The following is a 57,671-nucleotide window of genomic DNA, read 5'->3' as shown; positions in this document are numbered from 1 at the left end:
CCAAGCGGCGCGTGCCTGCCTAGGAACTCGTCGAGGTAGGCCCAGGTCGTGGTGCGTGCCCGGCGGCCAGCCAGCACGCCGAGGTGGCCACCCGGCGCGGTCTCGAACCGGACCTCGGCCGCGTTGTCCAGCACGTCGACCAGCCGGCGCACGGCCCGCTCCGGCGCGATGCTGTCCCCGGTGCCGGCCACGACCAGGACGGGTGCCTTCACCTCGTGCAGCGAGATACGCCGGCCACGGAAGTCGACCTCGCCGTTCGACAGGTCGTTGGAGCGAAAGAACCGGTGGTACATCTGCCCGAACGTGCGGCCCGGGTAGGCGACCATGTTGTCGGTGAAGCGGTCGACGGCCTCGATCTGGGCGAGGAAGTCCCGATCGTCCAAATGGGACAGAATGGCGTACGGCTTGGTGACGACCTTGTCGATCGCGGAGAGCTGGAACACCCGCTTGACGATCGCCCTCGGCGCGCCGCCCAGCACGCGGTAGACCGGGGTGAGGATCCAGCCGTTGGTGACGTCGACGAGCGGCTTGATCGGCGCCACCAACGGGATCGCGGTCATGTCGATGGGCGCGGCGACCGTCGCGATCGACGCGACGGGCAGGTCCGGCTGGCCGGCGTGGGTCAGCAGGGAGAGAATCCCGCCGAGGCACCAGGCGACGACGTGCACCGGCGCGCCACCGGCGTCCTTGCTCACCGCCCGGATCGTGCGGGGCAGCACCTCGTTGATCCAGTGCTCCAGCCCGAGCCCGCGGTCGGAGAACCGCACGTTGCCGTAGTCGACGAGGTACGTCCAGCGCCCCTGGCCGACCAGGTGCTCGGCGAGACTGCACCCGCGCCGCAGGTCGAAGCAGAACGAGGGCACCGCGAGCGGCGGGACCAGCAGGACCGGTTCACCCCGCAGCTCACGCTCGTTCGACGTGAAGCGGTAGACCGACCGGTTGGGCCCCTTGTCGATCAGCACGCGGGGCATGGGGCGCAGGTCGGCGACCCCGCCGCGGACGAACATGTCCAGTGCGTTGGTGGCGGCGGCGGACAGGCGGTCTGTCATGACTGTTCCGCCTCCCCGGAGTTCAATGTGTTGGTCATCTTGAGGAAGGAGCGTTCTGTTCGGTCACGTACTTGTGGCTGGTTTGCGTCACGTTCCCCTGAGGTGCGGATGCGTTGCACTTGGCCTGCTTTCGACCCCGAGGTCGACACAGGGAGTGTCATGCCGTCATTCTGCCTTGTGAGGAAAGGTTTGTCGCATAACATCGGGTGCATGACCGGTGACCGCCCGAGTTGGGCCCCGACCTCGATCGACCTGGACCGGCCCAACGCCGCACGGGTCTACGACTACCTGCTGGGCGGCGCGGCGAACTTCGAACAGGACCGCGAGTTCGCCGAGCAACTCCTCCAGATGATGCCCCAGGCCCGCGCGGCCGCCCGGCTGAACCGCGCGTTCCTCCGGCGGGCGGTGCGGTTCTGCGTGTCGGCCGGCATCCAGCAGTTCCTGGACATCGGCTCGGGCATCCCCACGGCCGGCAACGTGCACGAGATCGCCCCGGACGCGCGAGTTCTGTACGTGGACAACGAACCGGTGGCCGTGACACACAGCGAACTACTGCTGGCCGACAACCCCCTGGCATCGGCCATGCTCGGCGACCTCACCAACCCGGACCCGATCCTCGCGTCCCCGGTGATCGACTTCTCCCAGCCGGTCGCGTTGCTGATGGTGGCCGTGCTGCACTTCATCCCCGACTCGGCCGGCCCCCGCGAGGCCGTGGCGCGGTACGTGTCGGCCCTGCCGCCGGGGAGTTTTGTGGTGCTGTCCCATGGCGCGGAGGCCCCCACGATCAAGGGCACCGAGCAGGTCGACCGGCTGTACGAGCGGTCGGCCAGCCCAGGCGTCCGCCGCACCCCCGAGGAGATCAAGGCCTTCTTCGCGGGCCTCGAACTCGTCGAGCCCGGTCTGGTGTGGACACCCGAGTGGCGCCCGGACTCCCCCGACGAGGTGGGCGACCACCCGGAGACCTCACTCGTGATGGCAGGAGTGGCCCGCAAGCCCTAGAGCCGCGAAGCGCACCCTGACCGGTGCCCTGAAAGACGCGATGGAGACGTTCAACGACATGAGCGCGTCTTTCGGGACATTGCCGTGGCGTGAACACGCCCTGCTCGCACGACTGCCGACCGACGTCGCCACCGCCCCGTGACCTCAGGCGGTTTCGGGGCGCGAAGCACCCCGAAACCGCCTGCGAGTCCACCGGGCCGCACCCCGAGCCACCAGGATCACCGGTGGATCTGGGCTCAAAATCCCGAAGGGCACCTTCGAGACAGGCCTCCTACCACTCCGGGCGCAGCGGCATGTGCGAGTTGGTGCCGTCCAGTTTCACTGCCAGTACCTGGTGCAGCTGGATGTTGTTGACCTCGAACCCGAGCCGCGAGCCGGCCATGTAGAGACGCCAGACGCGGGCCCTTTCCTCGCCCACCTCGTCGACGGCCTCCTCCCAGTGGGCGTCCAGGTTCGCGCACCATGCCGTCAGTGTCTTGGCGTAGTGCTCGCGCAGGTTCTCCTCGTGGCGCACCTCGAACCCGTTGTCGTGGATGGCCGAGAGGATGAACCCCGGGCCCAACAGCTCGCCGTCCGGGAACACGTACCGGTTGAAGAAACCCTTGACCCGCGACGGCCGCAGGTTGTCCGGTCGGGTGATGCAGTGGTTCAGCAGTCGCCCGCCCGGCCGGAGTTTGTCGTGTAGCGACCGCACGTACGACGGCAGCGCCGCCTCGCCGATGTGTTCTGTGAGGCCGATGGAGCTGACCGCGTCGAAGCCGGTTTCCGCGACGTCGCGGTAGTCGAGGTGGCGGACCTCGGCCAGGTCCGAGAGGCCGGTCTCGGCGATCGTCTTCTGCGCCCACTCCGCCTGCTTGCGGGAGAGCGTCACGCCCAGTGCGCGTACGCCGTAGTGCCGGGCGGCGTGCATCACCATGCCGCCCCACCCACAGCCGACGTCGAGCAGGCGCATGCCCTCACGCAGGCCCAGTTTGCGGGCCACCAGGTCGTGCTTTGTCCACTGTGCCTCTTCGAGTGTCGCCTCGGCGGTCGGGTACACGGCGCACGTGTACGCCATCGACGGGCCGAGCACCCACTCGTAGAACCGGTTGGACACGTCGTAGTGGTGTGCGATCGCCTCCTGGTCGCGGCGTTTCGAGTGCCGGCGACCACGCACCCGTGCCTCCACCGCGGGCTTCCCCACCGGCCACCACAGGCGGGCCGCGCCCAGCTGCAACGCCATTTTCGCGAGGACCTTCGGCGGGATCGGCTCCAGGTTGGACGCCGCCATGGCGCCCAGCGCGGTGTGCATGTCGCCGATGATGTCCAGTGCGCCACTCACATACGCTCTCGCGAGCCCCAGCTCACCGGGTGACGAGGCCAGATAGGACAGTGCCAGTGGTGAACGCAGGTCCAGCCGCACCGGCGCGCCAGGGTCGCCCGCCCTGCTGCCGTCGTAGGCGGTGAACTCCAGTTCAGCGGCATTCCCTACAGCGCTTGCGATGATGTCTGCCAGTCTCATGGTTCTCGCTCCTCCCCCGTTACTGGTTCCGAACGCACTTCGCGTACAGGTCGGGGAGCCGCCCGTCCGGGTCGTAGGTCTTCTTGAGCTTCCGGTAGCTCTCCCCGTCGTACGCCGCCCAGAACTCGTCCTCGTCGAAGTACGACGTGGAGTACAGCGACTTGTGTCCACCCAGTTCGGTGACCTTGTGCTCGATGCGCCGGTTGTACGTGCCGTCCACTTCGTCCGGTCCTAACGCGACGGTGGCCCAGAACCCGACGTTGACGTACAGGTGGTCCGGCTTGATCGGGTACAGCGGCCAACCCTCGCTGTCCCGCAACGACAGCGGGCACAGCCACACCGGGCTTATCCCGATCTCGTCGTTGAAGAAGTCGAGGAACGCGGGCAGCCGCTCGATCGGGATCTCCACGTCCTGGATCACCGGTTCGCTGGCCGGCTGGCGGCGCAGCCTCGCGAAGCGCGAGTAGAGCTGGTACCGCCGGTCCAACGCGATGATCTTTCGGTACACATCGGACCGTAGGTACCGCCTCGGCCACAGGCGGCGCACCACCGGGTGCTGCGCGCCGAGCGCCTTCGAACACCAGAACCAGTCGGTGTCCCAGCGCCACAGGTAGTCGCGAACCGTCAGTTGATCGGTCACCCGGTCGCGGATGGACCGGTAGAAGATCTGCTGCCCGGTGTAGTCGGACAGGTACGGCACGGTGTCGGTGTAGCTACCGAGTGTCAGGTACAACTCGTCCCGGCTGAACATCACCCCGTCGAGAAAGTCGACTTTTTCGTCCCGATAGGTCCTGTTCGCGCAGATTTCCTCGATGGCGCTAGCGCATGTCTCCGCGGACGGAAAACGAACATGGCGCAGGCGGACGAACGGGGTGACCGGCTCGAGTTCGATGCGCAGGCGCAATGCGTAGCCGAGCGTGCCGTAGGAGTTGGGGAAGCCGCGGAAAAGCGCCGCGTGCTCGTTGTCCGGCGTGGCCATGACGACCTCGCCGTCCGGTGTCAGGATGTCCATGTCCAGCACCGACTCGTGCGGCATGCCGTTGCGGAACGACGTCGACTCGATGCCGAGGCCGGCGACCGCGCCGCCGAGCGTGATGGTCTTCAACTGTGGGACGACATGCGGTATCAGGCCGTGCGGCAGTGTCGCGTCGACCAGGTTCTCGTACGTCGTCATGCCGCCGACGTCGGCCGTGCGGCCGTTCGGGTCGACGTCCAGGACACCCGTGAACGCACTGACGTCCACGCCCGCCCGGCCCGGCGGCTCACGGAAGCGGAACAGGTTCGAGGTCGGCTTCGCCAGCCGGACGGGCGCCCCGGCAGGACGGGCGGCGAGCGCCGTGCGGAGATCGGCCACGGCACGATCGTGGGCGATTCGTGCAGGTGAGCGGGTCACATCTCGATGTTAACCCCGATTCGCGTTCCCTACCCGCTGGTTTATGGCGACGTCCGGTACTCCTCGAAAAGCTCACGCACATAGGAGAGGAACAGCCCGCCCATGCCCAACACACCCTCGATCGGGTGAAGTTGGGCAAATCCGTAAGCCAGCTCGCAGCCCTTGTAGGACGGCGCCGACTCGCTCACGTCCGTGAACCAGTCGTAGAACGGGACCCGCGCCCAGGCCAGCTCGGGGTGGATGAACGGACCGTAGATCGCCAGCAGGTCCAGCGCGAACGGACGGTTCCGCAGCGCCCATCGGTACATTTCGGAGAACTGGTAGAACCGCCGCTCCGCCGCGGTGGCGGGGACGCCGTGCGCCTCCGCCATCGCGTTGCCGTACTCGGTGGACGCCTGTTCCGCCTCGCCCCACGCGCGGTCGTGCGCGGCTCGGGTCGTGAGCTGCCCGTTCGACAGGCGGGTGAGGTAGCTGGCCCACTTGAGCGAGCCGGGGTTGCCGCCCGTGTCCGCCGACCAACCGAGCGCGATGGCGATCCCGCGCTGGATGCCCTCCACGATCCCGGCATCCACATAGGACACCCAGGTGCCCGGCGCGCCGAGGCCGCGGTCGCGGAAGAACGTGATCACGCCCTCGATGTTGCGCCAGCGGTCGGTGGCGCCCAGCGTGGCCGCGGGACCGGACTGCATGTCCCGCACGAACGCCAGCCGCTCGGCCATGGTCATCTCGTTGATCTCCGCGGCCGAGCAGCCCAAAGTAGAGACGCAGGACGGCGCTGCCGCGACCGGAGTCGCCAGGCTGACGAGGAGCGCGGCGACCAGAACCAGGATCCTCATGACAGCCTCCCAGCCACCGGCAGCGTCACCGAGCTCTTGCCCGGGTTCACGGTCAGCTGTGTGCCGGGGAGCGGTCGGAGCGTGAACTGCATGTCGGTCGACACGATCACGAGCCCGATCCGGTGACCGGCCGGGAACACGTAGTCGTCCGGTTCGAGCGGCCACGTGAACGTGTACTCCCTGCCCTGCACGATCGGGGTACTGCGGTCGACGCCCTGGCGGTTCTGCACGTCGGTCCACCCTCGGGTGACCGCCGTCGCCGTACCGTCCGGGGCGTAGTCGACGAGCACGGCCGTCAGGTTCGCCGCGTACCGGTTGTCGACGGACGCCCGCAGCGACACCGTCGGCGTGCCGCTCAGGTGGGCGGGGCCGGCCAGCGGGGCCGACAGGTAGGCGAGCCGGTTCGGGTTCGCCGTGGTCGGGTTCGGCACGAGCGACACGTCGGTGTCCAGCGTCCGGCCAGAGTCCACGAAGGACTGACGGGGTCCACCGCCGGACCGTGCGAGGCCGCCAGGGTCGGTCGCGTTCGGCGACGACAGCTTCAGTGTGGTGTTCCTGCTGCCCGGCACCGGCCAGTCCGCGTACTTCTCGTAGGTGCCGTTCGGACGCTGGATGTCGGCCCTCGGCTCGCTCATGATCCCGTTGGCAACCCCGAACAACCAGTGGTCCATCCACCGGTTGAGGGTCCGCTGGTAGTCGGACGGCGCCGGGGGACCGCCGTGGCCGCCCTTGTGCAGCCAGATCTTGCGCGGCACGTTGTGGCGCTCGAGCTGTGCCCACCAGGACGCGTACGCCCTCGGCATCACGTTGTAGTCCTCGAGGCCGTGCACCACGAACACGCTTGCCTTGGCACCGCGGGCGCGGTGCAGGTAGTCCCGCTCGTGCCAGTAGGCGTTGTAGTCACCGGTGGTCCGATCGGCGTACTGCAACAGGGCATCGGTGATGTGCCGGCACTTGTCGACCCGGCCAGGCCCCTCGGTGAAGAACCCCAGCACGTCCAGATCCTCGCCCTGGAAGGAGTTCACGCCCTTGCCGGACACGTTCGAGTGCGGCGCGCGGACCAGACCGTTCGCCCGGTAGTAGTCGTACCAGCTCGCGATCGCCGAGGTCGGCACGATCGTGCGCAGGCCCTCGACGCCGGTCGTGGCGACCTGGTTCGGCAGCGTGCCGTTGTAGGACACGCCGACCATGCCGACGTCGCCGGTGGTCCAGTCCGCCGCGACGGGCTCGCCTGCCTCGTTCCACGCCTGCGCCCGCCCGTTCAGCCAGTCGATGACGGCCTTCGTGCCGAGCGTCTCCTTCATGTCGCCGACCGTGGGACAGCCGTCGGAGAACCCGGTGCCGGTCGACTCCCCCAGCACGACCGCGTACCCGCGCGGCACCCAGTAGTTGTCGAGCGAGCCGGGCAGGTCGGGCTGGGGCTTCGCCACCGCCGCGCCACTCGCGGCGAACGTCGTGTGCGGCTGGATGCCTTCCTGTGGCAGGACCGAGAAATCGACGTTGTGGTTCTCGCCGCCGCCGATGTTGTAGCGGTACGGGCTGTGCTCGAAGATCACGGGGACCTTGATGCCCAGGGATTCGGTCTCCCCCGGGCGGGACAACCTGACGCGGACGCGGTCGGCGACACCGTCGAGGTCGCTGTCAACCTCCGTCTGGACGAAAAGCGTTTCCTCCACGGCGTTTGCCAGATCGAACTGGGGCACGGACACCCCGTTCTCGACCTTCAGCCAGGACGGCGGCACCGGCCGACCCGGCTTCCCCGGCGTGGCCGCCGCTGGACTGACCACGACCAGCGATAACGCCGCTGTGAGCGTGAGCTGGACGAACCGACGGAACAGGCGCATCAGGCCTCCGTATGGCAGCAGGGCGAAAGCTAAGCCATATTACGGCCAAAACGAGCGTTAACGCAGGCCCAGCTCCCGCGCGATCAGCATCCGCTGCACCTCGCTCGTACCCTCGCCGATCTCCAGGATCTTCGCGTCGCGGTAGAAGCGGCCGACCGGGTACTCGTTCATGAACCCGTAACCGCCGAAGACCTGCGTCGCGTCGCGGGCGTTGTCCATGGCGGCGTTGGAACTCACGAGCTTCGCGATGGCGGCCTCCTTCTTGAACGGCTCACCACGCAGCATCTTCCCGGCCGCCGCGTAGTAGGCGAGGCGCGCGGTGTGCACGCGGGCCTCCATGTCCGCGATCGTGAACTGGATGGCCTGGTACTCGCCGATCGGACGACCGAACGCCGTCCGCTCGTGCGCGTACCGCACGCACTCGTCGACGCAGCCCTGCGCCAACCCGACCGAGAGCGCGGCGATCGCGATCCGCCCTTCGTCCAAAATGGACAGGAACTGGGCGTAGCCACGTCCCTGTTCGCCCAGCAGGTTCCCGACCGGCACCTTACAGTCCGCAAAGGACAGTTCGTGGGTGTCGGAGCAGACCCAGCCGACCTTGGAGTAGCTCTTCGACACCGAGAGGCCTGGCGTGCCGCTCGGCACGATGATCGCGGAGATCTCCTTGTGCCCGTTCGCCTTCCGGCCGGTGACGGCGGTCGCGGTGACGAGCCCGGTGATGCGGGTGCCCGAGTTCGTGATGAAGGCCTTCGACCCGTTGATGACCCACTCGCCGTCCCGCTCGACGGCCGTGGTCATCGTGGCGCCCGCGTCAGAGCCGCCGCCGGGTTCGGTCAACCCGAAGGCGCCGAGCATCGCACCGGAGCACAGCTTCGGCAGCCACTCCCGCTTCTGCTCCTCGGTGCCGAACCGGTAGATCGGCATGGCGCCGAGGGAAACCCCTGCCTCGAGAGTGATCGCGACCGACGAGTCGACCCTGGCCAGCTCCTCCAGCGTGACGCACACGGCGAGGAAGTCGCCGCCCATGCCGCCGTACTCCTCGGGGAACGGCAGGCCGAACAGGCCCATGCGGCCCATCTTCGCCACGATCTCGTACGGGAACTCGGCCTTCTCGTACAACTCGCCGATGACCGGCGCGACCTCCTCGTGCGCGAACTCCTCAACCGTCTTGCGTAGAGCCTCGTGCTCCTCCGACAGACGAAAATCGATCATGACTGCTCCTCGTGTGGGGTCACCACGGCAAGAGGTTGGTTCAGCGCGACCTGTTGGCCGGCGCGGACGTGTAGCTCGGTGACCACGCCGTTGACCGGCGCCGTCACGGTGTGCTCCATCTTCATGGCCTCGACCACGACCAGCGGCGCCCCGGCGGCGACCACGTCGCCCGCCGAGGCCTTGACCACCAGCACGGTGCCCGGCATGGGGCTGGTGACCGGACCACCACCCGCCGCGGTGGTCGCCGTGCTCTCCAGCAGGGAGTGCTCCTCGACCGCCCAGGTGTGGCCACGCGAGGCGAGCCAGAGTGTCTCGCCGCCTTGTGCGTACCGGAAGGAGGTGGTGCGGCCGCCGAACGTCACATCGAGCCAGTCGCCGTCGCGGCGAGCGGAAGCCCGCTTCGGGTCCGCCTCGCCGACGACCACGGAGGCGGCGGCCGGAGTACCGGTGACCCGCACGGTGACGTCGCGGTCGCCGCAGACCAACCGGAACGGGATGGCCGCCGGGCCACCGAGCCGCCAGCCGTTCGCGAGGTCCCACGGGTCGACCTTGTCTCCGGTGGGTCGTAGGTCGATCAGCTCGTTGAGCGCGGCCGCCGCGAACACCACGTCCGGCACCTTCGTGGACACCAGGTCGTCGAGCTTGCGTTCCACCAGCCCGGTGTCGAGCCGGCCGGCCTGTACGTCCACATCGGACAGAAGGGCACGCAGGAACGCCACGTTCGTGCGCAGGCCCAGCACCACGGTCTCGCCGAGTGCCGCCCGCACCCGCCGCAGCGCGGTCGCGCGGTCCGGGCCCCAGGCGATCACCTTGGCCAGCATGGGGTCGTAGTCCGAGCCGACGTCGGTACCGACGCTCAGCGCGGAGTCGATGCGGACGTGTTCGCCCGCCGGTTCGGTGAGCGCCAGCACCTTCCCGCCGGTGGGCAGGAAGCCGCGAGCCGGGTCCTCCGCGTAGACGCGCGCCTCGACCGCGTGCCCCCCGAGCCGCAGATCCGGTTGCGCCACATCGAGCGGCAGCCCAGCCGCCACCCGAACCTGTTCGGCCACCAGGTCGATCCCCGTCACCATCTCGGTCACCGGGTGCTCGACCTGGAGCCGGGTGTTCATCTCCATGAAGAAGAACTCGTCCGGCCGGTCCGTCGACACGATGAACTCGACGGTACCCGCACCGGTGTAGCCGACCGACCTGGCCGCGTCGACGGCCGCCGCGCCCATGTGGGCACGGGTGTCGGCGTCGAGCAGCGGTGACGGCGCCTCCTCGATGATCTTCTGGTGCCGGCGCTGCAGGCTGCACTCGCGCTCGCCGAGGTGGATGACGTTGCCGTGCGTGTCGGCCAGTACCTGGATCTCGATGTGTCGTGGGCTGGTGACGAACCGTTCGATCAGCAGCGTGTCGTCGCCGAACGCGCCCCTTGCCTCCCGGCGCGCGGACTCCAGCGCGGCCGGCAGGTCCGCCGGGTCGTCGACCAGGCGCATGCCCTTGCCGCCACCGCCGGCGGACGGCTTGACCAGCACCGGGTAACCGACCTCGGCCGCGGCGGCCACGAGGTCCTCGTCGGTCATGCCGATTTCGGTCCGGCCAGGCACCACGGGTACGCCTGCCGCGCTCACGGTCTGCTTCGCGCGGATCTTGTCGCCCATGGCCTCGATCGCGTCCGGCGGCGGGCCGATGAACACGATGCCCGCGTCCGCGCAGGCCCGCGCGAACGCCGCGTTCTCCGCGAGGAAACCGTAACCCGGGTGCACGGCCTCCGCGCCGGTCTCCCGCGCCGCGGCGATGATGTCCGCAATGGACAGATAGCTGCCGACCCGCACCGCGTCGTCGGACTCGGCGACGTGCCGGGCGCCCGCGTCGGCGGCGGTGAACACCGCGATCGAGCGGATCCCCAGATGGGACAACGTGTCGCGGATCCGGAGGGCGATCTCGCCCCGGTTGGCGACCAACACAGACCCGAACATGCTCACATCCTGAAGACGCCGTAGCGGACCGGTTCGAGCGGGGAATTGGCAGCGGCGGACAACCCCAGCCCGAGGACCATCCTGGTGTCCAGCGGGTCGATCACGCCGTCGTCCCACAGCCGCGCGGTCGAGTAGTACGGGTGCCCCTGGTCCTCGTACTGTGCGCGGATCGGCGCCTTGAACGCCTCCTCGTCCTCGCTGGACCAGTCCTCGCCTCGGGCTTCGAACTGGTCGCGGCGCACGGTCGCGAGCACGGAGGCCGCCTGCTCGCCGCCCATCACGGAAATCCGCGCGTTGGGCCACATCCACAGGAACCGGGGCTCGTACGCCCTGCCACACATGGAGTAGTTGCCCGCGCCGAACGAGCCGCCGATGATCACAGTGAACTTCGGCACCCGCGCGCACGCCACCGCGGTCACCATCTTCGCGCCGTGCTTGGCGATCCCGGACGTCTCGTAGTCCCGGCCCACCATGAACCCGGTGATGTTCTGCAGGAACACCAACGGGATGCTTCGTTGGTCGCACAGCTCGATGAAGTGCGCGCCCTTGACCGCGGACTCACCGAACAGCACGCCGTTGTTGGCGATGATGCCGACCGGGTGCCCGTGGATACGGGCGAACCCGGTGACGAGCGTGGTGCCGTACTCCTTCTTGAACTCCCGGAACCGGCTGGCGTCGACGACGCGCGCGATCACTTCCCGGACGTCGTAGGGGGTTCGGGAGTCGGTGGGCACCACCCCGTACAGCTCGGTTGGGTCGACCACGGGTGCCTCGGTCGCCGCGACGTCCCACGGCCGCGGCGAGCGCGGACCGAGCGTGGACACGATGGACCGGACGATCCGCAACGCGTGCCCGTCGTCCTTGGCGAGGTGGTCGGTCACGCCGGACTGTCGCGAGTGGACGTCCCCACCACCCAACTCCTCGGCGGTGACGATCTCGCCGGTCGCGGCCTTCACCAGCGGCGGCCCGCCGAGGAAGATCGTGCCCTGGTTCTTCACGATCACGGCCTCGTCGCTCATGGCCGGGACGTACGCGCCGCCTGCCGTGCAGGAGCCAAGCACGGCGGCGATCTGCGGGATGCCCCGGGCGGACATGGTGGCCTGGTTGAAGAAGATGCGGCCGAAGTGCTCGCGGTCGGGGAACACGTCGTCCTGCCTTGGCAGGAACGCGCCGCCGGAGTCGACCAGGTACACGCACGGCAGGTTGTTGTGCAGCGCGACGTCCTGCGCGCGGAGGTGCTTCTTGACCGTGATCGGGTAGTAGGTGCCGCCCTTGACGGTCGCGTCGTTGGCGACGATCACGCATTCGCGGCCGGACACGCGGCCGACGCCGGTGATGATGCCGGCGGCGGGCGCCTCGTCGTCGTACATGCCGGTCGCGGCGAGGGGCGACAGTTCGAGGAAGGGCGAGCCGGGGTCGACCAGTGACTCCACGCGGTCGCGGGGCAGCAGCTTGCCACGGTCGAGGTGGCGCTGCCTGGCCCGTTCACCGCCACCGCGCTGGGCGGTGGCGGTGCGGGCACGCAGGTCGTCGACGAGCGTGGTGTGCTCTTTCACGTACCGCTGGTACGCGGGGTCGCTCGGGTCGGCGCCGCTCCGCAGGACGGGTGCGTCCATCATCGATATCCGCTCACGTTAGCCATCGTTAACATGGCCAATGTTAGCGCTGGTTAACGCACCCGTCCACTTTCAGGCTGCCGCCTCCAGGATGGCGTAGTAACCACTGCGCTGACCAGCCGAGTTCGGGTGGTACGACTCGTCCACCGGCCAGGTGAGGCTGTTGATCCAGCGGGTGCCGGACGCACAGATCTCATGGCCGGTGAACGCGGGACGCCCGTCGAGGAAGGTGAACCCGAAGGCCGCCGCGCGACCCGATATCACCTGGGCGAGGACGTCCGACGACTGGTTGATCGCCGCCCGCTTGGTTTCGCTCAGGCCGACCGAGCAGCTGCCGTTCAGCTGGTAGATGTGCGGGTAGCCGAGCACGACCACCCGCGCGTTGGGTGCGCGGTTGCGGATCTGGGTGTAGACCGCGTCCAGCCGGCCGGGCAGCGTGTTGCGCGCGTAGGTCTGCGCCTGCTGGTTGCGCTGCACGCAGGCGGAGTCCGAGCCGAGGTTGCAGTCGGTCATGACGTCGGCGAAGCCGGCGTCGTTGCCACCGACGGAGATGGTGACCAGGGCGGTGTCCGAGGTGAGCGCGGAGACCTGACCGGCGGTCACGTCCGTGGTTTCCGCCCCCGAACAGGCGACGAAGGCGAAGGCCGACGGAGCGTTGGCGTTCGCCCACAACTGTGGGTAGGAGTTCGCGCTGCGCTTGCAGCTACCGCTGCTGCCGTAGCTCCCGGCGCCCGTACCGGACGCGTAGGAGTCACCGAGCGCAACGTACTTCCCGGCCAGAACGACGGGATCAGCCGCCGCTGGCACGGCCGCGACAACCGCGGCGGCCGACGTGAGGAGGGTGATGGCAATAGAACGGAGACGCATTGGTACCTCCGCTGCAGGGATTCCAACACCAACATCATTACCAGTGAGTAACCAACTAGTGAACCGTGCCGTTAGTGGTTCACGGTTACCAGTTACACCAGGACTCCGCGTGTCCAACCGAACGGACCCGCGAGTTCGACGAATTGGCTGTACGCGTTTGTTGAACTCACCGGTCTGTCATGTTGGACTCGCGGATCCCGAGCGTTGGACTCGCGCGTTAGCGGGCGTAAACACGATCGGTACCATGGCGCGATGGGTAGCCGCCGTGAGCAGATCCTCGCCGCTGCCGCGGAACTCTTCGCGCGGCACGGGTTCCACGGGGTCGGCATCGACGAGATCGGGGCCGCGGTCGGCGTGTCCGGGCCCGCGCTCTACCGGCACTTCCGCAGCAAGGACGCGATGCTGGGCGAGATGCTGACCTCCATCAGCGAGGTGCTGCTCACCGGCGGGCTCGAACGGCGGGAACGCACAGAGGACCCCGCGAAGCTGCTCAGCGAGCTGGTCGCGTTCCAGGTGGACTTCGCGCTCGACAACCCCGCGCTGATCACCGTGCAGGAACGCAACCTCGGCAACCTGACCGAACCGGACCGCCGCAAGGTGCGCGCGCTGCAGCGGCGCTACGTCGAGGTGTGGGTGCAGGCCATCCACGACAGCACGCCGGGGGTCGACGAGCCGACCGCGCGGGCCGCCGCGCACGCCGCCTTCGGCCTGATCAACTCGACCCCGCACAGCCGCTACCTCGGCCGCGACGGCATGGCGACCGTACTGAAGGACATGGCGATCGGCGCCCTGTCCAGCGCCTCCGGTGAGGCCAAGAGCGACGGCGATTCCTCGGCCACCTGAAGCCTCCGGTCGTCGTGGTCCATCCGGGTGACCGGTCGACACGGCCTCCCAACGTCTCGGTAGTGTTTCGTTTAACAATCAATTCAGACCAAGAGGTGGATGGTGTCGCAGCAGACCAACTGGGTACCTACCTCGGTTGACCTCGAAAAACCCAGCTCCGCCAGAGCGTATGACTACGTGCTCGGCGGCAACCACAACTTCGCGGTGGACCGCGAGTTCGTGAAGCAGGTGCAGGCGGTCTACCCGGAGTCCAAGTACTTCGCGATCATGAACCGCGCCTACCTGCGCCGGGTCGTGCTGTACCTGCTGGACCAGGGCATCCGCCAGTTCCTGGACCTCGGCTCCGGCATCCCCACGGTCGGCAACGTCCACGAGGTCGCCCAGGCCGTCGACCCGTCCGCCCGCGTGGTCTACGTCGACATCGAGCACGTCGCGGTGGCGCACAGCCAGCTGCTGCTCGAGGGCAACCCCAACGCGGAGATGGTCCACGCCGACATCACCAAGCCGGGCCTGGTGCTGAGCGACCCGGCCACCAAGGAGCTGCTCGACTTCACCAAGCCGGTCGGCGTCCTGGGGATCACGATCGGGCACTACATCCTCGAGGACGCGGACAAGGTCTTCGCCGCCTACCGCGACGCCGTCCCGTCCGGCAGCTACCTCGCGCTGTCCCACCTCACCGACGACTTCGTCGAGATGGACGAGATCACCTCGGCCATGGGGCGGACGCAGAACTCCCTCAAGCCCAGGACGAAGGCCGAGATCCTCGAGTTCTTCGGCGACTGGGAGCTCGTCGAGCCGGGCCTGGTCACCACGTCGCAGTGGCGGCCGGACCGCGACAACGACCCGAAGGAGGTCGCCGAGCAGCGCGACGGTCTGTACGCAGGAGTCGCCCGCAAGAGGTAACCGCGATCGGGTGGGTCGGGTAGCGGCCACGCTGCCCGCCCCGACCATGATCACCTCTGAGCACACTCCGAGACGGACCTGAGGCCATGGCCGAACCAGGCGTGATCCTTCCCCCCGTGCACCGGCGGGAGGAGCTGGCGCGTACCTGGACCCGGTCGGCCACCTCCGCGGCCTACATCCCGCGCGCGGCGGACGAGATCGAGGAGCTGCTGCTCGAGCTCGTCGACGAGCTGCTGAAGATCCTCGGCGCGGAGCCGTTGTCGATCTCCGCGGGTCAGCGGATCGGCCACCGGCTCGTCCACGAGGGCTTCATCGATCCCACGGCCCTCACGGCCACGGTCACCTCGCTGTCCGAGGGGCTGCTCGCCGACCTGCCACCCACGCCAGACAACATGCTGGCCAAGCGCACGATGGCACTGCTGGGCGCGGTGTCCGCAGGCTACGCGGACGGGCTTCGCGCCTACACCCTCACCCAGCAGGAAGAGGTCAAGCAGGCGCTGTTCAACGCGGTCCTGCGGGCCGAACACAACCTGCGCGGTACGGAGAACCGGTTCCGCGAGGTGTTCGCCTCCTCCGCGACCGGCATCGCGATCACGAACCTCGACGGCATGTGCCTCGAGGCCAACCCGGCGCTCGCCGGCATCCTCGGTGTGAAGCAGGACCGGCTGCCCGGCAGTGTGCTGACCGAGATGTTCCGCGACGAGGCCGGCGGCGACGTGATAGCGCCCTACCGTCGCATCCTCGCCGGCAAGCAGGAACGGGTGCACGAACACCGCAGGCTGCGCCTGGAGGACGGCGAGGTCGCGTGGGTCCTGTTCGCGATCTCGCTGCTGCGGGACGGCGCCGGCGCACCGGCGTACTTCGTCACGATGGCCCAGGACGTCACCGAGCTGCACCTGCTGCAGGACCGGCTCGGCCACCAACTGCTGTACGACGCGTTGACCGGCCTCGCGAACCGGCAGGCGTTCCACACCAGGTTGGAGAGTGCGCTGGAACGTGCCGTCCCACATGGGTCGATCACGCTGTGCTGTCTCAACCTGGACGCGTTCTCGCTGGTGAACAACAGCTTCGGCCACTCGGTCGGCGACCGTCTACTCCAGACGGTCGGGCGCCGGCTGGAGGCCGTGACCGCCGACGAGACCGCGCTGGTGGCCCGTCTGGGCGGCGACGAGTTCGCCGTGCTCATCGAGGACTCGCCGACCACCCCGGACATCGGCGAGCTCATCGGCACGCTCACCGCAGAGCTCGAGGATCCCGAGTACATCGACGGCGTGGGTGTCGCGGTCGGCGCTAGCGTCGGCGCGGTACGAAGACAGGCGACGGGCGAGGAGACCGCGGTCGAACTGTTCCGTGCCGCCGACACCGCGCTCCGCAAGGCGAAAGCGACCGGTCGACGGCAGTGGGCCGGGTTCCACGAAGCGGAGGACCGGGCCGCGGTCGAACTGGACCGGTTGGCCGCCTCCCTGCCCGCTGCCTGGGAAAACGGTGACCTGAGCATCGGGTTCGAGCCGGTCGTCCGGCTCTCCGACCGCAAACACGTTGGCGCGCGGGCGGTTCTGTCGTGGTCGGAGACCGACCACGCCACCACCCTGCGGCTCGCGGAGCGCACCGGCTGGTCCGTCCATGTCGGACCGTTGTTGCTGCTCGAGGCGTGCCAGCGGTTCGCCGATATGGACGGCGTGTTGCGGGTTCAGTTGACCCGCAACCAGTCCGGTGACGCCGACCTCGTGCGGGCCGTGCGCCGGGCGCTCATGAAGAGCGGGCTCGCCGCGTACCGGCTGGAAGTGTCGCTCGATGTCGGCGCGCTGCTCGACGAGTTCGGGGACTCGCGGGACAACCTGGAGGTGCTCGGTGACATCGGTGTCCAGGTCGGTCTGTGCGGGGTGACGGGCGGACCGCTGGACTTCGGGCTGGTGAGCGACACGGGGGTGCGGTCGGTGACGCTGTCCCCCGCGTTGGGTGCGGGGAGTCCGGTGCTGGCAGGGGAAACCGCGCGCACGGTGGAGGTGTTCGGCTCGTTCGGCGCGACCACCTCGGTGCTCGACGTTCCGTCGGCTGAGTCAGCCGATTGGTGGTCCTCGATCGGGGTAGCCACGGGGCAGGGTGGAGTTTTCGGTTCCTGCTGATCCCGCTGGGCACGTTCGTGATGGAAGATGTTGTGGTGGAACCTGAGTTTTCGCGTGTCGTCCGTGCTGCCAGCGCGGCACTCGCCGCCATGCAGGCGGGTGTCGAGGAACCGGACGTGCCGGCCGAGGACGCGAGAGACGTGATGCTGCTGCTGTTCCACGAGAGCAGTGGGATGGTGTCGGCGCTCGGCAGCGGCGGGACCGCACCGGTGAAGATGCAGGTCTTCGACAACGCCGGCAACGAGGTGCCGATCGACGAGGCCGATCCCCCGGTGCGCACCGCGGTGCGGGTGCTGTTGGCGGAGGTGCACGGTGACAGCGAGGCGGCCCGTGCGCACATCGAGATCGCGCTGGCGTCGGCCGCTCCTGAGGAGATGGACACGCTGATGGTCCAGGCGCTTCGCTGGACGATGCGCCTGTCCGACGAGTGCCGCACCCGGGGACTCCCGGTCGCGGACTGGATCACCGCCGCCCTGGACTAGGTTTCCGTGCCCCACTTCTGGCCCAGCGCGTAGCGGGTGCCGTCCGGATCGGAGAACATGGACCACCAGCCGAAGAACTGCTTCGTAGGTGGTTCCGGGCTGTGTTGAACTTGGTCGCTACGCGAAGGAACCCGGCCGCCTCCTTCCCGCGTCGCGGGCTCGTCGCTCGTTCCTCGCTCCGCAGCCCGCTCCTTGGTCAGTCCGGCGGAGGGTTCCTTCGCTACGCTCCCGGCACGCCTTTCGCGGTCAGTTCCCGGTATGTCGTTTCCACGTCGTCGGTGTAGAAGAACACGTTCGAGTGCGGGATGCCCTCGCGAACGTCCGGGTGTGTCCAACCCGGCTCCCGCTTGCTCAGCACCAACTTCGTCGCCCCGTCCGGACTGAGCACCGAGAGCCAGCGCTCCTCGCCGTACGGGGTGTCCTCGGCGAGCGTGAAACCGAGTGTGTCCACCCAGAACCGCTTCGCCGCCTCCTGGTCCTCGACGTAGAGGACCACCTGGTTCACGCCACGGATCATGCCGAGGCCCCTACTTGACGGCATCAGGTTTGTAATGCAAATCTATGTGCATTGCAATCGCATTGGGGGTACGAATGACCAACGCCGCCATCGTCCCGGCTGGGGGTCGAGACGATGTCTGACACCACCGCTCTGCTCGCCGACCTGCGCAAGCTCCGCACGCGTGCTCGCATGGACCGGCAGGCACACGCCTTCCCGCTGTTCCTGTTCGGCGCACTGATCCTGCTGGCCCCGGTCTGCTACGCCAGCTACGACCCGTGGACCGAACTCGAGCTCGTGCCGAACGACCGAGGGCCGTTTCCCCAGTTCACACCGGGCATCCTGCTGAAATACCCCGAGCTTGTCGGCTGGTACTGGGCGCTGACGATCGTCGGCGGACTCTGGCTCACCGGTTGGTGGTACCGACACCGGGCGCGCAGGCACGGCGTGGAGACCGACACCCGGATGCCCACCGCCGCCACCGTCGCCGCACTGCTGGGGTTCCTCGTGTGGGGCCCCTTGTTCTCGACGCTGCTGGAAGCAGGGTTCGACGACTTCGACGGGAGCTACTCGACGCCGGCCGTCAACCTGCCGATCCTGTTCGCCGCCGCCGCGCTCGCGGTGGCCGCCGGGCTGTGGAGCGGTCGGCGCACCGGGTGGTCCCGCACCGCGGGCGTGGCCGTCGCGGCGTTCTTCGCCGCGGTCGCGTTCGGCGCGCTCGGCGTCTACTTCAGCCACGGCTACGCGGCGTTGGTGATCATCGCCGCCGCCTTGCTCGCGCTGGCGTGGGTGGAGCGCAGCGCGCTGCTCACCGTGACCGGGGTGCTGTTCACGGGCGTCGCGCTGTTGGTCAACCTGTACAACGTGGAGAACGTCTTCTACCGGCTCGGCTGGGACTCCGGCTCGGACCAGCAGGTCGTCGCGGTGCAGTCGCTGCTGCCGGCCGGGATCGTCCTGGTCGTCGGTGGCGTGGTCGCGGTGGTCAGGCAGCGGCGATGAGCGACCACCCGACCAACGGGCTGAGCGACGTCGTCCACCAGCGACACCGGCTCGGCATCCTGACCATCGCCGCCGAGTCGAAGCGGGTCGAGTTCTCCTACCTCAAGGAGGCGCTGGAGCTCACCGGCGGCAACCTGTCCCGCCATCTGACCGTGCTGGTCGACGCGGGTCTGCTCGACATGGAGAAGGGCTACGACGGCAAGCGCCCCAAGACGTGGGTGAGCATCACCCACGTCGGCCGGCAGGCACTCGCCGAGGAGATCGCCGCCCTGCGTGCGCTGGTCGCCCGCCACTCCGGCTGACACCATCAACCACGTGATCACCGTGCAGGGCGTCGTGGACCGGGTCGGCCCGACGCTCCTGCACACCCGCTTCGCAGGCGAGGGCGGGCACGTCGCCGACGTGGTGATCGCCGAACCGGGCCGGCACGACCCGATCGGTGCCGGGGACCTGGTGCTCGGGGTCGGCCTTCATGCCACGAAGGACGCCGCCGAGCTGGTCAGGTACTGCGGCGGCGAGGGCGCGGCCGCGGTACTGCTCAAGCCGCCGCTTCCGGTGCGGGCCGCGGTCCGCTCGGCCGCGCAGGCGCATGGAACGGCACTGATCGAGGTGAACGCGGCCGCCTCGTGGGCACAGATCGTGCTGCTGCTGCGGTCGGTGCTCGACGCGGCGGCCGACGAGTCCGACGACCGCCACGGTGGCGAGCCGGGTCTCGGTGACCTGTTCCGGCTGGCCGACGCGGCGGCCGCGGTGATCGACGCGCCGGTGACCATCGAGGACGCGAACTCCCGGGTGCTCGCGTACTCGGCGCGGCAGGACCGCACCGACCCGGCCAGGGTCTCGACGATCATGGGCCGGCGCGTGCCGGACGACGTGCTGGCGCGCTTCCGGTCCCGCGGCGTGTTCCGTGAGCTTTCCCGCGGCCGCACCACGATCTTCGTGCCGAAGCAGAAGGACGGGACGCTGCCGCGTCTGATCGTGCCGATCCGGATGGGTGGCGAGCTGCTCGGCTCGATGTGGGCGGTCGTCGACGGTCCGGTGTCCGACGAGCGGGCCTCCGCGTTCGCCGCCACCGCGCCGGTGGTCGCGCTGCACCTGCTGCGCCGCCGTGCCACGGAGGACGCCGAGCGGCGCCGGTCCGCTGAGCTGGTCAGGGCGCTCCTGGAGGGCACCGGCAGCGTGCGCCTCGCGGCCGCCGAGCTGGATCTGCCCGACGAGCCGCACCGGGTGGTCGCCCTGGCCATCCGCACGCCGGACCCGCTCGGCGCGGAGGGCATGCGGCTCGCGCTGTGGGAGCGGATCACGGCCGGGGTCGGGCGCCGGCCGGCCGTGACCGACCTGCGGGACGTGCTGTACGCGGTGGTGCCGGACCGCAGCGGCTGGCCCGAGCTGCGCCGCGCCCTCGCGCGCGAGGAGGAACACCTGGCCGCGGCAGGCCCACCCGCGCCGGTGACCGAGCTGGCCGGTTCGCGCGCGCTCGCCGAGGAGCTGCTGAACCTGTTGCGCGCCGGGCTGGTCACGGGTCCGGTCGTCAGCCACGACGAGGCCTGGCCGGTGCTGGCGCTGCACCGGGCGGCGACGGCCGCGCTTTCCGCCGGTGCCACGGAGTTCGGCCCGCTCGCCGTGCTGCGCGAGCACGACGAGCGCAGCGGCACGTCCTATGTGGACACCCTGTACGAGTGGCTGCGGCACCCCGGCGACCCACGCGCCGCGAGCGCCGCGCTGCGGATCCACCCGAACACGTTGCGGTACCGGATGGCCAAGCTGGTCGAGTTGGCCGGTGTGGACCTCGACGACCCGAACACACGGCTCGCGCTGTTGGTCCAACTGACGGCGGTCCACTGGGCCTGACTGTGCTGTCAGCACTATCAAAGGCGCGAAGTCTGGTGGTCACGCCACGATGACACTTACTTATCGTTATCGCATTGTGGTGTTGGACACCCAGTTGGCCCAGTCGTGGAAGGACCGTCAGCCGTGAAGATCGCCGTTCCCCGGGAGATCAAGAACCACGAGTACCGGGTCGCGTTGACCCCCGCCGGCGCGCACGAGCTCACCGCGCACGGGCACGACGTGTTCGTCGAGGCCGGGGCCGGACTCGGGTCGGCCATCACGGACGAGGAGTACCTCGCCGCCGGCGCGAAGGTCCTGGCCACCGCCGAGGAGGTGTGGGCCGAGGGCGAGCTGGTGCTGAAGGTCAAGGAGCCGATCGCCGCCGAGTACCCGCTGCTGCGGCGCGACCAGGTGCTGTTCACCTACCTGCACCTGGCGGCCGACGAGGCGCTGACGAAGGCGCTGCTCGCCGCGGGCACCACGGCCATCGCGTACGAGACGGTCCAGACGGCGAACGGCGCGCTGCCGCTGCTCGCCCCGATGTCGGAGGTCGCTGGCCGGCTCGCGCCCCAGGTGGGGGCGTACGCGCTGATGAAGCCGTCCGGTGGTCGGGGCGTGCTGCCCGGCGGCGTGCCGGGCGTGGCACCGGCGCGCGTTGTGGTGATCGGCGGTGGCGTCGCGGGCCTGAACGCCGCGACGATCGCGGCCGGCATGGGCGCGGATGTGCAGGTGCTGGACACCAACGTGGACCGCCTGCGGCAGATCGACGCCCAGTTCCGCGGCCAGCTGAAGACGGTGACGTCCAACCGCTACGCGATCGAGCAGGCCGCGAAAGATGCGGACCTGGTGATCGGCGCGGTGCTGGTGCCGGGCGCACGAGCACCGAAACTGATCACCAACGAACTGGTGGCGGACATGAGGCCGGGTTCTGTGTTGGTCGACATCGCGATCGACCAGGGCGGCTGTTTCGAGGACTCCCACCCGACAACCCACGCCGAGCCGACCTACGAGGTACACAACTCGGTCTTCTACTGCGTGGCGAACATGCCGGGCGCGGTCCCGAGGACCTCGACGTACGCGCTGACGAACGTGACGCTGCCCTACGCACAGGCGCTGGCAGCCAAGGACTGGCAGGCCGCACTGCGGGCGGACGCGGCACTGGCCAAGGGCCTGAACACCCACGCGGGCACCCTCACGAATGCCCCAGTGGCAAAGGCCCACAACTTGTCACACACCCCGTTGACCGAATTGGTCAACTAATCAACATACGCACGAAAAGCAGCAACCAGACGGCACGGAGAAATCGCCACCAGCGAGTTGCACAAACAGACACCCTGTCGCAAATTAGTGGCAGTGGCGCACCACACATCCGTGAACACAATGAACACAAGGACAGATCACTAAACCATCACCCAGCCCCCAACTGAGGGAGCGCTCCCAGAGCCAAAGGCCAGACCCAAAGGCGACGCGGGAGGACACGAGCGGATGCCCCAAGGGGCACCCGCAAGGGCGTGGGAGCGTGCCGCAAGAGCGCGCGAGGGCACCCTATGTGCGTTGGAACGCAAACCACCAAGAGCACCGGAAGCCAACCACGCTGGGTCAGGAACCAACCGTCACCCGGGGGTCTGGGGGGTGGCCCCCAGAACAAACAAGGACACCGGGAAGGTGGCCAGGGACACCGAACAAGGGCTCGAGGGCGGCCCGCTCAACCAGCCTGGGGGTCACTGGGAGCGGGCCGCCATGTGCAGTTTAAGCGCATAAGCCTTCGAGTGGTGCAATCGGGGGTGGGTGAGTCGTAATCGTTCTCGATTCGGGGCACAGCCGCTTCACAGGTTCACCCCTGGCGACCGCCGCCGGACATAGGGCGACTAGTCGGCGACCTCAACGCTCGATCGAGTGAGAATCCAGGCAATGGAGTGAAGTCGGTCGTTACCACTTCGGTGGGCCGAATCGCCGACCGATGCCGTATCGGTGACTGAACCACGCTGGTCCGTACGTTGCATCGATCCGTTCGGTCGGGATCGGGCGCTGATGGTGCTGGTCGAAAACGAGAGAGTCGTGCTCGTCCCCCCACCCGGCGCGGCCGCGGTGCTGTCCGCGCAGCAGGCCAGGGGGTTGGGACGAGCGCTCGACCAGGCCGCCGTCCGCACCACCGACCACGAACACCGGCAGGTGGGGTGATCGCCATGACCTCTGCGATGGACGACACCCGCCGTGCCGTGCTGAACCATCTGGCCGCGGTCGACCAGGTCGCCGGCCAGGACGACCCCGCGAAGCTGCTCCCGTTCGCCCGCACCGAACTGTGCCATCTCGCCGAGAGCTGGCGCCGGCTCCTCACCGCCCACCGCCCCGACCCGGACGGCCGCTGCGCGGGGTGCCGCACCGGCATGTGGGCGCGCCGCTGGCCGTGCCAGGTCTGGCGTTCCGCCCACGAGCAGCTGATCGGCGAGGGTGTGCCACACCGTCGCCGCACGCACCCGTTGCGTAACCCTTTCTCTCGGGTGAGCACCCGTTAGGACAGTTCGGCACAACTCCGATACCGCCATGCGGCAAGATGGCCCGCACGCAACCCGCAGGGCGGAGCATGGAGGGGCACGTGCAGGACGGCAGCGGCCGCATCGTGGTGCAGAACCTGACCAAGCATTTCGGTCAGGTAGCCGCGGTACAGAACCTCAGTTTCCATGTGGAGCCAGGCTCGGTCACCGGCTTCCTGGGACCCAACGGCTCAGGCAAGACCACCACCCTTCGTATGTTGCTGGGTCTGGTGACACCGACGTCTGGCCACGCGACGATCAACGGTCAGCCCTTCGCTCGTCTCGGCAACCCGGGCAGAATCGTCGGCGGGGTGCTGGAGGCGCAGGGCTTCCACCCCGGCAGGACGGCTCGCGACCACCTTCGGGTGTACGGGGCCGCGATCGGCGTGCCAGACCAGAGAGCCGACGAGGTGCTGAACCTGGTCGGTCTCGGCACGGCGGGCAACCGCGCGGCTGGCGGCTTCTCGCTCGGCATGAAGCAACGCCTCGCGCTCGCGACGGCTCTGCTCGGCGACCCGCAGGTGCTGGTGCTGGACGAGCCGGCGAACGGACTCGACCCGGAGGGCATCGCCTGGCTGCGTACCTTCCTGAAGGCGTTCGCGTCGAGCGGCCGCACGGTGCTGATCTCGAGCCACCTGCTGGCCGAGGTCGAGCAGACCATCGACCAGGTCGTGATCATCAGCCGGGGCCAGACGATGTACTACGGCCCGCTGGACGACCTGAGGAAGCAGCAGCAGAGCCGCGTCCTCGTGCAGCCGGCCGATCCGCAGAAGCTCGTTGCCGCGTTGCAGGAGAACCAGTTCACCAACGTGTCCCCGACCCCGGACGGCAAGCTCGCGGTGGTCGGCGCGACGCTGCAGCAGGTCGGCGACATCGCGGCGAAGGCGGGCGTCGCGCTCTACGGCGTGCACGAGGAGCGGGCCGACCTCGAGCAGTTGTTCTTCCGGCTGACCAGCGGCCAGTACACGGGCCAGTCCCCGTACGGCGCGCCGCCTCCCGGTTGGGGCGCGCCGCAACAGGGCTATCAGCAGCCTCCGCAGCAGGGCTACGCGCCGGGCACCCCGCCAGAGGGCTACCAGCAGGTCCCGCCGGCTGGCTACCAGCAGGCCCCGCAGCCCGGCTACCCGCAGCCCGGCGGCTACCCGTCCACACCGGACGGTTTCCAGCAGCCGGGCACCCCGCCTGGCGGCTACCAACAGCCGGCGCCGGGCGGTTACCCGCAGGCCGCGCCGGGGGGTTACCAGCAGCAGCCGACGGGTGCGCCGCAGGGCTACGCGCCCGGTGGCCAGCAGGCGCCCAATCCGTACGCCCCGCCGCAGCAGGGCTGGGGCCAGCAGCCGAGCGGTCCGCAACCCGTGCAACAACCACCCCAGGACCCACCACCACCTGGTGAACACACGAACCCGGGCGGAGGTGCCAACTGATGGGCCTGCTGATCAAGGCGGAGTTCCGCAAGATCCTCACCACCAAGATGTGGTGGGCGATGATGATCCCCGCGCTGCTGCTCGCGTTCGGCTGGGCGTGGGGTGTCGCGGCGCTGACCAACTCGATCGTCAGCGACGTCTCGGACGTGGACATCATCGAGGAGTTCAACATCTCCTTCGACGACCTGTCCTGGTCGGTGATCGCGCTGACGCGCAGCATGAACATCGCGACGATCTTCCCGATGATCTTCGGGACGCTGGCGCTGGCCAGTGAGATCAGCCGCAAGACGATCACGACGAGCTTCCTGACGGCCCCGAACCGCGGCCTGCTGCTGTCCGCGAAGGCCGTCACGTACGTGATCTGGGGCCTGCTGTTCGGCGTCGTGATCGCCATCGGCGCGAGCATCGGCACCGCGGTCGGGTCGGAGAGCTCCTACCTGCCCGACGCGGGTCAGTGGCTGATGATCCTGCTGTCCGGCATCCTCGGCTGTCTGCTGTGGACACTGCTCGGACTCGGCCTCGGCGCGCTGATGGGCTCGCCGGTCGGCGCGCTGGTGATCCTGCTGATCTACTCGCTGCTCGTCGGCCCGCTCGGCGACATCGTGCTCACCGCCGTCACCGAGGGCTCCTACCTGGCCGGCTTCCTGCCGAACGGCTCGGCGAACGGCCTGACGGGCTCGACCGCGAGCCAGGTGCTGGCGACACAGGTGATCGACCTGATCACGAACGCGGGCGGCGTCGTCGACACCGACGGCCGCGAGCAGTTCGAGCAGGTCGTCCGCGCCATCGCGGGCGCGCCGGGCGCCCTGGCGCTGTGGCTGTCCGGCCTGATCTTCCTGGGCTGGACCGCGCTGTTCTTCGTCTTCGGCATCCTGCGCAACCGCACCCGCGACATCACCTGATCGAGCGAACTTGAAAGCGGGGCCGGCCCAGTAGGACCGGCCCCGCCGCATTTCCGCAGGTCGCCCCGCGTGTCCAACCGAACAGCCCCGCGTGTCCAACGCTCAGAACACGCGAGTTCAACACAACAGACTCGCGAGTCTCGCGTTCGGCCCCTGCGAGTCGCGTTTTCGGGAACGGCCCCGGCGCTCGGGCGGCCGGGGCTGTCGGTGGGCGCGCCTAATGTGGGTGGCGTGTCGAAGTCCTCCCCCGGCTGGGTCCGTCGGTTGAGTGCCGCGTGTTGGCGGCACCGCCGGCTGGTCGTGCTGTCCGTCGCCTCCTCGGTGATCGGTGTCGGCTTCCAGGCCGCGGGTCCGGTGCTGGTCAAGCTCGTCGTCGACGACGCGGTGGCCGGCACGACGACCCGCATCGCCTGGCTGGTCGCCGCGCTGGTGCTGATGGAGCTGTCCACGTTCGCGACCGCGTTCGTGCGCCGCTACCTCGGCGGCCGGCTCGCCCTTGACGTGCAGCACGACCTGCGCCAGCAGGTGTTCGCCGCGGTGCAGCGGCTCGACGGGGCCAAACAGGACGTGCTGCGGACCGGCCAGGTGGTGTCCCGGTCGATCACGGACCTGCAGGTCGTGCAGGGCCTGCTGATGATGGTGCCGCTGTCGGTCGGCACGGTCGTATTCGCGCTGGCCGCGTTCGGCGCGATGCTGTGGCTGTCCCCCATGCTGACGCTGGTCGCGCTGGTCATCGTGCCGGTCGTCGCCGTCGTGGCGGCCCGCAGTCGCCGCGTGCTGTTCCCCGCCTCGTGGTCGGCGCAGCAGCGGGCGGCCGACCTCGCGCAGCACGTCGAGGAGACGGTCACCGGCATCCGCGTGGTCAAGGGGTTCGGCCAGGAGATGCGCGAGATCAAGCGCCTTGACCGAGCGGCACGCACGCTGTTCGGCGAGCGGATGCGCACGGCCGCGCTGACCTCCCGGCCGGCCGCGACGCTCGTGGCCATGCCGGCGGCGGGTCAGGTCGCGGTGCTCGCGCTCGGCGGGTTCATGGCCATGAACGGGCAGGTCACGCTGGGCACGTTCCTCGCGTTCGCGAGCTACGTGGCCAACCTGGTCGGCCCGACCCGGCTGCTCTCGAGCCTGCTGGTCAACGTGCAGCTGGCCAGGGCCGGGGTCGAGCGGGTGTACGAGCTGATCGACTCGCACCCGACGGTCGTGGACGCGCCGGACGCGGTGGACGTGCCCTCGGGTCCGGCGGGTGTGCGGCTCGACGGCGTGAGCTTCGGCTACACCCGCAGCGAGCCGGTGCTGAAGGGCGTCTCGTTCGAGGTGGGGCCGGGCGAGACACTCGCGCTGGTCGGCACGGCCGGCTCCGGCAAGTCCACGGTGTCGCTGCTGCTACCCCGCTTCTACGACGTGCACGATGGCGCGATCTCGGTGGCGGGTGTAGACATCCGGAAGCTGAAGCTCGCGTCGCTGCGCGGCACGGTCGGGGTGGTGTTCGAGGAGGCGTTCCTCTTCTCCGACTCCGTGCGGGCCAACATCGCCTACGGCCGGCCGGACGCGACCGACGAGGAGATCCGGGCGGCGGCGCGGGCCGCGCAGGCGGACGCGTTCATCAGCGAACTACCGGACGGCTACGACACGGTGGTCGGCGAGCGCGGGCTCACCCTGTCCGGCGGGCAGCGGCAGCGGGTGGCGCTCGCGCGGGCACTGCTGTCGGACCCCCGCGTGCTGGTGCTCGACGACGCCACGTCCGCGGTCGACACGGCTACCGAAGCCGCGATCCACGACACGCTGCGGGCCGTCACCCAGGACCGCACGACGTTGCTGATCGCGCACCGAAGGTCGACGCTCGCGCTTGCCGACCGGATCGCGGTGCTCGACCGTGGCACGGTCGTCGACATCGGCACGCACGCCGAGCTGACGGCGCGCTGCGAGCTGTACCGGTCGCTGCTCGCCGGTCCTGGTGAGGCCATCGAGGACGCGACCCGCCGCCAGGACGCCGAGTCGCTGGTGCCCGGCCCCGAAGGGTGGACGCCGGAGCTGTGGCCGGCCGAGGTCACGGACGACGGCGTCATCACCAGCACCTCGGTCCAACCGGCCGTCACGTCACGCCGCGCGGGTACCGGCGGCCCCATGACCGGTGCGCTGGCCGCGACACCGCCCACACCGGAGCTGATGGCGCGGGTGGCCGCGCTGCCACCGGCGACGGAGCAGCCGGTGCTCCGCGGCGAGGACCCGACCGCGCCCGACCCGGGTTTCCGATTACGGCGTCTGCTGAAACCGGTGCGGGCCATGCTGCTCGTGGTGGCCGGGCTGGTGATCGCCGACGCGGTGTTCACGATGGCGCTGCCGATGTTGATCCAGCAGGGCGTCGACAAGGGTGTGGTCACCGGCAACTCGACCGCGCTGTGGGTGGCCACGGCCGTGGCGGCGGTGCTGGTGGTGCTGAGCTTCGCGGACAACGCGTTGAACACGGTGCTGACCGCGCGGGTCGGTGAGCGGCTGCTGTACCTGCTGCGGGTGCGCAGCTACGCCCACCTGCAGCGGCTCGGGCTCGACTACTTCGAGCGCGAGATGGCCGGCCGGATCATGACGAGGATGACGACGGACGTGGACGCGCTGTCGACGTTCCTGCAGACGGGGCTGACGAGCGCGCTCGCGAGCGTGCTGACGGTCCTCGCGATCACGGTCGCGCTGGTGATCACCGATCCGGGCCTCGCGCTGGTGGCGCTCGCGGCGTTGCCGGTGCTGGTCGTGGCCACGGTGATCTTCCAGCGGCTGTCGACGGTCGCGTACACGCAGGCACGTGAGCAGGTCAGCGCCGTGAACGCGGACATGCAGGAGAACGTGTCCGGGCTGCGGGTCGCGCAGGCCTTCACGCGGGAGGAGCACTCGGCGCGGGAGTTCGCGGAGCGCAGCGACACCTACCGGCGCACCCGGCTGCGGGCCCAGCGGTACGTGGCGACGTACTTCCCGTTCGTCGCGTTGCTGGCCGGGCTGGCGCAGGCGGCCGTGCTGGTGGTGGGCGCGCGGCGGGTCGCGGCCGGTGAGCTGCCGGTCGGCGTGCTGCTGGCGTTCATGCTGTACCTGAACCTGTTCTTCGCTCCGGTGCAGCAGCTGTCCGGCGTGTTCGACGGCTACCAGCAGGCGCGGGTCGGTCTACGGCGGATCGCGGACCTGCTGCGCACGCCCAGCTCCGTCGCGCCGCCGGACGATCCCGTGCCGGTGCCGGAACGGTTGTCCGGAGCGGTGGAGCTGCGGGACGTCTCGTTCTCCTACCCGGGCACGGACCGGCCCGCCGTGCGGGACCTGAACCTGCGGGTCGCGCCGGGCGAGACGGTCGCGCTGGTGGGTGCCACGGGTGCTGGCAAGTCGACGGTGGTGAAGCTGGTCGCCCGGTTCTACGACCCGACCGCCGGTCAGGTGCTGGTCGACGGGGTGGACCTGCGGGACTACGACCCGTCGGAATACCGGAGACGGCTGGGTGTCGTGCCGCAGGAGGCGCATCTGTTCAGTGGCGACGTGGCCAGCAACGTCGGCTACGGGGGCGCGTCCAACGGCGTGAACGGGGACCGGGCGGCGGTCGAGTCGGCCGTGCGCTCGGTCGGGGCCCTGCCGATGGTCGCGGATTTGCCATCCGGCTTCCGGCAGCAGGTGGGCGAGCGCGGGCAGGGCCTGTCGGCCGGGCAGCGGCAGCTGATCGCGCTGGCGCGGGCGGAGCTGGCGCGACCGGACGTGCTGCTGCTGGACGAGGCGACGGCGGCACTGGACCCGGCGACGGAGTCGGTGGTGCTGGCGGCGAGCGAACGGCTGGCCGCGCCGAGGACGACGTTCGTGGTGGCGCACCGGCTGGCGACGGCCGCGCGGGCCGACCGCATCGTCGTTCTGGACGCGGGTCTGATCGTCGAGGAGGGCACGCATGAGGAGCTGCTGGCCGCGGACGGGCGCTACGCCCTGCTGTGGCGGCACGGCACCGCGGAGGACGGTGTTGATCAACGAGCCGAGGAGCCTGCCGGAGGGAAATGAGCCCTGACCACTCACCGCTGTGAACCGACCGTCCACCGATCGGCGCCTGGTCCGTTTCGGTTCGGACACCACGTGATGGCCGGTCGTCCCACGTCCCGGGACCAGCATGTGAGGGATTCACCACAGTCAACCTGGCCGAAAAGGACGAACAAGACGGCCGAACTTCAGTCGGACCGAATGCTGAACCGCTGGGAGACAATGCGAGTATCACTGTCAACAGCACCGGGGGGCGCATTCCATCACCTGCGTGACCTGCGGTCCTTCTCCCGAGTCGGCACCACGTCACTCGCGCGGGGGACTAGCCTGAGGGTGCAGTCAGTACCACTAACAGATCGAGATAGATAGAGGCGAGTGCCTGCCGTGTCCAGCAGCAGCCCTGCGTCGCAGTTCGGCCCCAATGAGTGGCTCGTAGAGGAGATGTACGAGCAGTTCCTCGCTGACCCGTCGTCAGTGGACTCAGCGTGGCATGACTTCTTCGCCGACTACAAGCCGACACAGCGCGTGGCGAACGAGGCCGCGGGCGACACGAAGAGCAACGCCACCGGGGCGAAGACCGCCACGGTGGCCAAGACCACAAAGTCGAGCACCCCGACTGCGCCCCCGGCTTCCGCGCAGAGCGAGCCGACCAACGGCCAGGCCAGGACGGCACCCAAGGCCGAGCCGAAGCCGGCCGCCGCCGCCGCGAAGCCCACCGAGAAGCCCGTGGCGAAGGCCGCGCCGGCACCGGCGAAGGCCGCGGCACCCGCGAAGCCCGCCCCGGCGAAGGTCGACGCGAAGCCGCCGGCGGCCGCGAAGAGCACCGGCGGCGAGGAGGTCAAGCAGCTGCGTGGCGCCTCCGCGGTGATCGCGAAGAACATGGACCTCTCGCTGACCATCCCGACCGCGACGAGCGTGCGGGCCGTGCCGGCGAAGCTCCTGTTCGACAACCGCATCGTGATCAACAATCACCTGAAGCGGACCCGTGGCGGCAAGGTGTCGTTCACGCACCTGATCGGCTACGCGATCATCCGCGCGCTGGCCGACTACCCGAACATGAACCGGCACTACACGCAGGTCAACGGCAAGCCGGCCATCGCGACGCCCGAGCACGTCAACCTGGGCCTCGCGATCGACCTGCCGGGCAAGGACGGCGCGCGCAACCTCGTGGTGGCGTCGATCAAGAGCTGCGAGGGCATGACCTTCACGCGGTTCTGGCAGGCCTACGAGGAGATGATCCGCAAGGCCCGCAACAGCTCGCTCACCGCGGACGACTTCGCGGGCACCACGATCTCCCTGACGAACCCGGGCACGATCGGCACCAACCACTCGATGCCCCGGTTCCCACCCGGTCAGGGCGCGATCGTGGGCGTCGGCGCCATGGAGTACCCGGCGCAGTACCAGGGCACGAGCGAGAAGACGCTGGTCGAGCTGGGCGTCAGCAAGATCATCACGCTGACCTCGACGTACGACCACCGCATCATCCAGGGCGCCGAGTCCGGCGAGTTCCTGCGCCGTGTGCACCAGTTGCTGCTGGGCGAGGACAACTTCTACGACGACATCTTCACGTCGCTGCGGCTGCCGTACGAGCCGGTCCGCTGGGTCGAGGACATCCCAGAGGGCGAGATCGACAAGACCACCCGCGTGATCGGTCTGATCGACACCTACCGCACCCGCGGCCACCTGATGTCCGATGTGGACCCGCTGAACTACCGCCAGCGCAAGCACGAGGACCTGGACATCCTGTCCCACGGCCTCACCCTGTGGGACCTGGACCGCGAGTTCCCCGTCGGCGGGTTCGCCGGCAAGAACCGCATGAAGCTGCGGGACATTCTCGGCGTACTGCGCGACAGCTACTGCCGCACGGTCGGTGTGGAGTACACCTACATCCTCGACCCGACCGAGCGCCGCTGGATCCAGGAGCGCGTCGAGGTCCGGCACGAGAAGCCGGCGCAGGCCGTACAGAAGTACATCCTGTCGAAGCTGAACGCGGCCGAGGCGTTCGAGACGTTCCTGCAGACCAAGTACGTCGGCCAGAAGCGGTTCTCGCTCGAGGGCGGCGAGTCGGTGATCGCGCTGCTGGACACGATCCTCGACAAGGCCGCCGAGTACGAGCTGGACGAGGTCGTCATCGGCATGCCGCACCGCGGCAGGCTGAACGTGCTCGCCAACATCGTCGGCAAGCCGATCTCCCAGATCTTCCAGGAGTTCGAGGGCAACCTCGACCCGGGCCAGGCGCACGGCTCCGGCGACGTGAAGTACCACCTCGGCGCCGAGGGCAAGTACTTCCGGATGTTCGGCGACGGCGAGACCAAGGTGACGCTGACCGCCAACCCGTCGCACCTGGAGACGGTCGACCCGGTGCTCGAGGGCATCGTCCGCGCCAAGCAGGACCTGCTGGACAAGGGCGGCTCCGACACCGGCGGCTTCACCGTCCTGCCGGTCGCGCTGCACGGCGACGCCGCGTTCGCCGGTCAGGGCGTGGTCGCGGAGACACTGAACCTGGCTCTGCTGCGCGGTTACCGCACCGGCGGCACCGTGCACGTGATCATCAACAACCAGGTCGGCTTCACGACCGCGCCGGAACACTCGCGCTCGTCGCAGTACGCGACCGACGTCGCGAAGATGATCCAGGCGCCGGTGTTCCACGTGAACGGCGACGACCCGGAGGCGTGCTACTGGGTCGCGCAGCTCGCGATGGACTACCGCCAGGCGTTCAACAAGGACGTCGTGATCGACATGGTCTGCTACCGGCGCCGCGGCCACAACGAGGGCGACGACCCTTCGATGACCCAGCCGGCGATGTACGACATCATCGACACGAAGCGCAGCGTCAGGAAGACCTACACCGAGGCCCTGATCGGCCGCGGCGACATCTCGGTCGACGAGGCCGAGAAGGCGCTGCGGGACTTCTCGTCGCAGCTGGAGCACGTCTTCAACGAGGTGCGTGAGCTGGAGAAGCACCCGGTCGCGCCGAGCCCGTCGGTGGAGTCGGAGCAGCAGGTCCCGGCGAAGCTGTCGACGAACATCAGCCACGAGGTGCTGGAGCGGATCGCCGACGCGCACATCAACCTGCCGAACGGCTTCACCCCGCACCCGAGGGTCAAGCCGGTGCTGGAGCGCCGCGCCAAGATGGCCCGCGAGGGCGGCATCGACTGGGCGTTCGGGGAGCTGCTGGCGTTCGGTTCGCTGAACCTGGAGGGCCACATGGTCCGCCTGGCCGGCCAGGACTCCCGCCGCGGCACGTTCGTGCAGCGGCACGCGGTGATCGTGGACCGCAAGTCCGGCAGGGAGTACGTGCCGCTGCAGAACCTCGGCGAGGGCCAGGGCAAGTTCCTGGCGTACGACTCGGCGCTGTCGGAGTACGCGGCACTCGGCTTCGAGTACGGCTACTCGGTCGCCAACCCGGACGCGCTCGTGTTGTGGGAGGCGCAGTTCGGCGACTTCGTGAACGGCGCGCAGTCGGTGATCGACGAGTACATCTCGTCCAGCGAGGCCAAGTGGGGCCAGCGTTCGGACGTGGTGGTGCTGCTGCCGCACGGCCACGAGGGCCAGGGCCCGGACCACACGTCGGGCCGCATCGAGCGCTGGCTGCAGCTGTGCGCGGAGGGTTCGATGACGGTGGCGGTCCCGTCGACGCCGGCGAACTACTTCCATCTGCTGCGCCGCCACGCGCTCGACGGCGTGCAGCGTCCGCTGGTGGTCTTCACTCCGAAGTCCATGCTGCGCAACAAGGCCGCGGTCAGCCAGGTCTCGGACTTCACCGAGGAGTCGAGGTTCAGCCCGATCCTGGACGACCCGGCGAACCCCGACCCGGCGAAGGTCCGCAAGCTGCTGCTGGTGTCCGGCAAGCTGTACTACGAGCTGGCCGCCGAGCGCGAGAACCGCGGCGGTGCCCCGGAAACCGCGATCGTCCGGATCGAGCAGCTGTACCCGGTCCCGGTGAAGCGGTTTGGCGCGATCCTCGAGAAGTACCCAAACGTGGACGAGGTCCGCTGGGTGCAGGAGGAGCCGGCGAACCAGGGCGCGTGGCCGTTCTACGGTCTGCACCTGCGGGAGCTGTACCCGGACCTGCCGAAGCTCGTCCGTGTGTCCCGCCGCGTGATGGCCGCCCCGTCGGCCGGCTCCGGCAAGGTCCACGAGGTGGAGCAGCGCGAGATCATCGAGAAGGCGTTCAGCTAGGCCATGTACTTCACCGACCGGGGCCTGGAAGAGCTCGAGAAACGACGAGGCGACGAGGAAGTCACGCTGGCCTGGCTGGCCGCGAAGATGCGTGACTTCGTCGACGCCAACCCGGAGTTCGAGAACGCGGTGGAACGCCTCGCGACGTACCTGGCAAGAGACGACGAAGACGACGAGTGACCTCGGGGCCCCACCGTTTGGTGTGGCCCCGACTCGTCGACGGGGTCGTCGAACGCGCTGTGGACAACTCAGACGCCGCCGACCGAAAATGTCGGTCCCCCATGAGAGGCTGGAAACCGGGGGCCGGAGGCCAGCCGGGCACCAGCTGGCAGTCCTACCAGGCGTAGGCCTCCGGGGCCGGCTTCGCGCCGTTGGGGCCGGGTGGCGGGAACAGCTCGTCCAGGCGGGCGAGGGTTTCCGTGTCGAGTTTGAGGTCCACCGCGCGGAGTGAGCCGTCCAGGTGGGCCTGTGTTCGTGGGCCGATGATCGGGCCCGTGACGCCTTCCTGGTGCAGGAGCCACGCGAGGGCGACGTCGGCCGGGTCCTCGCCGAGTTCGGCGGCCAGTTTCTCGTAGGCCTCGACGCGGTCGCGGTTCTTCTCCAGCGCCGCGGCCGCCTGGCCGCCGTTGGACCGGGACGCCGCGCCATCGCGCTGCTTGCGGATCACCCCGCCCAGCAGGCCGCCGTACAGGGGTGACCACGGGATGAGCCCGATGCCGTAGTGCCGTGCCGCCGGCAGGACCTCCAGCTCCACCCACCGCGATGCCAGGTTGTACAGCGACTGCTCGCTCACCAGCCCGAGGAAGTGCCTGGCCCGCGCGGCTTCCTGGGCCTGGGTGAGATGCCAGCCCGCGAAGTTCGACGAGCCGAAGTACAGCACCTTGCCCTGCTGCCGCAGCACCGAGAACGCCTCCCAGATCTCGTCCCACGGCGTGTTCCGGTCAACGTGGTGCATCTGGTACAGGTCAATGTAATCCGTCTGCAGCCGACGCAGCGAGGCGTCCGCCGCGCGGCGGATGTTCAGCGCTGACAGGCGGTTCTCGTTCGGCCAGTCGCCCATCGGGCCGTACAGCTTGGTGGCCAGTACCGTCTTCTCCCGGCGTCCGCCGCCGCTCGCGAACCACCGGCCGATGATCCGCTCGGTGATCCCCTCGCCCTTCTGCCAGCCGTAGGTGTTGGCGGTGTCGAAGAAGTTGATGCCGTGCTCGTGTGCGCGGTCCATGATCGCGTGACTGTCCTCTTCGGACGTCTCCGGACCGAAGTTCATGGTACCGAGCACGAGCCGGGAAACGGAGAGGCCGCTGCGGCCGAGCTGTGTGTACTCCATGGCCCCAACGTACGCCAGAATGAGCCCATGCCCGACGACGAGCACGACTGGATTCCGCTGGACGCGAACCCGCACGCGGACGACAAACGGGATGTCCTCGACCCGACCGGCGAGGACCTAAAGTTCCGCCGACTGATCTGGATCGGGCTGGTCGTCGGCCTGCTGACGACCGCGCTGGTGCTGTGGCTCGCGCTCTAGCACCCCCGCCCGCCACACCGCGTACGTCAACGGGACCCCCGGCCGGTACGCGAGGTGCGTGACCGACGGCGCGTCCAGCACGTGCACGTCCGCCCGCGCCCCCACCCGCAGCACGCCGACGTCGTCCCTGCGCAGTGCCCGCGCACCACCCCACGTCGCCGCGCGGACGGCCTCCTCGACCGACATCCGCATCTGCAGCACCGCCGTCGCCACGCAGTAGGCCATCGACGACGTGTACGACGAGCCCGGGTTGCAGTTGGTCGCGAGCGCGACCGTGGCGCCGTTGTCCAGCAGCTCCCGCGCGTTCGGCAGCGGTTGCCGCGTCGACAGGTCACAGGCCGGCAGCAGTGTCGCGACGGTGGCCGACCGCGCGAGAGCGTCCACATCGGACCGCGTCAGGTACGTGCAGTGGTCCACGCTGGCCGCGCCCAACTCCACGGCCAGCCGCACGCCGGGGCCGTAACCCAGCTGGTTGCCATGGACTCGAAGTCCCAGCCCGCGTGCCGCAGCGGCCGTCAACACCGCACGGGACTCGTCCTCGTCGAAGGCGCCCGTCTCGCAGAACACGTCCGCCCACCGCACGTACGGCGCCACGGCGTCGAGCATCTCGCCGCACACCAGGGCGACATAGTCCTCTGTGGACATCTCGGCGGGGACGAGATGGGCGCCGAGGAAGGTGACCTCGTCGGCGACCTCGGCCGCCAGCCGCGCCGACCGCAGTTCGTCCGCGACCGTCAGGCCGTATCCCGTCTTCGTCTCCACGCACGTGGTGCCCTGCGCAACCGCTTCGGCCACGTGTCGGCGCAGCACCGCGGACAACTGGCCGTCGGAGGCCGCCCTCGTCGCCGCCACGGTGACCGCGATCCCGCCCGCCGTGTAGGGCTGGCCCGCCATTCGGGCCGCGAACTCGGCGGTCCGGTCGCCCGCGAAAACCAGATGCGTGTGGCTGTCGACCCAGCCCGGCAGCACGGCACGGCCCTCGACGTCCATCGCTTGGTCCGCGGCGGGTGCCGATGACGCCGCCCCTACCCAGGCCACCCGGTCGCCGTCCACCACCAGTGCGGCGTCGGTCAACGCGGGCCCGTCGTTGGTGGTCAGCTCGCCGATCCCGGTGATGAGAGTGCTCACGACCACAGCTCCTCAATCGCGGCCTGCAGCAACCGGCCCACGTCGCCCAGTTGCTCGTGCTGCCCGTCGACCGCGACGACTCGGCCGCTCGACACGACGGTGTGCACGTCCGACGCCGTGGCCGCGAGCATCACCTGAGACGGGTGGCAGCCGGCGGTGCGCACGCTGTCCAGCCGCACGGCCACCAGGTCAGCAGGTGCGCCCTGCTGGATGACCCCCGCGTCCGGCCAGCCAAGTGCCGTGTTGCCAGCCGAGGTAAGCGCTGTCATCAGCTCCTCCGGAGTGAGCCGGCCGCGCTGCCCGGTGCGTAGGCGTTCGCCGTGTTCCAGTGCGCGTGCCTCCACCAGCGGGTCGACCACCGCGTGTTGGTCGCTGCCCAGCGACAGCGGCGAGCCCGCGTCCAGCAGCTCTCGGGCGGGCCCGATGCCGTCGGCGAGGTCCGCCTCGGTGGTCGGGCAGAAGCACGCGGCGGTCCGCGACGCGCCCAGTGCCTCTACGTCTGTCGTGGACAGATGGGTGGCGTGTACGGCGGTCGTGTTCGGCCCCAGCGCGCCCGAGTCGGCCAGTAGCTGGACCGGGGTGCGACCGTAGGCCACCAGGCAGGCCTCGTTCTCCGCCGGCTGCTCGGACACGTGGATGTGCAGCGGCCGGTCCTCTACAAGTGTGGAGATCTCGGCGATGGCCGGTGGCGGCACCGCGCGCACCGAGTGAATGGCCGCACCGACGCGCGTGAGCCCCCGGTCGGTTCTCGGCTGGGCCCGCGCGGCCCACGCCTCGACGCTGCCGTCGGAGAACCGTTGCTGCTCAGGCGAAAGCGGGGCGTCGATGCCGCCGGTCAGGTAACACGTGTCGAGCAGCGTCATCCGGATGCCTGCGGCCAGAGCGGCCTCCCGCAACGCCTCCCCCATCGCGTTTGGTTCGGCGTACCGGCCACCGCCCGGCGGATGGTGCAGGTAGTGGAACTCACCGACGACGGTCACGCCGGCGACGGCCATCTCGGCGTACACGGCGGTCGCCAGTCGCAGGTAGCTATCCGGGTCCAGGCGGGACGCCAGCTCGTACATGCCGCGCCGCCACGTCCAGAACGTGCCGCCGTCGGCGTGGGTGCGGCCACGCAACGCGCGGTGGAACGCGTGTGAGTGCACGTTCGCGAACCCGGGGAACACCACGCCACGCAACACGTGCGCACCGGCGGGCGGAGAGTCCGATGTGGACGTCACGGCGGCGATCCGGCCGTCGTCGACGTCGACCAGCGCGCCATCGCCCAGGCCCGATGGCAGCCACGCGTACTCGCACCAGTACGCGGTCATCCGGCGAGGTGTCCCAACACGGCGGCGAGCGCGTCGGCGCCGGTCTCGCAGTCGGCCGGCTCCGCGTACTCCTCCGGAGCGTGGGACACGCCGGTCGGGTTGCGCACGAACAGCATCGCGGTCGGCACGTGTGCGGCCAGGATCCCGGCGTCGTGCCCGGCGCCCGTGGGCAGGGTCGGCACACCGCCGAGCAGACCCACGAGCCGGTCCCGCAGGCCGGTGTCGAAGTGGACGGTGTCGCCGTAGGACTCCTCGGTGACGGTCAGCTCGCACCCCTCACGCGCGACGGCTTCCGCCGCCATCTCCCGGATCCGGTCGAGCACCCGGCGCGTGCGTGCGTCGTCGGGCGCTCGCGCGTCCAGCCACACGTCCACAGCGGACGCGATCACGTTGGTACCGCCGGGAGTGGGCACCAGCCGGCCGACCGTCGCGCGTGCGTCGTCCACTTCGGACGCCGCGATCCGGGCCGCCAGCACCATTTCCGCCGCGGGCACCATCGGGTCGTGCCGGTCGCCGAGCAGTGTCGCCCCGGCGTGGTTGCCCTCACCGGTGAACCGGAACCGCCACCGGCCGTGCGCGAGGATCGAGTCGGCCACGGCGATCGGCATGCCGAGGTCGATCAGGCCACGCCCCTGTTCCACGTGCAGCTCGACGAACGTCCCGATGGCCGACAGCGCCTCGTCGTCGCGGCCGAGCCGTGCGGGGTCGAGACCGGCCTCCGCCACGGCCTCGGCCAGCGTCACGCCGTCGGGATCACGCAGCCGCCGCGCCACATCCGCGTCGACGGCGCCGGACAGCAGCCGCGACCCGAGGCACGGCACGCCGAACCGGCCGCCCTCCTCCTCGGCGAACACGACGATGGCGAGCGGCTTGGTCGGCGTGAAACCGTGCTCCCGCAAGGTGTCCACAGCGGACAGTGCGGACACCACGCCGAGCGGTCCGTCGAACGCGCCACCGCCGGGCACGGAGTCGAGATGGCTGCCGGTGACGATCGCATCCGGGCCCGGCTGACCCCACCACGCCCACAGGTTGCCGTTACGGTCAGTGCGAACGGCCAGGCCACGCCGCTCGGCCTCGGCGACGAACCACTCCCGCAGCTCCAGCTCCGCCCGATCGAACCCGTGGCGCGAGTACCCGCCGCGCTTCGGATCCCGGCCGACACCCTCGATGCCCGCGAGTAACTGTGTGACACTCACCGCCCGACCCTCACTCTGAAGTGGCCGGTGTCCTGAAAGTGCCCTTCAGGCGCTGTCTCGAAAGACGCGCTGATGACGTTCAACGACCCGAAAGCGTCTTTCGAGACAGCGCCGGTCGCACCAGCATGATCATCGGTGGATCTGGGTTCTACGTCCCGAAGGTGCCGGCGGACTGTGCTCTTCATGGCATCGGCACCGTCACGCCGCGGGTCGCAGCGACCGCGCGGGCGTCCTCGTAGCCGGCGTCGACGTGCCGGATCACGCCCATCCCGGGATCGTTGGTCAGCACGCGGGCGATCTTCTCACCGGCGAGCGCGGTCCCGTCGGCGACGGTCACCTGGCCGGCGTGGATCGAGCGGCCGATGCCGACTCCGCCGCCGTGGTGGATGGACACCCAGCTTGCGCCGGACGCCGTGTTGACCAGCGCGTTCAGCAGCGGCCAGTCGGCGATCGCGTCGGAGCCGTCGGCCATCGCCTCGGTCTCGCGGTACGGCGAGGCGACCGAGCCGCAGTCGAGGTGGTCGCGGCCGATCACGACCGGAGCGGACAGCTCGCCGTCCGCGACCATCTCGTTGAACCGCTCGCCGGCGAGGTGCCGCTCGCCGTAGCCGAGCCAGCAGATCCGCGCCGGAAGCCCTTGGAAGGCAACGCGTTCGCCGGCCAGCCGGATCCAGCGTGCGAGGGATTCCTTCTCCGGGAACAACTCGAGGATCGCCCGGTCGGTCGCGGCGATGTCGGCCGGGTCGCCGGACAGCGCCGCCCACCGGAAGGGACCCATGCCCTCGCAGAACATCGGCCGGATGTAGGCCGGCACGAAACCGGGGAAGTCGAACGCCCGGTCGAAGCCGCCGAGCTTGGCCTCGCCCCGGATGGAGTTGCCGTAGTCGAACACCTCGGCGCCGGCGTCGAGGAACCCGACCATGGCACCCACGTGCTCGGCCATCGAGTCGCGGGCGCGTTCGGTGAACTCGTCCGGCTTCTTGGCCGCGTAGTCCGACCAGTCCTCGAGTGCGACGCCCTTCGGCAGGTACGCCAGCGGATCGTGGGCGGAGGTCTGATCGGTGACCACGTCGATCTCGACACCGCGGCGCAGCAGCTCGGGCACGACGTCGGCCGCGTTCCCGATCACCGCGACGGACAGCGCCCGCCCGTCGGCCTTCGCGGCCTCGACACGGGCGACCGCATCGTCCAATGAAGACGCGACCTCGTCGAGGTAGCGGGTCTCCACCCGCCGCCGCGCACGCGCCGGGTCGACCTCGACACACAGTGCGACGCCGTCGTTCATCGTGATGGCGAGCGGTTGCGCGCCACCCATGCCGCCGAGACCGGCGGTCAGCGTGATCGTCCCTTTGAGACTGCCACCGAACCGCTTGCGTGCCACGGCAGCGAACGTCTCGTAGGTGCCCTGGAGAATGCCCTGGGTGCCGATGTAGATCCACGAGCCGGCGGTCATCTGGCCGTACATGGTGAGCCCCAACGACTCCAGCCGGCGGAACTCCGGCCACGTGGCCCAGTCCCCGACGAGGTTGGAGTTGGCGATCAGCACGCGCGGCGCCCACTCGTGCGTACGCATCACGCCGACCGGCTTGCCCGACTGGACGAGCAGGGTCTCGTCCTCGCGCAACGCGGTCAGCTCGCGGGTGATCGCGTCGAAGCTCGCCCAGTTGCGGGCGGCCTTGCCGGTGCCGCCGTAGACGACCAGGTCGTCCGGGCGCTCGGCGACCTCGGGGTCGAGGTTGTTGTGGAACATGCGCAACGCGGCCTCGGTCTGCCAGTTGCGTGCCGTGAGCGTGGTGCCGCGAGCTGCGCGGACGGGACGGGCGCCAGAGGTCATGGTAGGTCTCCCGTTCGGATGAGTGCCTCGGCGGCGGCGATCTCCGGGGCGAGGTGACGGTCCGGGCCGGGCCCGGGGACGGTGCGGCGCAGTGCCGCGACGGCCCGCGCGGTGGCGGGCGCCGGGGCGAGCGGGGCCCGCAGGTCGAGCGCGCGGGCGGCGGTGAGCAGTTCGACCGCGAGGACGGTGGTGAGCCCGTCGACGGCCGTGCGAAGCTTGCGGGCCGCCGACCAGCCCATCGAAACGTGGTCCTCCTGCATGGCGGAGCTGGGAATCGAGTCGACGGACGCCGGCACGGCGAGCCGCTTCAGCTCGGAGACGATCGCGGCCTGCGTGTACTGCGCGATCATGTGTCCGGAGTCGACACCGGGATCTGCGGCGAGGAACGGCGGCAGGCCGTGGCTGCGGGTGGCGTCCAGCATCCGGTCCGTGCGCCGCTCGGCCATGCTGGCGACGTCGGCGACGGGAATCGCGAGGAAGTCCAGCACGTACGCGATCGGCGCGCCGTGGAAGTTCCCGTTGGACTCGACCCGCCCGTCGGGCAGCACGACCGGATTGTCGATGGCGGCGGCGAGTTCGCGGTCGGCCACCGTCTCCACATAGGACACGGTGTCGCGGGCGGCGCCGTGCACCTGCGGCGCGCAGCGGAGCGAGTACGCGTCCTGCACGCGGTTGCAGTCCGGTCCCCGGTGGCTTGCCATGATCGCCGAACCGTCGAGCAGGGCGGTCATGCGTGCGGCGGAGGTGGCCTGACCGGGGTGCGGCCGCAGCGCCTGCAGCTCGGGGGCGAAGACCCGGTCCGTGCCGAGGAGCGCCTCGACGCTCATGGCGGCGGTGAGGTCGGCGACGTCGAGCAGCCGGTGGAGGTCGTGCAGCGCGAGCACCAGCATGCCGAGCATGCCGTCGGTGCCGTTGATGAGCGCGAGCCCCTCCTTCTCGGCCAGCTCCAGCGGCGCGATGCCGGCCTCGTAGAGCGCGTCCTTGGCCGGTCTGCGCTGCCCGTCGACGTCCACCTCACCCTCGCCCATGAGCGCGAGTGCGACGGCGGAGAGCGGCGCAAGGTCCCCGGAGCAGCCGAGCGACCCGTACTCGTGGACGACCGGGGTGATGCCCGCGTTGAGCAGGAAGGTCAGGGCGTCCACGGTCTCGGACCGGACCCCGGTGCGCCCGGTGGCGAGGGTGCGCAGCCGCAGCAGCATGAGCCCCCGCACGACCTCGGTCTCGACGGGCGTGCCGGCGCCGGCGGCGTGCGAACGGATCAGCGACCGCTGGAGCGCGGCCCGCCGGTCCAGCGGGATGTGCCGGGTGGCGAGGGCGCCGAACCCGGTGGACACGCCGTAGGTGGGGGTCGCGGCCTCGGCGAGCCGCTCCACGTGGTCCCGGGTCTTGGCAATCTCGGCCAGCGCCCCGGCGCCGACCTCGACCGGCTCACCACCCCGCACGACGGCGACGACCTGCTCGCGGGTCAACGCCCCGCCATCGATCACGACCATGTGTCCATCTCAACGCGACAACGCCGTCCGCACGAGCCGACTCGCGCCGAGATTGTCTGGTATTCCAGACTCGGACCGTCCAGCCGGTCGCCAAGGTCCGCGCCGTGTCGCCAAAGGCCATGATCGAGGTTGTCGATGCCGCTGGTCGGCGCGGCACACAGGCTGAAGCTCGACCTCCCGTCTGGTATGCCAGACAGATGACCGACATACCCGCGCTCCGCCGAGGGCTGGCGGTGCTGCGGCTGCTGGCGGGCCGTGCCGGGCCGGTGACGGCGGCGTACGTGGCCCGTGAGCTGGGCCTGCCCCGCTCGACCACGTACCACCTGCTGGCCGAGCTGACCACGGCCGGCTTCGTGACCCACCTGCCGGAGGAGCGGCGGTACGGGCTGGGGCTGGCGGCGTTCGAGCTGGGTTCCGCGTACCTGCGGCACGACCCGCTCGAACGGCTCGCGCGGCCGGTCCTGCGCGCGTTGCTCGAACGCACCGGCCACGTAGGACAGTTGGGCGTGCTGCACGGCCGCGAAACCCTGTACCTGCTTCGGGAACAACCGGCACGGCACGCGACGGTGGTGACCGACGTCGGCGTCCGGCTGCCCGCGCACCTTCCGGCGTCGGGGCGGGCGATGCTGGGGGCGCTGCCGGCGGCACAGGTCCGGGCGCTGTTCCCGTCACGGGCCGCGTTCGTGGACCGGACGGGTCGCGGGCCGACGGATCTTCCGTCGCTGCGCCGCCTGCTCACCGCGGCCCGGCGACGGGGCTGGGCGGTGGAAGACGGTTACGTGACACCAGGTTTCGCTTCGGTGGCCGCGCCGGTGTTGGACCATAGTGGACATCCGATCGCCGCCATCTCGACGACGTTCCGCCACGAGTGCGACCCCGAGTGCGGCGAGACCTGGCCGGAGCTCGCGGCGGAAACAAAACGAGCGGCGGCGGAACTGAGCACCCGAATAGGAGGCACGAACCGGTGACCGATCCACAGCTCGACCACCTCGTCTACGCCGTCCCGGATCTCGCCGTCGCGACGGCGGCCTTCGCCGATCGGTACGGCGTCCAACCCGTCCCAGGTGGACGGCACGAGGGCAAGGGCACGCGCAACTACCTCGTGGGGCTCGGCGGCTCGGCGTACCTGGAGATCATCGGGCCGGACCCGGAGTCCGACAGCCCACCGACGTGGTTCGAGATCGCCGCCCTCACCGAACCGAAACTGGTCGACTGGGCCATCCGGCCTGCCGACCTCGACGCCACGGTCGCCAACGCGCGAGCCGCGGGCTACGACCCTGGCGAGGTCGAGTCGATGTCACGACTCACGACCGACGGCACCGTGCTGGCCTGGCGCCTCACCCCGCCGCGGGGCGCTCTCGTCCCGTTCCTCATCGACTGGGGCACGACCAGCCACCCCACGACATCCGGGCTGCCCGAGGTCGAACTGGTCTCCTTCCACGCCGAACACCCCGACGTGGCCGCGATCAGCAGGGACCTCGCGGCGGTGGGTGCGCGGTTGGACGTGCGAACGGGCCCGAACCCCGGGCTGTATGCCCGTTTCCGCTGAACTGAAAACGGTGGCCGTGCCCCTACCGGGCACGGCCACCGTCGTTCGTGCGTGGGTCAGACGCCGGCCTTCGACAGCCAGTCCTTCGCCACGTCCGAGTACTCCGGCTTGTCCGGCGCGTTCAAGGCCGCGTTCAGCTCCAGCAGCTGCTCAGTGTCGAGCTTGGCCGAGACCGCGTTCAGCGTCTCCTTCACGGTGTCGCTGGCCTTGTCCTTGTTGATCAACGGCACCACGTTCTCCGCCGCGAAGTTGTTCTTCGGGTCCTCCAGCACGACCAGGTTGTTGGCCGCGATCGACGCGTCGGTGGTGAAGATGTCCGCCGCCTGGACCGTGCCTTCCAGCAAGGCCTTCGTCGTGATCGCGCCCGGCTCCAGCGCACTGAAGCTCTTGAAGTTGCAGCCGTACCGCGATGCGAGGCCCGGGATGCCGTTCGGCCGGGTCTGGAACTCCGGCGCCCCACCGAAGACCGCCTCGCCGCAGTGCGGCACGAGGTCCTCAATGGACTTCAGGTTCCACCTCTCCGCCGTCTCCTCGGTGACGACGACCGCGTCCTTGTCCTGTGCCTCGGACTTCTCCAGCACGATCAGGTTGTCCGGCAACGCTTCCTGCACCGCCGCGTACACGTCCTCGGACGAGGTCGCCTCGGCCTTCTCGTCGAGGAACACCAGCAGCGAGCCCGTGTACTCGGGGATGAGGTCGATCGAGCCGTCCTTCAGGCCGTCCATGTACTTCTCGCGGCTGCCGAGGTCCGGCTTCCGCGTGACCGAGACTCCCTTGGCCTCCAACGCCTGCGCGTAGATCTCGGCGAGCAGCTGACTCTCCGGGAAGTTCGCCGAGCCGATGGTGATCGACTCGCCGGAGGAGTTGGTAGGGGTGTCCTCGGCGAGTGGGTCGGAGTTGCCGCACGCGGAAACGGCCAGCGTCGCCGCCAGGGCCGTCGCCACTCCGGCGATAACGCGTTTCATCGTCTGTCTCCTCACGTGGACTTGCTAACCAAATCGGGGGTTGGCCTGCGCCAGATGCGGGCGACCCGCCTGCGGGTGGCCGTGTCACGCAGGCCGGGTGACACGACGAGCCGCTGCACGAGCTCCAGCACGCCCTCGACGACCAGTGCCAGCACGGCGATCACGATGGCGCCCGCCGCCATCTGCGGGTAGCCGTCCGGCGAGCCGGCGCCGGCGTTGTTGCCGTCGATGACGAACCGGCCGAGGCCGCCGAGCGCGACGTAGGCCGCGATCGTCGCGGTCGCGATCACCTGCAGGGTTGCCGAGCGGAGGCCGCCGAGGATCAGCGGCAGCGCGTTCGGCAGCTCGACCCGCCACAGGACGGCCCCGCCGCGCATGCCCATGCCGCGGGCGGCGTCCACCACGGCGCGGTCGACGTTGCGGATGCCCGCGTACGTGCCCGCCAGGATCGGCGGCAGCGCCAGGACGACCAGCGAGATCACCACCGGCAGCAGGCCGACGTACGTGAGCAGCACGAGCAGCGTCAGCAGGCCGAGCTCGGGCAGCGCACGCAGGCCGTTGGACAGGCCGGCGATCAGGAACGTGCCTCGGCCGGTGTGCCCGATGACCGCGCCGAGCGGGATCGCGATCGCGGCCGCGACCAGCACGGTCAGCGCCGTGTAGCCGAGGTGCTCGAGGATCCGCGCGGGGATGCCGGTCGGACCGCTCCAGTGGTCCGGGTCGAACAGCCAGGTCAGCGTCGAGTTCACCGGCTCGCCCCCTGCCTCACGCGGGTCCATGGTGTGATCAGGCGCCCCACCAGCAGCAGCAACGCGTCGATGACCAGCGCGAGGACGACGATCAACGCGATCGCGACGACCATCTCGACGGCGTTGTTGCGCTTGAAGCCCTCCGTGATCAGCTCACCGAGCCCGCCGATGCCGATCAGCGCGCCGACGGAGGTCAGGCTCATCGCGGACACCGTCGCGACCCGCAGCCCGGCGACGATCACCGGGATGGCGAGCGGCAGCTCCACGGTCAGGAACAGCCGGGATTCACGGAAACCGACCGCGGTGGCCGCCGCGGTGACATCACCCGGCACGGCGAGCAGGGCGTCGGTGACCGAGCGGACCAGCAACGCGATCGTGTAGATCGCGAGCGGCACCTGGACGTTGAGCGGGTCGATGATCTTCGTGCCGATCAGCAGCGGTACCAGCGTGATCAGCGCTAGCGAGGGGATCGTGTAGAGCACGCCGGCGAGCGGCACGAGGACGAGTCGCACCCCCGGCCAGCGGCGGGCGGCCCAGCCGAGCGGGATCGAGACGATCAGGCCGACGAGGACCGGCAGCAGCGCGAGATAGAGGTGCTCGCCGAGCGCCGCCGCGATCTTGTCGACGTTGCGGGGCAGCCACGGCCACGGCCAGTCGACGTTCACGCCGGCACCTCACCGGTCCGCCGCGCCTCGGCGAGCGCGTCGAGCACGGTGCCGGCCTGGACACTGCCGACCACGGCGCCGTTCCCGTCGATCGCGATGCCGAGACCGGCTGGCGAGCTGAGCGCGGAGTCGAGCGCGCTCCGCAGGGACCCGTCATCCACTTTGTACAGTGAGCCGCCGGAGACGAGGTCGTCACCGGTCACCTTGTCCAATGTGGATAACCGGCCGGCTGGCAGCCAGCCGAGCGGGCGGTTCTCGTCGTCGACCACGACGACCCAGCCGTCGGTCGGCGCCGCGTCCGCCGCGTTCGTGCCGACCTTCGCCGTGGCGACCGGGCCGACGGGCACACCGTCCGCGGCGAGAAAACCGAGCGCACGGTAGCCGCGATCCCTGCCGACGAAGGTGGAGACGAAGTCGTCCGCCGGCTTGGCCAGCAGCTCCGACGGCGTGGCGTACTGCGCGAGCCGGCCGCCGACGCGCATGACCGCCACCTTGTCGCCGAGCTTGATCGCCTCGTCGATGTCGTGCGTCACAAAGACAATCGTCTTGTTCAGTTCGGAGTGGAGGCGCAGCAGCTGCTGCTGGAGGTCGTCGCGGACGACCGGGTCGACCGCGCTGAACGGCTCGTCCATGAGCAGCACGGGCGGGTCCGCGGCGAGCGCGCGGGCCACGCCGACGCGCTGCTGCTGACCTCCGGAGAGCTGAGCGGGATAACGCTTGCCGTACTCGGCGGGCAGACCGACCAGTTCGAGCATCTCCGCCGCCCTGGTCCTGGCCTGACGCCGGCTGGTGCCGGTGAGCAGGGGCACGGTGGCGACGTTGTCGAGGACCGTGCGGTGCGGGAAAAGCCCGGCGTGCTGGATGACGTAACCGATGCCACGACGCAGAAGCGGCGGATCGGACTCGCGGATGTCCTGCCCGTCCACCAGAATCGTGCCGCTGGTCGGGTCGATCATCCGGTTGATCATGCGCAGCGAGGTCGTCTTGCCACACCCTGAGGGCCCGACGAAGACCGTGATCCGCCCGGCGTCGACGGCGAGGTCGAGACCGTCCACGGCGACCGTGCCGTCCGGATACCGCTTGGTCACGGCCCTGAACTCGATCATGCCCCGGGACTCCTCAGATCGAGACGGCCACCTGCCGGCCGTTTGGGTCGCCCGACCTTAGCCTGAACCACCGACGATGGCAGGACGTCCCACGATCTGATCGCCGCCGTTCGGCCTAGCCGAACAGGGCCGTTCAGCCTAGCGTGATCAGATCGTCATCTACACGATGCGCTCGACCCGAGGCTGTGCAACACGGACGTAATCCTCGGTCGACAGCGCGACCGAGCGGTCGAGCCGCGCGGCGTTGAAGTACAGCTCGGGCACGTCAAGCAACGCCGGGTCGACGACGAGTTCCAGGCGCGGGTGGTAGCTGATCGGCAGCACCGTGCCACTCACACTGCCGGCGAGCTCCTCGGCCTTCTCCGTACCTGCGAACGCCACGTAGGTGCCACCCATCAGGCCCCGCACCGCGTCGAGGTCCAGCCGGGCGTCCCCCGGCACGACGGCGAGCACGTACCTCGTCTGTTTCTTGCCGACCTTGACCATCACGACGAGACACTTCGCGGCATGGGCGGCGTCGTGTCCCCGCATCGCGCTGACCAGCTCCGTGCGTCCTTCCGGCGCGTGGTCGATCAACCGGTACCGCGCCCCGGCCGCGTCGAGGTCCGCGAGCAGTCGCTCGTAGACGGTCAGCTCACCAATCACTGCCCAACAACTCCTTCACCGCGGCGATCCGCTCCTCGTCCCGCCGGTAGAACACCCACTGCTTGATCTTCTTGCCCCGGATCAACCCGGCCCGGCTGAGCACCTTCAGATGTTCGCCACAGGTCGGCTGGCTCACTCCGAGCTTCTCCGCGATGAACAGCGAGCACACGCCGTCCTCGACGAGGTCACCGTCCTTTTGCGCCGGGAAGTGCGCCACCGGGTCGCGCAACCACTCCAGCACCCGCAACCGCTTCTCGTTGGCGAGCGCCTTGAGCACCTCAGCTTCGAGCACTGAGCTATTATGCAAATTAGCTAAGTGCCTGTCCAGCAGCAGGCGCGGACCCAGCCGGTCCGCTCAACCACGCGACGGGTTTGTCGAACTCACCGGTCCATTTTGTTGGACACGCGGGTCGTGGGTGTTGGACACGCGCGGGGTGGCGATCAGCGTCAGGCTCGTCGGGACCGCTTCGAAGGCGTTCCGCAGCGCGGCGGACAAGGCTGCGTGACTCGGCTCTCCCGCCCCGGAAACCCACCGCTCCAACGCGACATGGAACGCGGCCACCCCGATGTCGAGTGCGAGCCGCGGACGGAGGTCGTCGGCGAGGTCGACGCGGTCGCGCAGGATCTCCAGCGCCGCGCGGGTGGTGCGGTCGCAGAAGTCGAGGCCGTGCGCGTTCATCGAAGGCGTCGTCTGCGCCAGCTTTCTGCTGAGCACGACCCGGGACGCCCAGCCATCCGGCATCGCGTCGACGGCGGCGAGCAGGATGTCGCGCAGCAACGCCAGCAGAGGTTCGCCGGTCGGTTCCCGGACCCGCAGCTCACCCAGGAACGCGGTCCACAGATCCTGCGTCGGGGCCATCGCCACGTCTTCCTTGCTCACGAAGTTGCGGAAGAACGTGCGCTTGGAGACGTCGACCGTGTCACACAGCTCGTCCAGCGTCGTATGCGCGAAACCCTTGCTGGTGAACAACTCCAGGGCGGTGTCGATCAGCGCCTCGCGGGTGCGCCGCTTCTTGCGCTCGCGCAGGGGCGGCCGGGCGGTGGTCACGCCGGCAACTATACGCGAAGGCCACTTGTACGCTTATGCCACTCAGTGGCACTATCGTCGTCATGCGAGCACTCGTCGTCGACCACTCGGCACCCGGCGGACTGCGGCTGGCCGAGGCGCCGGACCCACGCCCCCGCCCCGACCAGGCCCTGATCCGGGTCACCGCCATCTCTCTCAACCACGGCGAGGTCAGGTGGGGCCTGGCCAACGCAGCAGACGGAGCCGTGCTCGGCTGGGACGCCGCCGGGGTCGTCGAACGGCCCGCCGCCAACGGGGAAGGACCCGCCGCCGGCACACCCGTGGTGACCATCGGCGCGGACGGTGCGTGGGCGGAGCTTCGCGCCGTCGACACCACCTCGCTCGGCGTCGTGCCCGAGCACGCCGATCTCGGTGCGATCAGCACTGTTCCGGTCGCGGGTGCCAGCGCACTGCGCGCGCTGTACCGGCTCGGCCCGATCCTCGGCAAGCGGGTCCTCGTCACCGGTGCCACCGGTGGGGTCGGCCGCTACGCCGTCCAACTGGCCAGGCTTGGCGGCGCGCATGTCATCGCGTCCACCGGCGACCCGGCCCGGCACGGCGACAGCCTCCGGCACCTGGGTGCACACGAGGTGGTCGACGGGCCGCGAGCACTCGACGCAGACGTGCACGGTGTCGTGGACATGGTCGGCGGACGGCAGCTCGTGGACGCCTACAACCGGCTCGCCGAGTACGGCACGCTCGTGTCCGTCGGGCACACAGCCGACGAGACCGAGACGTTCCCACCTGGCACCTTCGCGGGCATGGGACAGCACGGCCGGTCGATCGTCACCTTCAGCCTCCTCGCGTCCCACGACCTCACCGAGGACCTCGGGTGGCTCGCGGCACGGGTGGCGGCCGGTGAACTCGACCCGCAGATCGCCTGGCGGGACACGTGGGCACTGGCGCCGAAGGCCGTCGAGGCCCTGCTGTCCCGACAGCTCCACGGCAAAGCGGTGCTGGAGATCTAGGTGCCGCGGGGGACGTGCACCGGGCCGAGTCGGAGCAGTTCGCGGAACTCCTTGGCCGGCAACGGTTTCGACAGCAGCCAACCCTGGTAGGCCTCGACGCCGAAGCTGCGGAGGACGTGGAACTGCGACTCGGTCTCGACGCCCTCCGCGACGCAGGACCGGCCCATCGCCCGGGCCATGTCAACCAGTGCACGCGCCACCGCGAAGTCCGCGGCCTCGGTGGCGACACCCGACACGAACGCCCGGTCGATCTTGATGATCTGGGCCGGCAGCTCCTTCAGGCGGGCGAGTGAGGAGTAGCCCTGGCCGAAGTCGTCGACCGCGAACCGCACACCGCGTTCGGCGAGTGCGTCCATGGCCTTGCGGCTTCTGTCCGGCAGGTCGATGAAGCTGGTCTCCACGAGCTCAAGCACGACGCGGTCCCAGTCGATGCCCGTCTCCGCCACCGCCGCGGACACGATGTCGGTGAACTCAGGGTCGCCCGGTACCAGGCCGCCCAGGTTCACCGCGACACCGACCCCGCCGCCGAGCACGCCGCCGGCCATCATCGGCCAGCGAGCGGCCTCGCACAGCGCGGTCCGCAGCACCCAGCGGTCCAGGTCCCGCAGCAGGTCGCCCTGTTCGGCCACCGGCAGGAACTCGTTCGGCGGCAACATTCCCCGCTCCGGGTGCGGCCACCTGACCAGGGCCTCCGCCGACCGGACAGTGCCGTCCGGACCGACCACCGGCTGGTAGTGCAGCACGAGCCCGTCGTTGTTGATGGCCTCGCGAAGCTGGCCCTCCAGCAGCATCTGGCTGTTCGCCGACGCGATGAGCGCCTCACTCGCCAGCTGGACCCGGCCCGTGCCCTGGCGCTTCGCGTTGAACATCGCGGCGTCGGCGAACCGCAGCAGGTCGGCGGCCGTCGTCTCCGGGCCGGTCGGTGTCGCCGCGCCGATCGTGGCCGACACCCGCAACAAGTGGCTGCGCACCGGCACCACCGCACGCAGCAGCTTGGCGACCCGGTTGGCCAGCGCCTCGACGCCGCCGACCTCCGAGGTGTCCGAGCAGATCACGACGTACTCGTCGCCGGACATCCGGCCCGCCGTGCACGAGGGCGGCAACCCGCGTTCCAGGCGCCGCGCCAGCGCGGCGATCAGCTCGTCGCCGACGTCGTGGCCAAGGGAGTCGTTGACCCGTTTGAAGTTGTCGACGTCGCAGAAGAGCAACGCCACGCGGTCCGCGTCCGCCCCGCCGAGCAGCTGGTTCAGCAGGTCGTTCACCGCGACCCGGCCGGGCAGCCCGGTCAGCTCGTCGTGCGTTGCCTGGTACCGCAACCGTTCCGCGGCCCTGCGCCGCTCGGTGACGTCGGAGAACACCACGAGCCAGAACCGCTGGCCGTCGTCGGCGACGGACATCGTCATGTGCAGTTCGCAGTAGACGGCCTTGTCGGACGCGGTGACCAGCACCCGCTGCGCGGCACGGGTGTCGCCGCTGCGGCGGGAAGCACCGGCCAGCAACGACTCGCCTCGGTCGCTGGAGTGGGTGAGGTCGGCGGCCGTCTTCCCCCGCAGCCGCTCGAGATCCATCTGGAGCAGCCTGCACAACGCGTCGTTGGCGTCGACCAGCCGCTCCGTCTCGTCGAACAGGCCGATGCCGACCGGCGCGATCGCCACCAGGTCGGAAAACCGTTGCGACGAACGCATCATGCGTGTCTCGGTGGAGCGTTGCTCGGTGACGTCCTGCGCGGTGCCGATCATGATCGGCTGGCCGTGGTCGGCGTCCGGCGCCGCACCCCGGCAGCGGAACACCTTCTTGGTGCCGTCCGGCAACACCGCCCGGTGCTCACACTCGACCGGCCGGCCGCTGCGCGCGAGGTCCTGCCAGCGCTCGTCCACCCACCCGCGGTCCTCGGGATGCACCAGACTGAGGTAATCCGTATAGGTGATAGGGGTTCCTGGTTCGACGCCGAAAAGCTCGTAGAGCATCGACGACCAAATACATTCACCCGTTTCGGTGTTCCACTCCCAGGTGCCCATCCGTGCGACACGTTGTGCGTCGCCGAACAGGCGCCGGTCCTGGCTCGCGCGCTGTTCCGCTGCCCGGAAGCGGGTGACGTCCTGCACGGTTCCGCTGGCGCCAACGAGTTTGCCGGCCGCGTCGAACTCGGGCCGCGCACGGATCTGGTAGATCCGGTCTCCTGCGGCGTTTCGCACCTCGACCTCGGCCGGCAGCGGATCCTGGCCGCCGACCAGACGGGCCCGGAACACCCCGAGCACCGTCTGGTCGTCCGCGAACACCAGGCGAACCGCCTCGCTGACCGTGCATTGCGGCGGGATGGCGCACATCTTCCGCATGCCTTCGGAGAAGTACGCCGTCCCCGCCGCGAGGTCGATGTTCCACACGCCGAGCTCGGCGATCCGCTCGACCGCGCCGAGCAGTTCGAGAGCGTGCTCAGGCGAGGTCGCGACGTCCTCCACCAACGGATCCCCGTCACGAGGCAGCACAGTGTCGCCGGTCGGCTGCTCACCCAAGAGCCGGCCGGCACGCACCACATGCTCGGCCACCACGCCATCCTCTCGCCGTTACCGACGGGGTTGGCGCTACGCCGATCTTCCCGCCGGTGCCTTAGGCTACCCCGTCTTCTTTCGCCGCCTTAGCCACAGCCGCGGCAACTTCCGGCGCGACCCTCGGATCCACCGCGCTTGGCACGATGTAGTCCGCCGAAAGGTCTTCTTCGGCCACCGCGAAGATGGCTTCGGCCGCGGCGAGCTTCATGTGCTCGGTGATCTTCCGCGCCCCCGCGTCGAGCGCACCGCGGAATACTCCGGGGAACGCCAGCGAGTTGTTGATCTGGTTCGGAAAATCGCTGCGACCAGTTGCCACGATAGCGGCATGGTTGCGCGCCACGTCCGGGTGAATTTCGGGATCCGGGTTCGACAACGCGAACACCACGGAACCATTCGCCATGGACGCGATCAGCTCTTCGGGAACCGTTGAGCCGGAAAGACCGACGAACACGTCCGCGCCGGTCAACGCCTCGGCGATACCGCCCCGCAGTCCGGTCTTGTTGGTGCGGGTGGCGAGCTCGGCCTTCACGTCGTTCATTCCCTCGCGGCCCTCGTGGAGGATGCCGCGCGAGTCGACCACGGTGACGTCCCCGGCACCGGCCGACAGCAGGATGTTCGCGCACGCCACGCCGGACGCGCCCGCGCCGGCGATGACGATCCGCTGGTCCGCGATCGGCTTGTCCAGCACGGCGTTCGCCCCACGCAGCGCCGCGAGCAGGATGATCGCGGTGCCGTGCTGGTCGTCGTGCATGACCGGACAGTCCAGCGCCTCGATGAGCCGCTTCTCCAGCTCGAAGCAGCGCGGCGCGGCCACGTCCTCCAGGTTCACCGCGCCGAACGACGGGCGAAGGCGCACCAGGGTCTCGACGATCTCGTCCACGTCGGTGGTGTCGAGCACCAGCGGGATCGAGTTGAGACCGCCGAACGTCTTGAACAGCGCGGACTTGCCCTCCATGACCGGCAGCGCGGCCCGGGGTCCGATGTCGCCGAGGCCGAGCACCGCGGTGCCGTCGCTGACGACGGCGACCAGACGGCTGGTCCACGTGTACTTGTCGACGAGCGAGGCGTCCTCGGCGATCGCGCGGCTCACCTTCGCCACCCCTGGCGTGTAGGCGATCGAGAGCGCACGCGAGTCGGTGATCGCGCGCGGTACCGAGACGTCCAGCTTGCCGCCCTCATGGGCACGGAAGATCTCGTCGTCGGTGACGGGCGTGTTGAGGTCGGTGGCTAGCGGGTCGTTCACGGTCGTCATTGCGTCCCTTCCTGCGGGGTCGATGCGGAAGCCATGGCATGGGAGAAGGTGGCTCCGCTCGATCGCGGCATGGTCGAGCATCGATCGGTTGACACCGATGCGGGGACCGGCCGGGCACGTCAGCCGCCACCGCCGCTTTGTAGGGCGGGCGACCGCGGACGCTGCGGTATCCCACAGTGTAGACAGAAGTGCGAGTTGGGCGTCGCGTACCCTCCGTCACATGGAAGTACGGGAGCTTGCCGTCCCAGGTGTTTTCGAGTTCAGTCCCCGGTCGTTCCCCGACGACCGCGGGGTGTTCGTGTCCCCGTTCCAGGACGCGGCGTTCGTCAAGGCGGTCGGGCACCCGTTGCGCCTCGCGCAGACGAACCACAGCAGGTCACGGCGGGGCAGCCTGCGCGGCCTGCACTTCGCGGACGTGCCACCGGGGCAGGCGAAGTACATCTACTGCCCGGTAGGCGCCCTGCTCGACGTCGTCGTCGACATCCGCGTCGGCTCTCCCACCTTCGGCGTGTTCGACATGGTGCGCCTGGACCCGGTCGACTTCCGCGCGGTGTACGTGCCGGAGGGCGTCGGACACGGCTTCGTGGCGCTCGAGGACGACACGGTCATCTCATACCACTGCTCTACGCCGTACAACCCGCCGGCCGAGCACGGCATCTCGCCGCTGGACCCGGCGCTGGGCCTGTCGTGGCCTGACCTGGACCTGCTGCTGTCCCCGAAGGACGCGGAGGCCCCGACGCTGGCGGAGGCGGAGGCCAGCGGACTGCTGCCGAGGTACGAGGACTGCCAGGCCCGCTACCGGGAGCTCAGGCGCCTGGGGTGAGGCCAGATGCGGGCCACGACGACCCCGTGCACCTGGGCGGGCCCGAGCCCGCGCGAGTCGGTCGAGCCGTAGGGGTTGTCCCCCTCGACGTGCCATCCGTCCCCGTTACGGCGGGTAACACGCTTGATCGACAGCTGGTGAGGTCGCGTCACCCACGTGACCACCACCACATCACCCGCTCGTGGCGTTCTGCCATTCCGCACTAACACGACGTCGCCGTCCTTGAGCGTGGGCGCCATCGAGGGCCCACGCACCCAGACGCGCCGGTAGGGCAGCCACCCCAGGGGGTTCATTCGATCACCTCCGCCGTGAACGCCCAGGATGCCGGGAGTAGGGTCCAAAGTGTCGGAGCGTCAACCCTTGTCAGGGAGGAAAGATGCGACTCCTGTCGCGCATTCTCGGCCCACGCCTGGAGGCCACCGCACACTGCGACCTTCCGTGTGGCGTGTACGACCCGGCGCAGGCCCGCATCGAGGCCGAGTCGGTCAAGGCCATCCAGCAGAAGTACCAGGACAACGAGGACCCGGAGTTCCGCACGCGCGCGATCCTCATCGCGGAGCAGCGCAGCGAGCTCGTGAAGCACCACCTGTGGGTCCTCTGGACCGACTACTTCAAGCCGCCGCACTTCGAGAAGTACCCGCAGCTCCACGAGCTGTTCAACAAGGCGACCAAGGCAGCGGGCGCCTCCGGCACCAAGGGCTCCATGGACCCCGCCTCCGGCCAGCAGCTGCTGGACTACATCGCCGAGATCGACAAGATCTTCTGGGAGACCAAGCAGGGCTGAGGTCAACCCGTCAAAACGGCGCTGACCAGCGGATACGTGTTCCGTTGATCAGCGTCGTTTCTCGTTGTTGAGTGACCTTTGACGGCCTGGAGACGGCCTGATCTTGATCGCCACCGGCCGCATGGTAGCGGTGCCTCGGTCAGCTTGTGACCCGATCAGCTCTGAACGATCACTTCACACTCGTCGATCGCTCGGGCAAGAATGCTAAGGGCCGCGAGGTGTTCGAGGGCCTTCTGTTCCGACCAGTCAGGTCCTGTTTCATGCGTAGCAGGGTTCCGGATGCCGGCGAAACAGCCTTCAGCGAAGGGCCGGAGCGATCGCTGCTGACTCTGGATCGTCTGGTCGGTGTGGTCACCAGGCAGGCGGAGCACAACTTGGCCCGGCTTCGTGTTGCCGGTGAAGACCTGGTTCATCAGGTCGTTGTCCGCGAGTTTTCTGATTCCGACCTTCTGCTGTGTGTGGGCGTTGATCGCGGCGGCGGCCTGCGCGACGGCCGCACGGAAGTGTTGGCTCTCCCAAAAGGTTCGCGCGGCGTCCCACACCCATGGGTGCAGCTTGTCCGCCGGCAGCGTCGGCGCGTCCGGCGCCAGGTGGGCTTTGAGCTCGTCCTCATAGTCAAGGTGGCCAATGCCACGCTGAACAGCTGCGCGGGCGGACGTGAGACCGCCCGGCTGGCGATCCGAGTTGAAGGATGCAAGTACTGGATCCTGCACCCGAAGGATCGCCTTCACAGCAGGCTCCCGGCGCCGACGCTCTGCCGTCAACTCACCCCGGGTCTGCCGGTCGACTGCACGCTGCGTGTATGTCCCGACAGGCGTTGGCATGAGCGGCCCCTCGGAGTTGATCAGCCGCTCGACGATACCGAGGTATTCGACCAGCTGTTCGCGCATCCATTCCCGATTCACCACCGGAAGATAGCTCCCGACCTGGTGCCCCGAGGTTCGGAGCCCCTACGTGCCACCGTCCCCCTCGTCCTGGCCGCCCTTAGCGCCGGTTCGTCGGTGTCAAGGGGCGAGCGAAGCGAGATCGCGCCAGCGACGCCGTCAGGCGCCCTTGATAGCGGCGAATCGGCGCTAAACGATCACCGGGACGTGTGAGGGGAGCGGCTGTCGTGAGATGCTGGCGCCAGGCTGGCTCGTGGATGGGTGCGGTGCTGTACTGATCGCCGGCCGGCGGCCGTGAGCGGAGCGGCAGGCCGACCGGCCCGGCGGCGCGAAGCGTCGCCCTTGATCCCATAGAGCCAAATTCGGCAGCACGCAATGCCAACTCAACGTACGGTGTAGCTGTGGCGAAGGCAAAGCATCGTGCCTGGTTCTACCAGGGCGCTCGCACGTTGCGAGCTGTTGCGCGAGAACGGGGATTCGAGCATGCATTCCCATCGGATGAGCATTGGTATCTTTGCCCTCTTTGCCTCGATATCATCTTCACGGTTGACGAGTTGGACACAGGGGAGTTGAGCGTCGAGCACGCGCCTCCCAAGGCTCTCGGCGGCAACGAAGTGACGCTGACGTGCAGGAAGTGCAACAACGACGCCGGAACTAAATTTGACGCAGAGGCTCACAAGGAGACGCGGCTGCGCATGTTATTTTCAGGCCAGAGTGAGCGCCCTGAGACCGTCGCCTTGTCGTTTGGAGATGTCACTGCCAGAGTTAAGATGCATGTCTCCGGCCAGTCGGGCACGATGTTTATAGGTGATCCGAAAATAAATGAGCCGGGCACCTTCGAGCGCTTGAGTCAACACATGCGGATGTTGAGTGAAACCAGGAATGCCAACATCGAATGGACTGTTACGCCGCATCTTAAATATTCGCCCGACCGTGCCAGAGTTGCATGGATACGCGCTGCATACCTCGCGGCGTTTTCGCTTTTTGGCTGGAAGTATATTCTGCGGGAGACGCTCCAACCTATCCGTGAGCACCTTATCGACCCGTCGTCTGCAACACTTCCATTGCTCAGCATGTATGACCCCAAAGGGGATCCAAATCGGAAGCAAGTCTGGCTAGTCAAGGAGCCGGTGGGTCAGCGAAGTTTGCTTGTCGCCTGGGGCAGGCAGATCGTTTTCCTTCCAGCCCCGA

51 protein-coding genes (2 of these 51 only partly in view) are annotated in these 57,671 nt (G+C 69.2%); 24 read left to right on the top strand and 27 right to left on the bottom strand.

Translation table 11 applies throughout. The features are described from left to right. A protein-coding gene (locus VF106_RS11870) for a nuclear transport factor 2 family protein (RefSeq protein ID WP_330839699.1) crosses the window boundary here: on the top strand, positions 1–23 show its 3' portion. 466 nt of this gene lie to the left of the window's left edge; only the last 23 of its 489 coding nucleotides appear in the window; the start codon falls outside the window, past its left edge; it ends in the stop codon at positions 21–23. Here VF106_RS11870 and VF106_RS11865 read toward each other — a convergent pair. Then, positions 1–1,049 carry the 5' portion of an alpha/beta fold hydrolase gene (locus tag VF106_RS11865; protein ID WP_330839698.1) on the bottom strand. It extends 4 nt beyond the left edge of the window, so 1,049 of the gene's 1,053 nt are visible here — the first part of the coding sequence; its start codon is at positions 1,047–1,049; its stop codon lies beyond the left edge, outside the window. The genes VF106_RS11870 and VF106_RS11865 overlap by 27 nt on opposite strands. Positions 1,050–1,259: 210 nt before the next feature. Here VF106_RS11865 and VF106_RS11860 point away from each other — a divergent pair, with 210 nt between their 5' ends. Continuing rightward, the gene (locus VF106_RS11860; RefSeq protein ID WP_330839697.1) at positions 1,260–2,048 is read left to right on the top strand and encodes an SAM-dependent methyltransferase; all 789 of its coding nucleotides are present in this window, start codon (positions 1,260–1,262) and stop codon (positions 2,046–2,048) included. Positions 2,049–2,319: 271 nt separating this feature from the next. On the opposite strand, the gene VF106_RS11855 is transcribed toward VF106_RS11860, so the two are convergent. The 8 genes from VF106_RS11855 to VF106_RS11820 all read right to left on the bottom strand — a co-directional run bounded on the left by VF106_RS11855 (position 2,320) and on the right by VF106_RS11820 (position 13,278). Further along, positions 2,320–3,549: a class I SAM-dependent methyltransferase gene (locus tag VF106_RS11855; protein ID WP_330839696.1), complete on the bottom strand. Its 1,230-nt coding sequence runs from the start codon at positions 3,547–3,549 to the stop codon at positions 2,320–2,322. A gap of 19 nt (positions 3,550–3,568) precedes the next feature. Beyond that, positions 3,569–4,903 carry an FAD-binding oxidoreductase gene (locus VF106_RS11850; RefSeq protein ID WP_330839695.1) on the bottom strand — a complete coding sequence of 445 codons (1,335 nt, stop codon included), beginning with the start codon at positions 4,901–4,903 and terminating at the stop codon, positions 3,569–3,571. Between the two features lie 80 nt (positions 4,904–4,983). Further along, positions 4,984–5,778: a hypothetical protein gene (locus tag VF106_RS11845; RefSeq protein ID WP_330839694.1), complete on the bottom strand. Its 795-nt coding sequence runs from the start codon at positions 5,776–5,778 to the stop codon at positions 4,984–4,986. Continuing rightward, positions 5,775–7,622 carry a Xaa-Pro dipeptidyl-peptidase gene (locus tag VF106_RS11840; RefSeq protein ID WP_330839693.1) on the bottom strand — a complete coding sequence of 616 codons (1,848 nt, stop codon included), beginning with the start codon at positions 7,620–7,622 and terminating at the stop codon, positions 5,775–5,777. Before VF106_RS11840 ends, VF106_RS11845 begins: the two co-directional genes overlap by 4 nt. A 57-nt stretch (positions 7,623–7,679) precedes the next feature. Beyond that, entirely contained in the window at positions 7,680–8,834 is a 1,155-nt protein-coding gene (locus VF106_RS11835) for an acyl-CoA dehydrogenase family protein (RefSeq protein ID WP_330839692.1), read from the bottom strand. Continuing rightward, entirely contained in the window at positions 8,831–10,795 is a 1,965-nt protein-coding gene (locus VF106_RS11830) for an ATP-binding protein (protein ID WP_330839691.1), read from the bottom strand. Before VF106_RS11830 ends, VF106_RS11835 begins: the two co-directional genes overlap by 4 nt. Before the next feature lie 2 nt (positions 10,796–10,797). Further along, positions 10,798–12,411 (bottom strand): carboxyl transferase domain-containing protein, encoded by a 1,614-nt coding sequence (locus tag VF106_RS11825; RefSeq protein ID WP_330839690.1) that lies wholly within the window; start codon positions 12,409–12,411, stop codon positions 10,798–10,800. A gap of 72 nt (positions 12,412–12,483) precedes the next feature. Further along, on the bottom strand, positions 12,484–13,278 hold the full coding sequence (locus VF106_RS11820; RefSeq protein ID WP_330839689.1) for an SGNH/GDSL hydrolase family protein: 795 nt from the start codon (positions 13,276–13,278) through the stop codon (positions 12,484–12,486). 252 nt (positions 13,279–13,530) lie between these two features. Between VF106_RS11820 and VF106_RS11815 the strand changes: the two genes are divergently transcribed. The 4 genes from VF106_RS11815 to VF106_RS11800 all read left to right on the top strand — a co-directional run bounded on the left by VF106_RS11815 (position 13,531) and on the right by VF106_RS11800 (position 17,632). After that, complete coding sequence (locus VF106_RS11815; RefSeq protein WP_330839688.1) at positions 13,531–14,121, top strand: SACE_7040 family transcriptional regulator; 591 nt, start codon at positions 13,531–13,533, stop codon at positions 14,119–14,121. 102 nt (positions 14,122–14,223) lie between these two features. After that, entirely contained in the window at positions 14,224–15,024 is an 801-nt protein-coding gene (locus VF106_RS11810) for an SAM-dependent methyltransferase (protein WP_414638936.1), read from the top strand. Between the two features lie 86 nt (positions 15,025–15,110). Further along, positions 15,111–17,150, top strand: a complete 2,040-nt coding sequence (locus VF106_RS11805) for a diguanylate cyclase domain-containing protein (protein ID WP_330839686.1) — start codon at positions 15,111–15,113, stop codon at positions 17,148–17,150. A gap of 89 nt (positions 17,151–17,239) precedes the next feature. Then, positions 17,240–17,632: a hypothetical protein gene (locus VF106_RS11800; RefSeq protein ID WP_330839814.1), complete on the top strand. Its 393-nt coding sequence runs from the start codon at positions 17,240–17,242 to the stop codon at positions 17,630–17,632. 220 nt (positions 17,633–17,852) lie between these two features. On the opposite strand, the gene VF106_RS11795 is transcribed toward VF106_RS11800, so the two are convergent. Next, positions 17,853–18,137 (bottom strand): VOC family protein, encoded by a 285-nt coding sequence (locus VF106_RS11795; RefSeq protein WP_330839685.1) that lies wholly within the window; start codon positions 18,135–18,137, stop codon positions 17,853–17,855. A 126-nt stretch (positions 18,138–18,263) separates the two neighbouring features. Between VF106_RS11795 and VF106_RS11790 the strand changes: the two genes are divergently transcribed. The 11 genes from VF106_RS11790 (at position 18,264) to VF106_RS11740 (ending at position 34,169) form a co-directional block, all read left to right on the top strand. Then, positions 18,264–19,127, top strand: a complete 864-nt coding sequence (locus VF106_RS11790; protein WP_330839684.1) for a hypothetical protein — start codon at positions 18,264–18,266, stop codon at positions 19,125–19,127. Next, entirely contained in the window at positions 19,124–19,429 is a 306-nt protein-coding gene (locus VF106_RS11785) for a transcriptional regulator (protein ID WP_330839683.1), read from the top strand. Before VF106_RS11790 ends, VF106_RS11785 begins: the two co-directional genes overlap by 4 nt. 13 nt (positions 19,430–19,442) lie before the next feature. Beyond that, positions 19,443–20,978, top strand: coding sequence for a PucR family transcriptional regulator (locus VF106_RS11780; protein WP_330839682.1), 1,536 nt, complete (start codon positions 19,443–19,445; stop codon positions 20,976–20,978). A gap of 123 nt (positions 20,979–21,101) precedes the next feature. Continuing rightward, positions 21,102–22,217, top strand: a complete 1,116-nt coding sequence (ald, locus tag VF106_RS11775; RefSeq protein WP_330839681.1) for an alanine dehydrogenase — start codon at positions 21,102–21,104, stop codon at positions 22,215–22,217. Positions 22,218–23,015: 798 nt separating this feature from the next. Beyond that, complete coding sequence (locus VF106_RS11770; protein ID WP_330839680.1) at positions 23,016–23,138, top strand: hypothetical protein; 123 nt, start codon at positions 23,016–23,018, stop codon at positions 23,136–23,138. 5 nt (positions 23,139–23,143) lie between these two features. Beyond that, positions 23,144–23,473 (top strand): hypothetical protein, encoded by a 330-nt coding sequence (locus VF106_RS11765; RefSeq protein WP_330839679.1) that lies wholly within the window; start codon positions 23,144–23,146, stop codon positions 23,471–23,473. Positions 23,474–23,553: 80 nt separating this feature from the next. After that, positions 23,554–24,915 (top strand): ABC transporter ATP-binding protein, encoded by a 1,362-nt coding sequence (locus VF106_RS11760; RefSeq protein WP_330839678.1) that lies wholly within the window; start codon positions 23,554–23,556, stop codon positions 24,913–24,915. After that, the gene (locus tag VF106_RS11755) at positions 24,915–25,817 is read left to right on the top strand and encodes a hypothetical protein (RefSeq protein ID WP_330839677.1); all 903 of its coding nucleotides are present in this window, start codon (positions 24,915–24,917) and stop codon (positions 25,815–25,817) included. Before VF106_RS11760 ends, VF106_RS11755 begins: the two co-directional genes overlap by 1 nt. A 222-nt stretch (positions 25,818–26,039) precedes the next feature. Next, positions 26,040–29,831: an ABC transporter ATP-binding protein gene (locus VF106_RS11750; RefSeq protein WP_330839813.1), complete on the top strand. Its 3,792-nt coding sequence runs from the start codon at positions 26,040–26,042 to the stop codon at positions 29,829–29,831. 360 nt (positions 29,832–30,191) lie between these two features. Continuing rightward, positions 30,192–33,989: a multifunctional oxoglutarate decarboxylase/oxoglutarate dehydrogenase thiamine pyrophosphate-binding subunit/dihydrolipoyllysine-residue succinyltransferase subunit gene (locus VF106_RS11745; RefSeq protein ID WP_330839676.1), complete on the top strand. Its 3,798-nt coding sequence runs from the start codon at positions 30,192–30,194 to the stop codon at positions 33,987–33,989. Positions 33,990–33,992: 3 nt separating this feature from the next. Further along, positions 33,993–34,169 (top strand): DUF6104 family protein, encoded by a 177-nt coding sequence (locus VF106_RS11740; RefSeq protein ID WP_330839675.1) that lies wholly within the window; start codon positions 33,993–33,995, stop codon positions 34,167–34,169. 154 nt (positions 34,170–34,323) lie between these two features. On the opposite strand, the gene VF106_RS11735 is transcribed toward VF106_RS11740, so the two are convergent. Continuing rightward, positions 34,324–35,316 carry an aldo/keto reductase gene (locus tag VF106_RS11735; protein WP_330839674.1) on the bottom strand — a complete coding sequence of 331 codons (993 nt, stop codon included), beginning with the start codon at positions 35,314–35,316 and terminating at the stop codon, positions 34,324–34,326. A gap of 27 nt (positions 35,317–35,343) precedes the next feature. Between VF106_RS11735 and VF106_RS11730 the strand changes: the two genes are divergently transcribed. Continuing rightward, positions 35,344–35,514 carry a hypothetical protein gene (locus tag VF106_RS11730; RefSeq protein ID WP_330839673.1) on the top strand — a complete coding sequence of 57 codons (171 nt, stop codon included), beginning with the start codon at positions 35,344–35,346 and terminating at the stop codon, positions 35,512–35,514. On the opposite strand, the gene hutI is transcribed toward VF106_RS11730, so the two are convergent. The 5 genes from hutI to hutH all read right to left on the bottom strand — a co-directional run bounded on the left by hutI (position 35,434) and on the right by hutH (position 42,475). Then, positions 35,434–36,648: an imidazolonepropionase gene (hutI, locus tag VF106_RS11725; protein WP_330839672.1), complete on the bottom strand. Its 1,215-nt coding sequence runs from the start codon at positions 36,646–36,648 to the stop codon at positions 35,434–35,436. The genes VF106_RS11730 and hutI overlap by 81 nt on opposite strands. Continuing rightward, positions 36,639–37,952 carry a formimidoylglutamate deiminase gene (locus VF106_RS11720; RefSeq protein WP_330839671.1) on the bottom strand — a complete coding sequence of 438 codons (1,314 nt, stop codon included), beginning with the start codon at positions 37,950–37,952 and terminating at the stop codon, positions 36,639–36,641. The genes hutI and VF106_RS11720 overlap by 10 nt, the downstream gene beginning before the upstream one ends. Then, positions 37,949–39,148 (bottom strand): allantoate amidohydrolase, encoded by a 1,200-nt coding sequence (locus tag VF106_RS11715; RefSeq protein ID WP_330839670.1) that lies wholly within the window; start codon positions 39,146–39,148, stop codon positions 37,949–37,951. Before VF106_RS11715 ends, VF106_RS11720 begins: the two co-directional genes overlap by 4 nt. A 181-nt stretch (positions 39,149–39,329) precedes the next feature. Next, on the bottom strand, positions 39,330–40,982 hold the full coding sequence (gene hutU, locus VF106_RS11710) for a urocanate hydratase (RefSeq protein ID WP_330839669.1): 1,653 nt from the start codon (positions 40,980–40,982) through the stop codon (positions 39,330–39,332). Then, positions 40,979–42,475, bottom strand: coding sequence for a histidine ammonia-lyase (gene hutH, locus VF106_RS11705; protein WP_330839668.1), 1,497 nt, complete (start codon positions 42,473–42,475; stop codon positions 40,979–40,981). The genes hutU and hutH overlap by 4 nt, the downstream gene beginning before the upstream one ends. Positions 42,476–42,672: 197 nt before the next feature. Here hutH and VF106_RS11700 point away from each other — a divergent pair, with 197 nt between their 5' ends. Next, positions 42,673–43,443 carry an IclR family transcriptional regulator gene (locus VF106_RS11700; protein ID WP_330839667.1) on the top strand — a complete coding sequence of 257 codons (771 nt, stop codon included), beginning with the start codon at positions 42,673–42,675 and terminating at the stop codon, positions 43,441–43,443. Further along, on the top strand, positions 43,440–44,024 hold the full coding sequence (locus VF106_RS11695; protein WP_330839666.1) for a VOC family protein: 585 nt from the start codon (positions 43,440–43,442) through the stop codon (positions 44,022–44,024). The genes VF106_RS11700 and VF106_RS11695 overlap by 4 nt, the downstream gene beginning before the upstream one ends. Positions 44,025–44,080: 56 nt before the next feature. Here the strand turns inward: VF106_RS11695 and VF106_RS11690 are convergent, their stop codons facing one another. The 7 genes from VF106_RS11690 to VF106_RS11660 all read right to left on the bottom strand — a co-directional run bounded on the left by VF106_RS11690 (position 44,081) and on the right by VF106_RS11660 (position 49,202). Next, positions 44,081–44,989: an ABC transporter substrate-binding protein gene (locus VF106_RS11690; protein ID WP_330839665.1), complete on the bottom strand. Its 909-nt coding sequence runs from the start codon at positions 44,987–44,989 to the stop codon at positions 44,081–44,083. Between the two features lie 11 nt (positions 44,990–45,000). After that, positions 45,001–45,768 (bottom strand): ABC transporter permease, encoded by a 768-nt coding sequence (locus VF106_RS11685; protein ID WP_330839664.1) that lies wholly within the window; start codon positions 45,766–45,768, stop codon positions 45,001–45,003. After that, the gene (locus VF106_RS11680) at positions 45,735–46,403 is read right to left on the bottom strand and encodes an ABC transporter permease (RefSeq protein WP_330839663.1); all 669 of its coding nucleotides are present in this window, start codon (positions 46,401–46,403) and stop codon (positions 45,735–45,737) included. Before VF106_RS11680 ends, VF106_RS11685 begins: the two co-directional genes overlap by 34 nt. Beyond that, positions 46,400–47,509, bottom strand: a complete 1,110-nt coding sequence (locus VF106_RS11675) for an ABC transporter ATP-binding protein (RefSeq protein WP_330839662.1) — start codon at positions 47,507–47,509, stop codon at positions 46,400–46,402. Before VF106_RS11675 ends, VF106_RS11680 begins: the two co-directional genes overlap by 4 nt. 159 nt (positions 47,510–47,668) lie before the next feature. Beyond that, positions 47,669–48,154, bottom strand: coding sequence for a YbaK/EbsC family protein (locus VF106_RS11670; protein ID WP_330839661.1), 486 nt, complete (start codon positions 48,152–48,154; stop codon positions 47,669–47,671). Then, entirely contained in the window at positions 48,144–48,446 is a 303-nt protein-coding gene (locus tag VF106_RS11665; protein ID WP_330839660.1) for an ArsR/SmtB family transcription factor, read from the bottom strand. Before VF106_RS11665 ends, VF106_RS11670 begins: the two co-directional genes overlap by 11 nt. 63 nt (positions 48,447–48,509) lie before the next feature. Further along, positions 48,510–49,202, bottom strand: a complete 693-nt coding sequence (locus tag VF106_RS11660) for a TetR/AcrR family transcriptional regulator (RefSeq protein WP_330839659.1) — start codon at positions 49,200–49,202, stop codon at positions 48,510–48,512. Between the two features lie 62 nt (positions 49,203–49,264). On the opposite strand from VF106_RS11660, the gene VF106_RS11655 reads away from it, so the two are divergent. Next, positions 49,265–50,188: a zinc-binding dehydrogenase gene (locus tag VF106_RS11655; protein WP_330839658.1), complete on the top strand. Its 924-nt coding sequence runs from the start codon at positions 49,265–49,267 to the stop codon at positions 50,186–50,188. Here VF106_RS11655 and VF106_RS11650 read toward each other — a convergent pair. Both VF106_RS11650 and VF106_RS11645 read right to left on the bottom strand, forming a co-directional pair. Then, positions 50,185–52,734, bottom strand: a complete 2,550-nt coding sequence (locus tag VF106_RS11650; protein WP_330839657.1) for a putative bifunctional diguanylate cyclase/phosphodiesterase — start codon at positions 52,732–52,734, stop codon at positions 50,185–50,187. The genes VF106_RS11655 and VF106_RS11650 overlap by 4 nt on opposite strands. A gap of 61 nt (positions 52,735–52,795) precedes the next feature. Then, positions 52,796–53,989: an NAD(P)-dependent malic enzyme gene (locus VF106_RS11645; protein ID WP_330839656.1), complete on the bottom strand. Its 1,194-nt coding sequence runs from the start codon at positions 53,987–53,989 to the stop codon at positions 52,796–52,798. A gap of 220 nt (positions 53,990–54,209) precedes the next feature. Between VF106_RS11645 and VF106_RS11640 the strand changes: the two genes are divergently transcribed. Then, entirely contained in the window at positions 54,210–54,812 is a 603-nt protein-coding gene (locus VF106_RS11640) for a dTDP-4-dehydrorhamnose 3,5-epimerase family protein (RefSeq protein WP_330839655.1), read from the top strand. Here the strand turns inward: VF106_RS11640 and VF106_RS11635 are convergent. Then, a complete protein-coding gene (locus VF106_RS11635) occupies positions 54,785–55,105 on the bottom strand; it encodes a S26 family signal peptidase (RefSeq protein WP_330839654.1) in 321 nt (106 codons plus the stop codon). The two genes, VF106_RS11640 and VF106_RS11635, sit on opposite strands and share 28 nt — an antisense overlap. 83 nt (positions 55,106–55,188) lie before the next feature. Between VF106_RS11635 and sodN the strand changes: the two genes are divergently transcribed. After that, complete coding sequence (gene sodN / locus VF106_RS11630; RefSeq protein ID WP_330839653.1) at positions 55,189–55,596, top strand: superoxide dismutase, Ni; 408 nt, start codon at positions 55,189–55,191, stop codon at positions 55,594–55,596. A gap of 155 nt (positions 55,597–55,751) precedes the next feature. Here the strand turns inward: sodN and VF106_RS11625 are convergent, their stop codons facing one another. Beyond that, a complete protein-coding gene (locus VF106_RS11625; RefSeq protein ID WP_330839652.1) occupies positions 55,752–56,501 on the bottom strand; it encodes a TIGR02391 family protein in 750 nt (249 codons plus the stop codon). Positions 56,502–56,881: 380 nt separating this feature from the next. Here VF106_RS11625 and VF106_RS11620 point away from each other — a divergent pair. Next, the coding region (locus VF106_RS11620) for an HNH endonuclease (protein ID WP_330839651.1) at positions 56,882–57,671 on the top strand (790 nt) is incomplete at its 3' end.

Source organism: Actinophytocola sp. (assembly GCF_036378875.1).
Lineage (GTDB): Bacteria > Actinomycetota > Actinomycetes > Mycobacteriales > Pseudonocardiaceae > Actinophytocola.
The sequence above is the reverse complement of the archived record's forward strand: the minus strand, read 5'-3'. Positions and strand labels throughout refer to the sequence as shown.

What these genes read in the sequence shown, in the direction of transcription:
- VF106_RS11860 (WP_330839697.1), top strand. Translation starts at nt 1,260, where the DNA reads ATGACCGGTGACCGCCCGAGTTGGGCCCCGACCTCGATCGACCTGGAC.
- VF106_RS11855 (WP_330839696.1), bottom strand. Translation starts at nt 3,549, where the DNA reads ATGAGACTGGCAGACATCATCGCAAGCGCTGTAGGGAATGCCGCTGAA.
- VF106_RS11845 (WP_330839694.1), bottom strand. Translation starts at nt 5,778, where the DNA reads ATGAGGATCCTGGTTCTGGTCGCCGCGCTCCTCGTCAGCCTGGCGACT.
- VF106_RS11840 (WP_330839693.1), bottom strand. Translation starts at nt 7,622, where the DNA reads ATGCGCCTGTTCCGTCGGTTCGTCCAGCTCACGCTCACAGCGGCGTTA.
- VF106_RS11835 (WP_330839692.1), bottom strand. Translation starts at nt 8,834, where the DNA reads ATGATCGATTTTCGTCTGTCGGAGGAGCACGAGGCTCTACGCAAGACG.
- VF106_RS11830 (WP_330839691.1), bottom strand. Translation starts at nt 10,795, where the DNA reads ATGTTCGGGTCTGTGTTGGTCGCCAACCGGGGCGAGATCGCCCTCCGG.
- VF106_RS11825 (WP_330839690.1), bottom strand. Translation starts at nt 12,411, where the DNA reads ATGGACGCACCCGTCCTGCGGAGCGGCGCCGACCCGAGCGACCCCGCG.
- VF106_RS11820 (WP_330839689.1), bottom strand. Translation starts at nt 13,278, where the DNA reads ATGCGTCTCCGTTCTATTGCCATCACCCTCCTCACGTCGGCCGCCGCG.
- VF106_RS11815 (WP_330839688.1), top strand. Translation starts at nt 13,531, where the DNA reads ATGGGTAGCCGCCGTGAGCAGATCCTCGCCGCTGCCGCGGAACTCTTC.
- VF106_RS11805 (WP_330839686.1), top strand. Translation starts at nt 15,111, where the DNA reads ATGGCCGAACCAGGCGTGATCCTTCCCCCCGTGCACCGGCGGGAGGAG.
- VF106_RS11800 (WP_330839814.1), top strand. Translation starts at nt 17,240, where the DNA reads ATGCAGGCGGGTGTCGAGGAACCGGACGTGCCGGCCGAGGACGCGAGA.
- VF106_RS11790 (WP_330839684.1), top strand. Translation starts at nt 18,264, where the DNA reads ATGTCTGACACCACCGCTCTGCTCGCCGACCTGCGCAAGCTCCGCACG.
- VF106_RS11785 (WP_330839683.1), top strand. Translation starts at nt 19,124, where the DNA reads ATGAGCGACCACCCGACCAACGGGCTGAGCGACGTCGTCCACCAGCGA.
- VF106_RS11765 (WP_330839679.1), top strand. Translation starts at nt 23,144, where the DNA reads ATGACCTCTGCGATGGACGACACCCGCCGTGCCGTGCTGAACCATCTG.
- VF106_RS11755 (WP_330839677.1), top strand. Translation starts at nt 24,915, where the DNA reads ATGGGCCTGCTGATCAAGGCGGAGTTCCGCAAGATCCTCACCACCAAG.
- VF106_RS11740 (WP_330839675.1), top strand. Translation starts at nt 33,993, where the DNA reads ATGTACTTCACCGACCGGGGCCTGGAAGAGCTCGAGAAACGACGAGGC.
- VF106_RS11735 (WP_330839674.1), bottom strand. Translation starts at nt 35,316, where the DNA reads ATGGAGTACACACAGCTCGGCCGCAGCGGCCTCTCCGTTTCCCGGCTC.
- VF106_RS11730 (WP_330839673.1), top strand. Translation starts at nt 35,344, where the DNA reads ATGCCCGACGACGAGCACGACTGGATTCCGCTGGACGCGAACCCGCAC.
- VF106_RS11720 (WP_330839671.1), bottom strand. Translation starts at nt 37,952, where the DNA reads ATGACCGCGTACTGGTGCGAGTACGCGTGGCTGCCATCGGGCCTGGGC.
- hutU (WP_330839669.1), bottom strand. Translation starts at nt 40,982, where the DNA reads ATGACCTCTGGCGCCCGTCCCGTCCGCGCAGCTCGCGGCACCACGCTC.
- hutH (WP_330839668.1), bottom strand. Translation starts at nt 42,475, where the DNA reads ATGGTCGTGATCGATGGCGGGGCGTTGACCCGCGAGCAGGTCGTCGCC.
- VF106_RS11700 (WP_330839667.1), top strand. Translation starts at nt 42,673, where the DNA reads ATGACCGACATACCCGCGCTCCGCCGAGGGCTGGCGGTGCTGCGGCTG.
- VF106_RS11690 (WP_330839665.1), bottom strand. Translation starts at nt 44,989, where the DNA reads ATGAAACGCGTTATCGCCGGAGTGGCGACGGCCCTGGCGGCGACGCTG.
- VF106_RS11685 (WP_330839664.1), bottom strand. Translation starts at nt 45,768, where the DNA reads ATGGACCCGCGTGAGGCAGGGGGCGAGCCGGTGAACTCGACGCTGACC.
- VF106_RS11675 (WP_330839662.1), bottom strand. Translation starts at nt 47,509, where the DNA reads ATGATCGAGTTCAGGGCCGTGACCAAGCGGTATCCGGACGGCACGGTC.
- VF106_RS11655 (WP_330839658.1), top strand. Translation starts at nt 49,265, where the DNA reads ATGCGAGCACTCGTCGTCGACCACTCGGCACCCGGCGGACTGCGGCTG.
- VF106_RS11645 (WP_330839656.1), bottom strand. Translation starts at nt 53,989, where the DNA reads ATGACGACCGTGAACGACCCGCTAGCCACCGACCTCAACACGCCCGTC.
- VF106_RS11640 (WP_330839655.1), top strand. Translation starts at nt 54,210, where the DNA reads ATGGAAGTACGGGAGCTTGCCGTCCCAGGTGTTTTCGAGTTCAGTCCC.
- VF106_RS11635 (WP_330839654.1), bottom strand. Translation starts at nt 55,105, where the DNA reads ATGAACCCCCTGGGGTGGCTGCCCTACCGGCGCGTCTGGGTGCGTGGG.
- sodN (WP_330839653.1), top strand. Translation starts at nt 55,189, where the DNA reads ATGCGACTCCTGTCGCGCATTCTCGGCCCACGCCTGGAGGCCACCGCA.